This is a genomic window from Erythrobacter sp. EC-HK427, assembly GCF_902498745.1.
GTDB lineage: Bacteria > Pseudomonadota > Alphaproteobacteria > Sphingomonadales > Sphingomonadaceae > Alteraurantiacibacter.
This window is the reverse complement of record NZ_LR701479.1, coordinates 2,132,881-2,189,186: the sequence shown is the minus strand read 5'-3', so window position 1 is coordinate 2,189,186 and position 56,306 is coordinate 2,132,881. Positions and strand designations below refer to the sequence as shown.

The window sequence follows — 56,306 nt, the reverse complement described above, 5'->3', positions numbered from 1 at the left end:
GGCGGGGATCGGCTCGCTAATCCAGCCGGTCACCGTGGCGTGATCGAGATCGGGCAGCATCACCAGCGAAATGCCGAGGAACAGCACGGTGACAAGGTTGCCGACCGCGGTGAAACGCTGCACCAGCCAGTGATGCGCGCCGTCGTGGGCCGAGCCGAGACCGCGCACGCGGCCGATGGAAGTTCCGTTACCCATTACAATTCCTCAGCGAAGCAGGATGAAGGCCCAAAGGGCGCCCGTCAGCACGATCGGCAGCAGCATCGAGACCCAAGACCAGTTGCGGTTGGCATCCAGCTCGTACCCAGCGCCGGTATCGAGGACGAAGTGGCGGATGCCGCTCGAAGCATGGTTGAAGAAGGCCCAGGTCAGCCCGACCAGCACCACGGTGCCGTACCAGCTGCCTGCGTGCCCCGCGAACCAAGCGTAATAGTCCGGCCCGCTCGCCAAAGCGCCCAGCCACCACAGCAGGACGAACAGGCCGACCAGAGCCATGCCGTCTCCAGTGACGCGGTGGAGGATGGAAACCGCCATATGCGGCCCCCATTTCCAGATCGAAAGGTGTGGTGAAAGCGGCCTGTTTGCCATTGTCCGTCCCGTTGAATCGACTGTCGGTGCCCACTTAGCGCATCACCCGCATGAGACAAGCGCCACCTTTGGTCTAAGTGTGCGCAATTGGGATGGTACCACTGGCCCCTTCCCCGCTACCCGCCTGCACGCTATGGGTTTTTCCCATGACCCATATCCTTGTCACCGGCACATCGCGCGGCATCGGCCTTGCTATCGCCCGCACCCTGCGCGAGCGCGGGGCGACGGTGATCGGTCACGCCACCCGGCCCGTGAATGCCGACACGATTGCCGCCGACTTTGCCGAACCTTCCGCGCCGCAAATGCTGTGGCAGGAGGCGCTGGAGCGGCTGGACGGGCGGATTGACGTGCTCATCAACAATGCCGGACTGTTCGAACAAAGCCCGATGCATGCGAGCGATATCGAATGGCTCGACCGGTGGGAGGATACGATGCGCATCAACCTCACCAGCGCCGCGCAACTCAGCCGCTTTGCCGTGCGCCACTGGCAGGAGCGCAAATGCGCAGGCCGCATCGTCCATATCGCCAGCCGCGCCGCCTATCGCGGGGATAGTCCTGCGCATTGGCACTATGCTGCGGCGAAGGGCGGCATGGTGGCGATGCACAAAACCATCGCCCGCGCCTATGCCGCAGAGGGCATTTTGAGCTTCGCCATCACCCCGGGTTTCACCGATACCAGCATGGCGGGCGATTATCTGGCGAGCCGGGGCGGCGACGGCCTCCTCGCCGACATCCCGCTGGGCCGCGTGGCCGAGCCGGAAGAAATCGCGCAGATCGCCACTTTCTGCGCGCTCGATGCACCGGCGAGCATGACGGGCGCGGTAATTGACGCGAATGGAGCGAGCTTTGTCCGTTAAATACTTGCTGGCCGCCCTCGCGCCGCTTTTCCTCTCATCCTGCGTTGCCGCGCAAACCCCTGCACCCCAGCCCGATCCCGATCCCTTCGCGACATGGACAGAGGCCTGCGAAGACTGGGGCGAGTGGGACAAGCCGGGGCCGCCGTTCCGTGTGCATGGCAACACCTATTATGTAGGCACCTGCGGAATTGCTGTCCTGCTTGTCGCGAACGGCGACCAATTGGTGCTGCTTGACACAGGAACGGCAGAGAGTTCCGCGTCGGTTATCGCAAATATTCGGGCACTCGGTTTTCGCCCTAGCAGAATTGAAGCGATTCTAGTGAGCCATGAGCATTTCGATCATGTCGGCGGCCTCGCATCGATGCAGGCCGAGGGGTTCGTCCAATATGTGGTAACTGGCCATCCTGCGGTCGAAGTTCTCACAACCGGTTTCTCATCGGAAGACGACCCGCAACATGGAATCCACCAGCCAATGGCGTCGGCGCAGCGAGTGCAAGGGACAGCTGGCGAAGGGCCGGTTACTGTTACCGAAGTGCCATCTGGGACCAGCATTTCATTTAATCCGATCGTAACACCCGGCCACACGCCCGGCGCTTTGACTTGGCAATGGGAAAGCTGCAATGACGAAGGCGAATGCTTGACCATCGTCTACGCCGACAGCCTCTCCGCGATATCCTCGGACGATTACCGCTTCTCCGATCATCCCGATTATGTCGAGGCGTTCCGTGATGGCCTTGCCCGGCTGATGGAGCTCGATTGCGATATCCTGCTCACCCCCCACCCGTCCTCCAGCGGGATGCGTGACAAGCTGCTTGCGGGCGACCTGACCAGTGGCATGAACTGCGCCGAATATGCCGAACTGATGGACACCCGCCTCTCGCGCCGGCTGGCCGAGGAAGCCGGGGCCGCGCAGTGAACCACAAACTCTCCGCCATCGCCTCCAAAGCCCGCATCGAAGCCGCGCTTGATGCGCGAGACGAGGCGTTTGACTGGGACGATGCGATCACCCTCGCTGCGTTCGAGACGGCTCCCGACGCGCCCGATGTGTGGCAGCTCGACGCCTATCTTGCCGCCAAGCCTACGACGAAGCAGCGCAAGGCGGTGGCGGCGCTGTTCGGCGATGATCCGCCCAAACTCACTGCCGAGGCGCTCCCCGAAACCGATTGGGTGAGCGAAAGCCAGCGCGGGGTCGAGCCGATCCGCGCGGGCCGTTTCTTCGTCCACACGCCCGAACACGCCCCCTCGCCCGATGCAGGCGTCACCAATTTCTGCATCCCCGCCGCGCAGGCCTTCGGCACTGGGCACCATGAAACAACCGCCGGTTGCCTCGTCATGCTCGACACAATGCGCGCCCAAGGCCTCGTCCCGCGCCATATCGCCGATATCGGCACGGGCACCGGCCTGCTCGCTTTTGCGGCGCTCGATCTGTGGCCGCGCGCGGTCGTCACCGCGAGCGACATTGATCCGGTGTGCGAGCCCGCAGTGATCGACAATGCGCTGCGCAACGGCGTCGCCATCGGCAACGGCCCCGGCCAGTGCAGCATGGTGGTGGCAGACGGGATGGACGATCCGCACCTCGAAGCCGCCGCGCCGTTCGATCTGCTGATCGCCAATATCCTTGCCGGGCCGCTGATCGAAATGGCGCAGGATTTTGCCAGCGCCGTCACCCCACGCGGCAACATCCTCCTTTCGGGCCTGCTCACCACGCAGGAACCCCAAGTGCGCGCCGCCTACCGCCGCGCAGGGTTCCGCCTGCAAGCGCGGCTGACAGGCGGCGACTGGAGCATCCTCTGGCTCCGGGCGCGGTTCACAGGATAAGGGCTCCCGATGAAGCAGCGCATCATCCATGTCTCGCTCAGCATCGTCGCCATGCTCGCCATGGTGCTGGTCGGTTACCCTGTCGCCGCGCTGGTCGGCAGTTCGATCCCGCAAAATGCCGGATGGGAAGAGCCCGCGAGCGGGGTGGAAATCCTCATCGAAACCAATGGCACGCATACCGGCATCGTGGTGCCGGTGGTCAACGCGCAGAAGGACTGGCGCGAGACCTTTCCCAGCGCCGCGCACCCGCTGCCCGGCGGCGAAGCGCCCACGCATATCGCCATCGGCTATGGCGAGCGCGAGGTGTTCCTGAACGTGCCGACCTGGGGCGATCTGGAAGCGGCGACCGCACTGCGCATCGCCACCGTCGGCGGCGACCCGCTGGTCCGCGTCAGCCGCTATTTGCGCCCTGCTCCCAGCAGCAATTACCGCCCGCTGCGCATCAGCGAGGACCAATATGCGCGGCTCGTCGCCAGTATCGAGGAAGACCTGCCGGTTATTGCCGCAGGCGAGCGCGAAATCCTCACCGGCACCTATGCCGATGATGCCTATTACGAAGCCTTGGGCGAATATTCGATGGGCAACACCTGCAACGAATGGGTGGGCGAACGGCTAACCGATGCGGGCATCCCGATGGGTTTCTGGACTCCGCTGGCGGGCGGCGTGACCAAGTGGATTCCGGTGCCCGAAGGCGAGTAAGCGGCGGGTTTGTGGATCAGCCCTGCGCAGCCAAGCGGGAACACCACTTCAAAAGGTAAAGCCGCTCGGCCGCGGGCGGCGCGGTGGCCAGCGCCCGGTCGAGCATTGCTGCCGCTTCGCGCTCGCGTCCGAGACGTTCGAGCAAGCGCGCCCGCGCGACGCAGAGCGGCCGATGGTTTGCCAGCGTGTCGGCGCCAACAGCGTCCAACGCCGCAAGACCGGCCACCGGCCCCTCCAGCTCGGCCAAGGCAAGCGCGTGATTGATCGCCACAATCGGCCCCGGGCGCAGCACCGTTAGCCCCGCATAGAGGGTAGCGACCGCCCGCGCATCGACAGTGCCATCATACAAGCGCCGCGCATGGGTGAGATGGATGGCCGCCAGCAATTGATACGGCCCCGGATCCGCTAGCGCCGCGGCCTCATCCAGCAGCACCCGCCCTTCCTCGATCATCGCAGAATCCCAAAGCGCCGGATCCTGCTGCGACAGCGGCACCATCGCCCCTTCATCATCGTGCCGCGCCCGGAGGCGGGAGCCTGCGAGCAGGACTAGCGCGGCAAAGCCCTTGGCCTCGGCATGATCGGGCAGCAGCTCGACCAGCATTTTCGCCAGCCGCACAACATCATCAGCAATTTCGCTTTGTCCGGCCTCGCTATGCTCCTCGTAAACCTGCGTAAAACTGACTTCGAGCGCGCCGAGCACCGATGCGGCGCGCTCCGGCCATTCGCGGCGTGGCGGCAGTTCGAAGGGAATTTTCGCCTTGGCGATCTTGGCTTTGGCGCGGGTAATGCGCTGCAGCATCGTGGGAACGGGCACTGCAAAGGCGCGCGCGATATGTTCCGTGCTGACACCGCAGACGACTCGCAACGCCAAGGCGACGCGCGCGTCAGGCGCCAGCGCCGGATGGCAGCAGACGAACAGCAGCCGCAAACGCTCGTCCGAGATCGGTTCGGGCATGGCCAGCACCGTATGCGTGTCGCCCATCGTCATCGCCGCTTCTCCGATGCGCGCATCCCGTCCCGCTTTGCGCTTGGCATCAATCGCCTTGCGCAGGGCCGCGCGATACAGCCAGGCGGCGGGATCGCGAACGTCCTCGCCGCCGTGCAACAGCAGCGCCTCACACGCCGCGCCGAAGGCATCCTCCGCCAGATCAAGATCGCGCCAGCGCGCAGCCAGTGCCGCAACGACACGCGGCCGCGCGCCGGCAATGCGGTCCGCAAGGCGGGACCGCGCTCCGCTCATTCCATGTCCCACACCGGACGCACTTCAATCGCGCCCTTGCCGGGGATCGGGATTTGCTTCGCCCACGCAATCGCTGTGTCGAGATCGGCGACGTTGATGATGTAATAGCCGCCGAGTTCCTCCACCGTTTCGGCAAAGGGGCCATCGTGCAGCGCGTGTTCGCCGTGGTTCCAGCGGATCGTGGTTGCAGTCCCCGCCGGATGCAGCCGGTTGCCCGACATGGCGATGCCGGCTTTGGCAAGGCTTTCGGCAAAGGCCATGTGCTTGCCAATCGTTTCGGCCATCAGCGCCTCGCCCCCGGCACCGGCATAGGCGCTCTCATCCTCATGGATCATCAGCATATATTGCATCACGTTTCTCCGTCTTCGACCGCACCGTTCTGGCGTGGTTTCACAGGAGAGACGTTGCGGGAAGCGTCAATTCGACAGCACCCGCGAAAAAAATTATCCCGCCGCCGCCACAATCGCGGCCCAGCCCGCTTCGTCGATCACTTCGATGCCGAGTTCTGCCGCTTTCTTCAGCTTGCTGCCCGCGCCCGGCCCGGCGACCAGCAGGTCGGTCTTCGCGCTGACCGAGCCGGAGGCCTTCGCGCCCAGCCGTTCGGCCTGCGCCTTGGCTTCGTCGCGGCTCATGGTTTCGAGCTTGCCGGTGAAGACGACGGTTTTGCCCGCTACCGGACTGTCGAGCGTTTCGACCTCGTAGCGCGGCGGGGAGACTTCGGAGAGCAGATCGTCCCACACGGCGCGATTGTGTTCCTCGTGGAAAAAGGCTCCCAACGCTTGAACAACCGCACCACCAATTCCGTCAATCGAGAACATGGAGATGGCAGCATCGCGTATCTCATCTTCGGAATAGCTCTCGGTGGTTGGAAAATGCTCCGCGTTCGCTGTCATCGAAACACAGCGTACTTCTTCAAGTGTGTGGAAATGCTTCATCAAATCCCGCGCCGTCACCGCGCCGACATGGCGGATGCCGAGCCCGAACAGCAGCCTTGCAGCATCGGGGCCGCGCTTCGCCTCGATGCTGGCGAGCAGGTTCTGCACCGACTTTTCCTTCCACCCCTCCAGCGCGAGAATCTCCGCCTCGCGGTCTCTCAGGCGGAAGATGTCGGCGGGGCTTTCCAGCCAGCCGAGCGCGAAGAACTGGTCAATGGTCTTCTCCCCCAGCCCCTCGATATCGAGCGCGGCGCGGCTGACGAAGTGTTTGAGGCGCTCGGTGCGCTGGGCGGGGCAGATAAGGCCGCCGGTGCAGCGGACATCGACCTCGCCCTCCTCCGCCACCGCCTCGCTGCCGCATTCGGGGCATTCGGCGGGGAACGCGAAGGCGGGCCGGTCCTCGTCGCGGGTAAGGTTCTCGACCACCTGCGGGATCACGTCGCCCGCGCGCTGCACCACCACCCGGTCCCCCGGACGCACGCAGAGCCGGGCGATTTCGTCGCGATTGTGCAGCGTGACATTGGTGACGGTAACGCCGCCCACGGTGACCGGCGTCAGCCGCCCGACCGGAGTCAGCTTGCCCGTGCGCCCGATCTGGATGTCGATCGCTTCCAGCGTGGTCTGTGCCTTTTCCGCCGGGAACTTGTGCGCCAGCGCCCAGCGCGGCGCCTTGGCGACGAAGCCCATGCGCTGCTGGTAATCGATCCGGTCGACCTTGTAGACGACGCCGTCGATATCATAGGGCAGGTCCGCGCGGCGGCGCTCGATCTCGCGGTAATGCGCCAGCATCTCCTCCGCCGAATGCGCGCGGACGAACAGCGGGGAGACCGGCACGCCCCACTCCTCGATCATCCGCATCACGTCATACTGGGTCTCGCCCGGCACTTCGGAGGCCGCGCCCCAGCCATGCGCCCAGAACCGCAGCGGGCGGACAGCGGTGACGCTCGCATCCTTCTGCCTCAGCGATCCGGCGGCGGCATTGCGCGGATTGGCGAACAGCTTGCCCCCTGCCGCCTCCTGCGCGGCGTTGAGCGCGGCGAAATCGCTCTTGGCCATGTAGACCTCGCCGCGAATCTCGAACACCTCGGGCACATTGCCGCCCGCCAGCCGCTCCGGAATATCTGCAATGTGGCGGACGTTGGCAGTGACGTTCTCGCCCTCCTGCCCGTCCCCGCGCGTGGCGGCGAGCACCAGTTCTCCCTTTTCATACCGCAGCGAGCAGGAGAGGCCGTCGATCTTGTCCTCGGCGGTGAAGGCGACCGGCTCGCTTTCGGGCAGCGAGAGGAAGCGGCGCACGCGGGCGGTGAATTCGCGCACTTCCTCGTCCGAGAAGGCGTTGTCGAGGCTCATCATACGAACCTCGTGCGTCACCTTGGAAAGCGGCGAGGCAGCAATCTCCGCACCGACCTGCCGCGAAGGCGAATCCTCGCGCACCAGGTGCGGGAACGCGGCCTCCAGCTCGGCATTGCGACGGACGAGCGCGTCATAATCCGCGTCGGAAATCTCGGGCGAATCCTCGGCGTGGTAGAGCCGGTTATGCTTCGCGATCTCCCGCGCAAGCCGCATCAGCTCATTCGCGGCTTCGGCTTCGGATGACTCAGGCATTAACAAAACTCCGGCCAAGGGGCCCCGCTGGCTTTGTTGCTGTGCCACCAGATGTAGGTTTCGACGAAGCCGAAAAACCATCCGGCCAGAACAAATAAGAACAGCATAATCCAACCGGCAAGACGTAGCTTGCCATTAACAACCCTCCTGCCGACCATTGCCCATACAATGATGAGGGGAACGCTTAGGGGCCAAGCATACGCAAAAAACGGATTGGGCTCGACAAAAAAAGGATCGAAGGTTGTGCAAGGGGCCGCGAGGTAGAGGCCACAAACCAGTCCGATGAGCGCGATGGCGAAGAACCAATCCAGTCCATGGGACTTGATACCTCGACTCATCAAACCCCCTCCAGCAACCGATCCGCTTGCGCACGCGCTTCCGGTGTCACTTCGGCACCGGACAGCATCCGCGCGATTTCTTCCTGCCTGCCTTCGGCATCCAGCCTTGCGACCGAAGTCTTCGTCACCGTCCCGCTCGAAGCCTTGGCGATCAGGTAATGCGTGCGCCCGCGTGCAGCCACTTGCGGCGAGTGCGTGACGGCGAGCAACTGCCCGCCATCCGCCAGCCGCGCCAAGCGTTCACCGATGGCACTCGCCACCGCGCCGCCCACGCCGCGGTCGATCTCGTCGAAAATCACCGTTGCCGCCCCGCCCTGTTCGGCCAGCGCCACTTTCAGCGCGAGGATGAAGCGGGAGAGTTCGCCGCCTGAGGCAATTTTGTTCAAGGGTGCGAAGTCCGCGCCGGGATTGGTCGCGATGAGGAATTCCACCGCGTCCATCCCGCTCGGCCCCCACCGGTCTTCGTCCAAAACACTCACCGATGTCTGGAACCGCGCCGCGTCCAGCTTCAACGGTGCGAGTTCCGCCGCCACCGCCTTGTCGAGCAGCGCGCCCGCTTTCACGCGCGCGGCGTGCAAGGCCTCTGCCGCCTTACGATAGGCCGCGCCAGCCGTCGCCGCCGCTTTCTCCAAATCCGCCAGATCGGCATCGCCCTGTTCGATCGCGTCGAGCTTGGCACGCAAGGATCGCATCACTTCGGGCAGATCATCGACCTGGCACCCATGCTTCCTCGCCAAGGCCCGCAGTTCGAACAATCGCGTCTCGATGCGGTCGAGTTCGAGCGGGTCATGCGTCAGCGCCTCCGCCGCGGCTTCCAGCTTTTCCTCCGCCTCGCCCGCTTCGATCACCGCGCGGTCGAGCGCCGCCAATGCCTCGGCCAGCAGCGGATGTTCGGGTGCAATCCGGTCTAGCTTGCGCGCCGCCGAGCGCAATCGTGCCAATGGCGCGTCGGAGCCGTCCCAGACGAGCCGCAGCTCCTCCAGATCGCCCGCCAGCTTCTCGCCCTTCTGCATATCGCTGCGCGCGCCCGCCAGCGTCTCCTCCTCGCCCGCTTGCGGTTCGATGGCGGATAGCTCGGCCAGATGCGCGAGCAGCAAATCCTGATCGGCCTTCGCCTGCGCAATGCCTGCGCGCACTTCATCCAACTCGCGCCGCGCGCCGTGCCACGTCTGCCATGCGGAAGACACCGCCGCGACATCCGCCGCCGCATAGCGGTCGAGCAGGTCGCGGTGGCCCTTGGGGTTCACCAGACCACGATCATCGTGCTGGCCGTGCAATTCCACCAGCGCGCCCGCCAATTGCCGGAGCAAGGCGACGCCGACGGGCTGGTCGTTCACAAACGCCTTGGAACCGCCATCGGCCTTCACCCGGCGGCGGATGATGAGCGGTTCGCCCGGTTCGAGATCGACCTCGGCTTCGGCCAGCGCCTCGGCAATCCCGCCCGGCATGGCGGCAAATTCGAAAGTCGCGGCCACGCTCGCCTGCTCCTCGCCCGCGCGCACTAGCCCGCTATCGGCGCGCGCGCCCAGCACCAAGCCGAGCGCATCGAGCAGGATCGACTTGCCCGCCCCCGTCTCCCCCGTCAGCACGCCCAGCCCCTGCCCGAAGGACAGATCGAGCGCTTCGATAAGCACGATATTGCGGATGGAGAGCGAGGTCAGCATGGCGGCTTTGGGTCAATACGACGCTGCCACACTCCGCGCAACGCGCGAGCGCCCGCAATTGCGATTCGACTCGAATCGGGCGATGCGTTAACCTGTGGATAACCACGGTGAGGAAGCCGGGGGACGGGGACGAAAAGAGGTCGCGAATGTCTACACCGCTCGCAGGAGCCTTGCGCCGCTATGCGATGAGCGCGCCGGTTGAACTTCAGCATGAAATTCAAGGGACAATGGCCGGTCTGCTGATCGAGCTGACGCAGGAATCTGCGCGGATCAGCCAGCTGCAACCGGGCACCTATGCTGCGGGCGACTCAATCACGGTGCAAACCCCGTGCGGGCGCAAATTGCCGGCCTTGGTGCATTCAACCTTCGGCGGCCGCGCCAATGTGCGCTTTGCGGAGGCGCTGCATCTGCCCGAGCTGGCGCAATTGCTCGACGCCAACCGTTCGCAGGCGGCGCTCGCCTGAAATCCCGCTTAGCGCAGCCGTTCCGGCTGGTGCTCTTCCATAAGTGCGTAGGCACGCTCGTACCATTCATTGCCCGGATAGTTGGCCCCCAGCACAGCCGCGTAACGCTGCGCTTCTTCGGGAATGCCCACGGCAAGGCTGGTTTCCACCAGACGGAACAGCGCCTCGGGCGCGTGGCTGGTGGTGGGATAATCGTCGATCACGTTCTGGAAGCGCAGTTGCGCGGCGAGCCATTGGCCCGTCCGTTCGTAAAACCGCCCGATTTCCATTTCCTTGCCCGCCAAGTGATCGTTCACCAGATCGATCTTGATCCGCGCATCGGCGGCATAGGGGCTTTCGGGATAGCGGCGGACAACCTCGTTCAACGCCTGCAGGGCCTGCCGCGTGATCGCCTGATCGCGCTCCACATCGCTGATCTGCTCGTAATAACACAGCGCGATCAGATAATAGGCATAGGGCGCGTCGGCATTGCCTGGGTGGATCGAGAGGAATCGCGTCGCCGAGCTGATCGAGGCGTTGTAATCGCGCGCGGCGTAATAGGAAAACGCGCTCATCAGCTGCGCGCGGCGGGCCCAGGGCGAATAGGGGTGCTGGCGCTCCACCTCGTCAAACAAAGCCGCCGCCAGCGTCAGATTGCCGGCATCGAGCCGTTCGCGCGCCGCCATATACAGCGATTCGACATCGCGGGCGACATAGGCAAGGTCGGCATTCTCGGTCGATTGGCCGCCGCCGCAACCGGTCAAAGCAAGTGCGCAGGTGGCGGCAGCGAGCGCGCCGCGAAGGGAAGTGTTGAGCGTCATGCCCTCGCCTATAGCCAGCGATCGGCTGAACGCCAAGTGAAGTGCGACACAGCGCGGCGCAAATCGCACAGGGCTGGCGCGCGCGGCAAGGCTTTCCTATAGCGCCGCTTATGGCGAAAGCGCTTTTCGAACTGAACCCGCAGCTGGATCGCGCTGCACTGGCGGCAGAGTTTGCCGTCCGCAAGCGGCTGCAAATCCGCGATGTGTTGACTGAGGAGACCGCGCGAGAGCTGCGGGATATCATGCACACGCAGGTGCCGTGGGGCATGGGAATGCAGGCGGGCGCGAATGCCAAGGGGCGCGGCTTCAGCGCGGCCGATCTGCGCGATCCGGTGCTGGCGCAGGAAGCGATGGAACTGGCCAAGGCGACCGACGCCGCGGCGGCGCGCGGGGATTACGCCTATCGCTCGCTGCGCTATTCGCTGGTGGAAGCGATCCAGAAGGGCTGGGACACCACAGGCACCATCGAAATCCTGCTCGAACATCTCAATGCAGAGCCGTTTCTGGGCTTTATGCGCGAAGTCACCGGCCTGCCCGATTTGCTGCGCGCTGATGCGCATTTCGCCTGCTATGCCGCGCAGCATTTCCTTGGCCGGCACAATGACAGCCATGTCGCCGAGGGCTGGCGCATCGCCTATGTGCTCAACCTCACCATCGATGACTGGCATCCCGACTGGGGCGGCTATCTGCTGTTCTACGACAAGCACGGCAATGTGGAGACCGGGTTCCGCCCGCGTTTCAACACGTTGAATATGTTCCTCGTGCCGCAGGATCACGCTGTGAGCTACGTCCCGCCCTTCGCGCCGAGGGGCCGCTATGCGATCAATGGCTGGCTGCGTGATCGATGAAAACGGCAGCGCGTAACTGGTTTATCCGCGCGCAGGGGGCACTGCGGACGGGAAATCGTGACGGCGCGCGGGCGCTGCTGGAGCAGGGAATTACCGAGCATCCAAACGAGGCCGGGCTCAATCACGCGCTGGGAAAATGGCACCTCGACGGCGGCGATGCGGCCAGCGCGGCGGATTGGTTCGGCAAGGCGAGCACGCTGGCGCCGGAAAACACCGCGTTCACTATCGACTGCGCGATTGCGCTGAGTTCGGCGGGCAGGTTTGGCGCGGCGCTCCGATCGCTGCGCGCGGTGGAAAGCGCCGCCAAGGACAGCGCCGCCTATTGCTCCACCCGCGCTTTTGCCGAGCGCGGTGCGGGCGATCTGGCGGCGGCGGCGCATTGGTATGACCGCGCGCTGCGGATCGAGCCGCAGCGGCCGCGCGCGCTGCAAGGCCGTGCCACGGTTGCGCTCGAACGTGGGGAACCCGATGCGGTGGCGCGCTTCGATGCCACGCTGCTGCGCGACAATACCGATCCGTTCCAGTGGTATGGCAAGGCGCAGGCGCTCGAAGTCGAAGGGCGCACCGCCGAGGCGCGGGAGATTGCCGAGGCGTTGGTGGAAAAACTTCCGCAGTGGCACGATGCGCTCAAATTCCTCGCCCAATTGCGGCTGGCGGCGGGCGAGGCGGACTTCACCGCGCATTACGCCGATGCCGCGCAGCGCGTGCCCGATGATCCGATGATCCGCACCGAATGGGCGGCGCAATTGCACGGTCTCGATCACCGCGAACAGGCCGCCGCCGTGATCGCGCAGGCGCGCCGCGACTTTCCCGACAACGAACGGTTTGTCCTGCTCGAAGCCATTTATGCGGGCGATGCAGGCGATCACGCTCTGGCCGAAAAGCTGTTCGCGCAAATCGCCATCGATACCGAGGAACGCTGGCTCAACGAGGCCCGCCACGCCATCCGCACCGGCGATTATGACCGCGCCGGACAAGCGCTCGACCGCGCGATGGCGCACGCGCCGTTCGGCATCAGCGTCTGGGCCTTTCGCGGCATCCTGTGGCGGCTGACCGGCGATCCGCGCGCCGATTGGCTGCACGGGCAGGACGGGCTTGTCCAGCTGCTGCCGCTGCGCGATGCGGACAGTGTTCTGCCGCCTGTGCTCGATGTGCTCCACCGGCTGCACGATGGCAGCGCGATGCCGCTTGGCCAGAGCTTGCGCGGCGGCACGCAAACGCGCGGGCGGATCTTTGACCGGACGGAGGCGCAACTCGCCGCTCTGCACGATGCCATCCGCGCCACGCTGGAGGACTACCGCGCGAACCTGCCCCCTGCCGATCCCGCCCATCCGCTGCTGCGGTTCCGCGATGCACCCTGGCGCATCAGCGGGTCGTGGTCAGTGCGGCTTGCGGGCGGCGGGGATTATCACGCGGCGCATATCCATCCGCAGGGTATCCTCTCCTCTGCGCTCTATTGCGCGCTGCCCGATACCAGCGGAGAGAGTGATCCGCAGGCCGGTTGGCTGGAGCTGGGCCGCCCCGCTCCCGAAATGCAGAGCGATCTCGGGCCGCACCGCGTCATCGCCCCGCGCGAAGCGCATCTGGCGCTGTTTCCCAGCACGCTCTACCACGGCACACGGCCGTTTACGCAGGGGCGCCGGATGACCGTGGCCTTTGATGTCACGCCCGAAGTCACATCAAGCGAGGCGGGCTGACCATGGCCAAGCACGACCAACATAGCAGCCACACTGCGTGGAATGCCTTTTGGGCGCAGAATGCCGCCTCCCCTGCCGGATCGGGCGGCGGTTGCCTGCCTGCGGCATCCCCTGGGATCGACCGCGTGCAGGCCAAGGCTTGGGCGAGTTTTGCGGCGAAATTGCCGCGCGCGGCCCGCGTGCTCGATCTGGCGACGGGCGATGGCCGCGTGATGCAGCGCCTGCTGGACGCGCGGCGCGATCTGAAACCGGTGGGGATCGATCTGGCGACCACCCTTCCCCCCGCCCCGCGCGGCACGAAGCTGCGCGGCGGGGTGCTGATGCACGATCTGCCCTTTCCCGATGGCAGTTTTGCTGCCGTCACCAGCCAGTTCGGCTTCGAATATGGCGATATGCAAGCAATAGCGGCGGAAATAGCCCGCGTGCTGCGCCCCGGTGGCTGGCTAGGCCTGATTACCCACCGGATCGATGGGCCGATCCTCAGCCATAACCTGCGGCGGCGCGAACAGATCGATTGGGCGGTTGCAGCGCAGGATTTGCCCGGCAAGGCCAAGAACAGTCTGAGATTGCGCGCGATCGGCGTGGGATCGTTGCCCGAAGAGCTGGCGACCGCCCCCGAACGCGGCGCGCGCGAGTTCGGGCCGCAATCGGCTGCTTGGGAAATCGCCGAGGCGATCCGTCAAACACTCGTCCACGGCAAGAATGAACCGCCCATGCAGACCGCCGCCGTGATCGACCGGATCGTGGCACAGGCGCAGAACGAGCTTGGCCGGATTGCCTCGCTCGAAGCGGCAGCACAAGCGGCGGGCACCGGCGAACCGGTGGCGGCGGTGCTGACGGCGGCGGGCTTGCGGCCCATCGCCAGCGAAATGCTGCACGATGCCGGGCCGACCGGCGCAGGCGCGCCCTTCGCCACTTTCCTGACCTTTCAGAAACCCGCCTGATCGCCAGCGCACGGCACGGCGCGGCACGGCACGGCACGGCACGGCAGACAGCACTTACTTTGCGCCCGGAAAAAAGAAAAAGGGCGGGAGGCCCGAAAGCCTCCCGCCCCTTTTGTTCGAGCTAATCGCCCGGTGCAGGTCGGCCTAGAAGCGAACCAGAACCGATGCGAAGAAGTCGCGGCCCAGCACGTCGTAGGTCGACGGATAGGTGTTCGCCTGCTCCTGGTTGTCGCCCAGCAACGTGCCGTTGTTGGTCGAGGTTACCAGAATGCCGTTGAACGTCGGGGTCTGCGGCAGGGTGTCGAACAGGTTGTTCACACCGACCGAGAACGTCATCGTATCGTTGAAGTCATACGACATGGTCAGATCGATCAGGTCGTATGCCGGGATACGCTCGACACCGTTGAACTGGGTGTAGTTCACGCCGTCATCATCGTCTTCGACAGCGCTCAGGTGACGCCAACGCGACGACAGGGTGAACGGACCGTCAACCCAGCTGAAGCGCGCCGTCCACTTGAACGAAGCGGTCGGATCGCCGCACTCGGCACCGAATTCGCCGGCACAGCTCACGACATCGGCGCCCGGGAAGGCTTCGAAATCGTTACGCTCGGTCCAGGTGGCGAGCAGGCCGATGTCGAAGTCCGACGAGCCGCCGCTGCTGAACACCGAAAACGGCAGTTCCATGCCGTAGTTGAGCTGGAAGTCGATACCCGACACGGCCAGCGTCGCAACGTTCTGGCCACCGAGGATCGGCGGGTTGCCGACGTCGATGATGCCGCCCGTACGGATCGAACCGTTGGGGTTGGCAAAGAACGGGGCGCAGATGCCGGAGTTCGCGTCCTGAACCTGATTGAAGCACAGGTCGAACGAGGTCGCCAGCGAGATCGTGCTGATTGCGTCTTCGATGGTGATGTCGAAGTAGTCAGCGGTGATCGTCAGGCCCGGGATGAAGCTCGGCTGCAGCACGATACCATAGGTCCAGCTGTCCGAAGTTTCTTCCTGCAGGTTCGGGTTACCACCGAACAGCGCGGGGATCTGCGCGTTGATCTGCACAGCGCCGGTGCCGACAATACCCGCCGGAACGCCGCTCTGGATGCAGAGGTCACGCAGAGTGCCCGGGGTTCCCGCCGCTGCCGTGGAGCAGGGGTCGGTCGCGCCGGGGAAGCCGATCGAAGTACCGCCGAACAGTTCGGCAACGTTCGGTGCACGCACCGCACGCTGATACTGGCCGCGCAGCGTGATGCCTTCGACCGGAGCGAACTGGATGCCGCCGGCATAGGCCCACACACCGCCAACGGTCGGAACCGAGTAGTCGGAGTAGCGGGCAGCGCCGTTCAGTTCGAGCCGCAGGCCCGAATCGGTATCGAGCACCGGAATGTTCAGCTCGGCGAACACTTCCTTCACATCGTACGAACCTTCGGTCGCATCACCGGCGTTGAAGCCGATCACGTCGCCCGAAGAAAGTGCAGTGTCAGGAATGAAGCGCGAAGCAACACTGCGATATTCGCCACCCAGAGCGAAACCGATCGGTGCGGCATTGCCGATGGCGAAATCACCAAAGGTGCCCGACAGGTAAGCGGTCGCCACTTCGAGCGTGGAGATATCGCCGTTCTGCGCCTGGATGCTGATCGCATCGACCATTTCCGGGGTCAGCGTGTCGGGGCCGAAGATGTTGATCGCGGTGCCGGTGCCATCGAGGCCAGCCTGGAAGGCCGAGCGCGAGATGTTACCTGCCTGCACGTTCGCATTCCGGGTACGGGCATACATATAGTACGCATCGTAGCTCAGGAAGTCGGTGAGGTCGCCACGCAGACCGGCGAGGACGCGGAATGCGTTACGCTCGTCAAGGCTGTTACGCGAGCCGGTTTCGGTAACACGACGCTGCAGGAACAGCGACAGCTGGCCGTTGTTGCCCGCTGCGGCACCGGTGCCGGTTTCGGTTGCGTCCAGCTGCTGCAGCTGGGCGAAATCGCCTGCCGACAGGAACGGCTGGATGGTGGCCAGATCAACGTTGAACGTGCCGGTGACCGGGGTTGCGGCCAGCTCGGTTGCCACGCGGTTGTTGACGAAGGTCACTTCGGTGTAGGCTTCGATGCCTTCCGAAATTTCGTATTCGGCATAACCGCCCAGCAGGTAACGTTCCTGCGGGATCTGCAGGTAGTTGACCGGAGCGTAGTTGTAGGTGTCACCGGTGCGGGTGCGGAACTCGCCAGCGGTGTCGAACACGACCGCGCGGTTGGCCGCGAAGTCGGTACCGGCAAGGTTGCCGTTGTTCGGCGCCAGATAACGGATCACGCCCTCGGGAAGGGTCGACGAACCGAACTGGATCTGCGGGCTGCTGCCGTTGCCGGGGGTTTCACCGCCGATGGCAAATTCGGAGAAGCCGCGGTCGCCCTGGAAGATCGAGCTGCGGTTGTAGTATTCTCCGAACACGGTAGCGCGGCCACGGCCGTCACCGAATTCGGTGCCGATTGCACCGTGCAGCTGGTAACGCTCGCCATCTCCGCGATCGGTGATCGAGTATTGGCCACCCACTTCCACGCCATCAACGTGACGCAGGTTGAAGTTGACGACGCCAGCAAGTGCGTCCGAACCGTACACAGCTGAAGCACCGCCGGTCACCACGTCAACATTCTGCAGCAGGAACTGCGGAATGGTGTTGAGGTCGACGATCTGGCCGGTATCGTAGAACATCCAGCGACGGCCGTTGACGAGCACCATGGTGCGCGCCGAGCCGAGGCCGCGCAGGTTCAGCGTCGCGGTACCGGTGCCGGGGTTGTTCGAGTTCGAAGTGAAGCCCGGAACCACCTGCGGCAGGGTGTTGATCACGTTTTCGACGTTGACCGTACCCGACAGCGAAAACTCTTCGCTGTCCACGACAGCGATCGGCGCGGCGGTGTCGACGTTCTGGGTCGCGATACGCGAACCGGTAACGACGATACGCTCGCCTTCGTTTGCGCCCGGATCGGTTTCCTGGGCGAGGGCAGGCGCGGCAAGCAGCGATCCGAAGATCACCGAGCTTGCAAGCAGAGCTGCCTTGGTGTTGCGATTAGACATTCATGAACTCCTGGTAAGTGGGAGAATTTTTCAGGGAAAGGAGGCACCAGACACGCAGGCTTTCACCCGCCGGATGTACGTGGCAACCAACTCCTCCTTCCTGATATAGCGCAAAAGCACGCCCGCTCGCCGCATACAATCGCAGTGTGGACAGGTTTCGCACGAGACAATTTCGTGTGACATTTTTGAAACAATTATGACACCGGAGTGACGGATTTGCGGCAGCAAAGCCTTTTGGCGGTATCCAAAGCGCCCGTTTCCGCTGCCCCAGCCACCCCGCTTACGCCGAATTAACCAATCCCCGCTAAGCCCCGTTCACCAAAACAACGGGGGGGACTCCTTTGCCTGAACACCGCTTTGCAACACTGATCGCCGACGAAACCGGGGCAACGGCCATTGAATACGGCCTGCTCGCCATGCTGATCGGCGTCGCGCTGGCGGGCGTGATGCTCTCGCTCGGCGACGAGGTGGAGACGCAGTACAACACCGTCTCCAGCGAATATACCGCCGCCAACTCCGCTGCCAACGGCGGGGCATAAGGCTCTTTCCTACAGTTTGAGACGCAGGGCACCGGCGAGGGATTTCTTCTCTCCCGGAGCCCTACCCCATGCCTGCCAAACCGCCCGCCACCACACTCCCCGCCTTCACCCCCGTGCCGCGCAAGTGCCAGCGGCATGACGGCTGGACGCCCGAGCGGCAGCACGGCTTTATCGAGGCGCTCGCCGATTACGGCTCGGTCCGCGCGGCGGCGAACAGCGTGGGGATGACTCCCGAAAGCGCCTATTACCTGCGCCGCCAGCAAGGCGCAGCGAGCTTCCGCAAGGCGTGGGAGGCCGCGCTCGATCACGGCGTCAAGCGGATCGAGGACACCGCAATGGACCGCGCGCTGAACGGCGTGGAGGTGCCCGTCTACTCCTATGGCAAGCTGGTCGGCACGCGCACCGTCTTTAATGACCGGCTGCTCATGTTCATGCTGCGCAACCGCGCGCCCAAACGCTTTGCGGCGGACGGCGCCAAGGGCCTGAGCGGGCTCGACAAGCACCGCCTCGCGCGGATGAAGAAGGAATGGCGCGCGGAATGGGAGCGCGAAGTGGTCGAACGCAAACGCCGCGAGCGCAAGGACATCCTCGCCAGTCTGGAGACGAAGCTGGAACGGATGCACCGCCGCCGCGAGGCCGCTCGCCAGCGCGAGGAGGAGGCGATGAGCGCGGAAACCCGCCGCCTCAAAGCCACCTACGAAGAAAGCCTCGAACGCGATAAACGACGCCCACCCGCCCTGCCCGCCGACACGGACGCGGTCACCGGCCCGAGCGAAGAAATGAAACGCTACCTCCCCGGCTGGCGCGAGAAGCCGAAAGTCGCGGACACCGGGCCGCGGGTGCGGAGTATCAAGGATGATGGGTGGGATTAAAGCGCGTTAATGCTTGAAGCAATTCTCGCGGTGCCAGCGGAGGAATTGCGGGTGCGGCTTTTCGCTCTCCCGCAAAGGAGCAATCGCGCGGCCGGTGCGGTTTATCATCGCTTCGACGCTGGATGGATCGTTGACCTGCCGCGACACCATGATCTCCAGATCATCGGAGAGAGCGATCAAGCCACGGTCGAACATCCAGTGCGCGGTGCCCGATAAGGCCAAGCCGTTGCGGACTGAGTCCGGCCCGCCATGCTCGACCGGCCTGATATGCGCCGCCTCCGCTTCCAGCCGCCCTCCCCCGTTGACGAGCTTCCAGCCGGTGACCGCGCAGCGCCCGTCATAGGCGTTCAGAACGGCGCGGCGGAACGCCTTGTCGCGGAAGGGGCGAGAAACCAGCGTCTCGACAATGGGCCGCTCGATTTCATAGGGGACTTGCTCCTCGCGGACGCGGTTGAGCGCTTCGTTCTCGCCGACACGCGGCAGCGTATCGTCTTCGGGTAGGCCGAGCGCGATAATGCGGGCAAAGTCGGAATGGGAAAGCGGGCGGACGGCGGCTTGCGCACGGCCAGAGATATTGCCCGCTTCGTTGAGAATACCGCGCTCCACCTGTTCGCCATTCACGATATGCGGGACAGTCGGCTCAAACGGCAAATAGCTGCCTGCCTCGATGATCGCGCGATAGCGGTCCGGCTCGTTCGGGTCACGAATGATCCGCTCGACCTTCGCGACCGCGAAGAAGCCTTTGGAGTTCGGGATTTTGACCGGCTCTCGATAGACAATCCAGTCGCCGACCATCTGCTCGGCACGGCTGAGATAGCTTTTCGGAAACTGGTAATGCACTTCGGGGATGTCGTCGTAGATCGACCCATCCTTGTGCATGAAAACGCCGAAGGTCATTGCGAATCAACCTCTACAAGTTGCAGTGCCCTCACAAAGCAAAACGCTTCCTATGCCTGCGCAGCCATCGCCAACGAAAAACTCGGATCATAGAAGCTTAAATGCTTACCAGTTTCGGTTTTCGAGCAATTCGACGCGTTCTTCGGTGACAGCTTCTCCAAGTGACTCGATTGCAGCGACCAATCCCGAGTGATTTTCATCAACCGCCTCATACAGGAGGGTTTTCAAATTCCGGTTCCTCCGCAAAGAATTTTGTAGGTCAGATGAGATCGGATCAGATGTCAGAAAAAAATGTGGATGTGAAGTGCCGGGATCATTTTGAAATGCTTGATTCTCAAGCAAGAGATTAAGGTCCGGATCTCCATATCCGCAACCGATGAACAAGAATGTGTGTGACCTAAGCGCAGCATCGAATGCATCGTAAAATAAGCTGTTGCTCACCCGCGCGCGCGCGTACTCTTCTTGAGTGAAAACTAAGGACGCGGGAGATGCTAAGCTTCCGTGAACCTTGACGATGTAGCGTGCATAACCTCTCAGAAACTCGCAAACATCCGGATCGTTGTAGATCTTCACGAATTGCGAAGTCTCATTGATCTCTCTTGATATGCTCTCGTAGATATCATCAAAATTCAGTGAGAACACGATCCTTGAATCTAGGAGGGCTATTTGACGATGAATCTGTGCGGGCGAAAATTGCGGATCAACAAATCTCCGCCGCAAGTAGGGGTTCCAATCTTCATCAAATCGTTTTTTTAGCCACTCACAAGCGTGTAGAAGATCACCCTGATCGATAGCGGCCGCAATATGAGAGCAGTCAGTCCCGACCTGAACCTCATCGACTGCGTCTCTAAGAAACTCCTTCCATAAAGGAGGACGAGTGCTCCCATCTGCTCCAACAGAATGCCGCGAGACGCCGGAGCCGATAACAATTACCGTTCGCCTTCTCGCGAGGTCTTTCACGAGATTTTTTGGCCAATCAGACAACAGCACCGGCTTTCACCCAATTCTCTTGATGAGTTCCTGGGCGACATTCCCAAAGATTTCGCGAGACTCCTTTACCTTCGCAAAATGCGCTCCAACAACGCCGTCGCTCGAAGTGAGTGCAAATATTGGCTTTCGTCGCGATTGTGACATTGGAGCCAAACTATGTAGGTTCGGAATTTTCCCCAACTCGAAAGGTTTAAGAGGTTGAAGTCCCTCGCTGAAGTGCGCCTCAATTTCCCCATCTATTTTCTGAATTATCTCGTCATACGATTTCACCGGTCGACGCTCACCAGAAGCATCTCTTTTTGCAATATACTGCTGCGACACATAACCGACGAACCGAGCGCCATTAAGCCGCTTCGCCTCTGCAACCATTTCATTATTCTGGTCGAACTGCGGGCTATTAACAGCATAGCTCCACTGCTGCTGCCACTTTTGCATCCATTCATTTATATTTTCGAAGGCTTTCAGAGAAAAAATATCAATTGATAGAGGACTGACAAAATAATCCGTAGACAAAAGAATTGTCCTGTTTATTGCGCCCAACGAGGGACTTACATCGAAGAATACATAGTCGTAGTGACGCAATGATTTTAACAATTCATGGAATACCAATGTGCTTGAAAGTCCACGTGGTGTATTCAGCCTAGCCCACTCCTCGGCGAGAAAATCCTCTCCCATGGAGAGCTTCGGACTCCCGCAAATTACGTCTGCGCTGAATGCAACGGATCGCTGGATGGGAATCTCCTTCGTATGCCCGGTTCCAGCCATCAAACCATGAAACAATTGCTCAATATTTCTCTCTTTTTCGAAGATCATTGGTTCAATTGCTTCGTCTGCAAACAGATATTGAGACGCATTGCATTGTGGGTCGCAGTCAACCACACACACCTTTTTACCCAATTCTTTGGTAAAGTAAGCTGCCACGTTGCACAAAAGGGTCGTCTTTCCAACGCCGCCCTTATTATTAAAGAACGTGAGAGACTTCATCAAATACTCCGATTTTTGCTCAAAAAGGCTCAGTCCATGAAAGCACAGAAATGATACGCAAACAAACTATATACCACTCTAGCCACGTTGGCACTCATCCAGTCTAAGGGCAGCTATCACTCCTCCCCCATCCGCAGAGCAGCAATAAACGCCTCCTGCGGAATGCTCACATCCCCCCCGGCCTCCGCCGGGGCAGGCCGCTCTTCGGGCGCTCCCGCATCCTCTGCGCCTCTGCGCCTCTGCGCCTTTGCGCCTTTGCGAGAGAAACATCGCGGACGCGGCCCCTCCACCATGCTCCGGATGGTCCCCCTCCCCGTTCCGGGGAGGATTCACTCTTCTCCCATACGTAAGGCTGCGATGAAAGCCTCTTGAGGGATCGAGACGTTGCCATATTCCCGCATCCTTGCCTTCCCCTTCTTCTGCTTTTCCAACAGCTTCTTCTTCCGCGTAATATCACCGCCGTAACACTTCGCGGTCACGTCCTTGCGCAAAGCCGCAATCGTCTCGCGGGCGATGATCTTGCCGCCGATCGCGGCCTGGATCGGGATTTTGAAGAGGTGGCGGGGGATCAGGTCTTTCAGGCGTTCGCACATTCCGCGGCCGCGTTCTTCGGCCACGCTGCGGTGGACGATCAGGCTCAATGCGTCGACCGGTTCGGCGTTCACCAGAATGTTCATCTTCACAAGGTCGCCTTCGCGCAGGCCGATCTGCTCGTAATCGAAGCTGGCATAGCCGCGGCTGATGCTCTTCAACCGGTCGTAGAAATCGAACACCACTTCGTTCAGCGGCAGCTCGTAAGTCACCTGCGCGCGCCCGCCGACATAGGTGAGGTTCGTCTGGATGCCGCGCCGGTCCTGGCACAGTTTGAGGATCGCGCCGAGATATTCGTCGGGCGTGTAGATCGTCGCCTTGATCCACGGCTCCTCGATCATCTCGATGCGGTTCACATCGGGCCAGTCGGCGGGGTTGTGGATGTCGCGCACTTCCGCGCTCTCGTGCTTGGTGTGTGCGAGGTGTATGCGGTAAACCACTGAAGGCGCTGTGGTAATCAGATCGAGATCATATTCGCGGCTGAGGCGTTCCTGGATGATCTCCAGATGCAGCAGGCCGAGGAAGCCCGCGCGGAAGCCGAAGCCGAGCGCAGCGCTGCTTTCCATTTCGTAGCTGAAGCTGGCATCGTTCAGCCGCAGCTTGCCGATGCTTTCGCGCAGCTTTTCGAAGTCCGCCGCGTCCACGGGGAACAGCCCGCAGAACACCACCGGCTGCACTTCCTTGTAGCCTTTGAGTGCCTCGGTCGCGCCGTTTTTCACCGTGGTGATGGTGTCGCCCACGCGGGCCTGTTCGACTTCCTTGATCTGCGCGGTGACGAAGCCGATTTCGCCCGGACCGATCTCCGGCAGGTCGATGCGCTTGGGGGTGAAACAGCCGACGCGGTCGATCAGGTGCTGCGTGCCGCCCTGCATGAATTTGACCTCGAGGCCCTTTTTGATCACCCCGTCGATCACGCGGACAAGGATGACGACGCCGAGATAGGGATCGTACCACGAATCGACGAGCATGGCGGTGAGCGGCGCGTCGCGGTCCCCCTTGGGCGGCGGGATCTTGGCGACGATGGCTTCGAGCACTTCCTCGATGCCGATGCCCGATTTGGCGCTGGCGAGGACGGCTTCGGACGCGTCGAGGCCGATAATGTCCTCGATTTCCGCGCGGACCTTTTCGGGTTCGGCGGCGGGTAGGTCTATCTTGTTGATAACGGGGACGATTTCGTGATCGTGCTCGATCGACTGGTAGACATTGGCGAGGGTCTGCGCCTCGACCCCCTGCGCCGCGTCCACCACCAGCAGCGCGCCCTCGCACGCGGCGAGGCTGCGGGAGACTTCGTAGGCGAAGTCGACATGGCCGGGCGTGTCCATGAGGTTGAGCTCATAGGTCTCGCCATTGCGCGCGGTGTAGTTGAGGCGCACGGTCTGCGCCTTGATGGTAATGCCGCGTTCTTTCTCAATGTCCATGTTATCAAGGACTTGGCTCGACATCTCACGCTCGGTGAGGCCGCCCGTGTACTGGATCAGCCGGTCAGCGAGGGTCGACTTGCCATGGTCGATATGGGCGATAATCGAGAAATTGCGGATCTTGGAAAGGTCAGTCATCCAGCCCGCCATTAGCTGTGCTGCAGGCGCTTGTCAGCAGGTCTTATTGGCGGGGTGGGATCAGCGGGCGCGGATTGAGCCGGAGGTGACGTCCACCTGCATGAAACGCGGCTTGCTGGCGGGTGCGCTTTGCAATTGCGGCGGCGCGGAAACGCCCGCCGGAAGCGCCTGCAAGGGCAGACCGGCGGCAGCCAGCATATAGGGTGAGACGCGGTGCCTTGTACACAATCCGCCTGCTCCATCGCTCACCAGCGGGGTTTCGAAGGACAGGCCCTGCGTGGCATCCTGCGAACGCCGCACAGTACCTACCACCAGCTGCCCCTCGCCCAGATCGAGCACCAGCTGCGTGCCCACCGGCACGTTCAGCAGGCCTTCGATCCGCGCTCCTGTGCGCGAGAGGTCGCGCAGCATGGCGACGTAATGGTGATCTTCGTGGATCACGCCCACGCGGCGGAACAGCGTGCGTCGGTCGGCGCGGTGTTTGGCGGGGCCTGCGGGCTCGTATTTCAGCTCGCCGCATTCCAGCTTGTCCAGGACATCATTCTGCGAAACCGCGCGGGAGAAGATGAAGCCTTGCACGAAATCGGCCTTGAGCCCGGCAATGCATTCGAGCTCGTCCATGGCTTCCACGCCTTCGGCAGTGGTGGTCATGTTCATGGCCGAGGCCAGGCTGACAATCGCGGTGATGATCGCCGCGTTGGAATTGTCCTTGGCCGCGCAGCCGCGCACAAAGCTGCGGTCGATCTTGATCTTGTCGAACGGAGCGCGGCGGAGATAGGACAGCGAGGAATAGCCCGTTCCGAAATCGTCGAGCGCCAGTTTGACGCCCAGCGCGCGCAGTTCCTTGAACTTGGTATCGGTGGCGATCACATCGCCCATGAAGACGCTCTCGGTGATTTCGAGCTCAAGCCGCTTGGGGTCGAGTTGCGCCGCGGTGAGCGCGCTGGCGACGATATCGGACAGGCGGTCGCCGGCAAACTGTTGCGCGGAAACATTGACCGAAACGCCGATTTCGTTCGGCCATTCGGCGGCATCCTTGCAAGCCTGCCGCAGCGCCCATTCGCCAAGCTCGTCGATCAGATTGCTATCTTCGGCAATCGGGATGAAGACGGCCGGGCTGATCTGGCCGTGTTCCGGATGGTTCCAGCGCATCAGCGCTTCAAAGCAGTGCACCATGTGCGTTCGAGAGCAAACGCTGGGCTGGTAATGCATTTCCAGCTCGCCGCGATGCATCGCGTCGCGCAAGTCTTCTTCGATCTCGCGCCGTTCGTCGGCTTCGTCCTTCAGATCGTTGGAATAGAAGCGGAATTGCCCGCGCCCGCCGCCCTTCGCGGCATAGAGCGCAAGATCGGTCGCCTTCACCAGCTCGGCCGAGCCGATGCCGTCATAGGGCGCTATCGCCATCCCGATCGACGTGCCGATGATCGCGCGGCTACCTTCGATCGAATAGGGTTGCGAGATCATTTGGATGATGCGGTTGCCGAGATCACCAAGCTGCCCACGATCATCCATGTCCGGCAGGATGACCTGAAACTCGTCGCCGCCCAGACGCCCGATCTCTGCTTCAGCGGGCAGGATGCGCTGCAATCGCTGCGAGACCTGGCGCAGCAATTCGTCCCCGGCCGGGTGGCCCAGCGTGTCGTTGACGGCCTTGAAGCGGTCGAGATCGAGCATCATCAGCGCGCAGGACCGCTTTTCCACCTTATAGGCGGTGAGGATCGTATCCAGGCGCTTGGTCATGCGGTGGCGGTTGGCGAGCCCCGTCAGCGAGTCATACTCGGCCGCGCGGGACTTCTCTCGCTGCGACTGGAAGCTGTCAGTGATGTTCTTGGCGCTGCCGCGATAGCCGAGGAAGTTCTGCTCCGCATCGTAATGCGGCTTGCCGGTGAGCGACCACCAGATTTCGGCCTTCTCGCCAGCGGCCTCTTCGCTCTTGTTGATGATCCGGACAGGCTGCTCGCTAAAGGTTGTCCGTGCGCTCAGAAGGAATGACAACGGCCGGGCGCGCTGGTCGCTATGCACGACATCGACGGTTTCGACCAAACTGCCCAGCTGCGCGCCCAGCACATGGGTTTCTGCCGGAAACTGCGCGATGGCATTGGGCGAGAGATAGGTCAGCGCGCCCTTGTTGTCGGTCGCCCAGAACCAGACGAGACCCGAGCTTTCGAAGGAATCGAGCAGAGACAGGCGCTGCGCATTATCGAGGCCGATGGCGTCGGTGACAGCCTTTTCCGCATCGGGCACGCGCACGGCGGCACCGGGCTGCGCGCCCAGTCCTCTGAAAATGCCGCGTACACCCACCTAACGCTACTCCTCTGCGAGGCGCGGTGTCATGCGAACTCCCGGCCCTTTACATCATCATGCGACTTAACCGTTTTGGCTTACCAAACGACTAAGCTGTACGAGAATTTGCCCTGCTGGCGACCGGCTCCGATCAGCCCGCTTTACGCAGTTCCTGCTCGTCCATCTGCCGTGGTGGCGGCTCTTGCAGGGCGGTGATCTGGCCATCGCCATCGCGTTGTAAGGGATTGGAAAACTCCACACCCATCCGGTCGTCCGCGCTCCAGCGCGTGGTGCAAGTGATGCGGTGACGTTCGGCGATCTGCACCGAGAAGACCGTGCCCACCGGCACGTTCCACAGCCCTTCGATCATCGCGCCGGTCACCGAGAGATTGCGAATCGTCCCGTTATACAGGTGCCCGTTGTGATCGAGCACCACCTTGCGCAGCATTTTCTGGCGCGGAGCACGGGCTGCGCGCGGGCCTTCGGCAATCGCTTCAAGCCCATGCGAAATCCGCTCGATAACCTGCGCGGCCGTCAAGGCGCGATGATAGATGAAGCCCTGCACATGGCTGCATCCGTGTTCGCGGACGAGATCGAGCTCGTCATGCGTTTCCACGCCTTCGGCAGTCGTATCCATGCCCAGCGATTGCGCGAGGCTGGTGATCGAGCGGATGATCGCGCCGTTGCGGCTACCCTTCTCGGTCACGCCGCGAATAAAGCTCTTGTCGATCTTGATCTTGTCGAACGGAGCCTTCTTCAGATAGCCGAGCGAGGAATAACCGGTGCCGAAATCATCAAGCGCCAGCCGCACACCGAGCCGCTTGAGCGAGGCAAACATGGCTTCGGTGCCGCTATCATCGCCCAAAAACACGCTTTCGGTGATTTCCAGCTCCAGCCGGTTTGCCCGGACTCCCGCGCTGGCGATGGCATTGGCGACAATCGCCGGAAGGTTGAGATTGGAGAATTGCACCGGTGAAACATTCACCGCGACGAATACTTCCTCCGGCCATTGGGCCAGATCGTCGCAAGCCTGGCGTAGCGCCCATTCGCCGATCTGCTGGATCAGGCCGCCATCCTCCGCAATGCCGATAAAGCGTTCGGGCGAAATCCACCCCTTAACGGGATGCTGCCAGCGCAAGAGCGCCTCGAACCCGGCGATGCGGCTTTCCGACAGCTTGATGATCGGCTGATAGTGCATTTGCAGCTCGCCATTGGCGATGGCATCGCGCAAGTCTTCTTCGAGCTTCGACCGCGCTTCTGCCTCCGCGTGCAAATCTTCGGCATAGAAGTGATACCGCCCGCGCCCGCCATCCTTTGCCGCATATAGCGCAAGGTCGGCGTTGCGGATCAGGTCTTCGCTGCTTTTGCCATGCTCGGGCGCCACCGCGATGCCGACCGAGGCCCCGATGACGACGCGCTGGCCATCGATCGAATAGGGCTGCGACAGCGAATGGATGATTTCCTTGCCCAGATCCGCCAGCGCCGAATTGGCCACGCGGTTGGGGATGATGACCTTGAACTCATCCCCGCCCAAGCGCCCGACCTGGCCGAGTTTGCCCACGGCGCGCTCAAGCCGCTGTGACACCTGCTTGAGCAGCGCGTCACCGGCAGGGTGGCCCATCGTATCGTTGACCTGCTTGAAGCGGTCGAGATCGAGCAGCATGATCGCGCAATGGCGGTTGGCCTCCGCCTTCGCGGTCAGGATTTTCTCCAGCGCCTGCGACATCTGGAATCGGTTGGCGAGGCCGGTCAGCGCATCGTAGCGGGCCAGACGCGTTGCCTGTTCCTGGCTGCGCTTGCGCTCGGTCAGGTCGGTTCCCGACCCGCGAAAACCAACGAAATTGTCAAACTGGTCAAAGATCGGGCGGCCCGAAACCGACCACCAGCGTTCTTCATTGTTGATGGCCGCCCGCACCGGCAATTCGCTGAAGGATGATCGCGCGGACAGGTGGAACATCAGCGTCCGTTCGCCTTCGTCTCCGGTATCCTCCAGATCGAACAGGCGGGTAAAGGGTTGGCCGATCAGCCGGTCGGGATTGCGCTTCAGCGACTTGGCCACGGGGGGTGAGACGTAGGTCAGTAGGGAACGGCGGTCGGTTTCCCAGAACCAGCCTTGCCCGGTCTCCTCGTAATCGGTCAGAATGTCGCGCGCCCGGGTCTGCACCCGCTCCTGCGCTTCCTTGCGCTCCTCCTCGTCGCGCTGCTCGTCAAGCTGCTCGCGGGTGACCAGCACGGCAACTGCGCCGCCAACAACGAGCCCGAGAAAGCCCACCAGCGAGGCGTTGACGAAAACAGCAGCCGTCCACACCGCGAATTGCGCCGCGAAAATCGCTGCTGGTTGGCGGCGCAGATAGGCCGTGGCGATGGCGGACACGCACAGGAGGCCGACCATCGCGACATCCCATTCGATGCCGCCGTCCATGGCCCACAGCGTCACACCGAAGCCGAACAGGAACAGCGGGACGACCATCGCAATGACCAATCCCGCAATTTTCGCGGCTATGCCGCGGTGCTGCACAAAATCATAGATGAAGCGCAGGGGAAGCGAGACCAGCGCGACCGAGGCCGCCAGCAGTCCTATTGTGCCTGTGCCGGGCAAGCTGTCCGATGCGGCAATGCAAACGCAAATCCCGGCCACAAGGCTGACCACGAGATACGTCCAGCTGCGCGGAAACAACTGGTTTGCGGGATTGTCGAACTTGGGAGCATTGACGGCGCGATCGGCTGTCGGCATTCGCCGCGCGCTCTTGCGCCGTTCCGGCTCGGCTTGCTGTGCGGAAGGCGCTGTATTCGAGAGACTTTCGTCAGGCGCAGGCGCGACCCCGCCCCCGCGCGCAGGCGCAGGTTGCGAGTCATGGGATGCCTTGGGCATTCGGGTCGCACCTTTCATGTCGCCGCCATCGCAAATCCGCTTTGAAGAAGGGTTAATTCCGCGTGGATTTTGTGCGGTCGCAATTCATCCGTGCACAGGCTTGTCCGGCGGATTGCGGGCGTGCAGCAAACGGTTAATATGGCTGGCACATTCCGTGCTGGAGCGAGGTTGGGTCAATCCATGCGCCACATCGCCATTATCGGTTCCGGCCCCGCCGGATATTACACCGCAGAAGCCGCGCAAAAGACGTTCGGCGATGATGTGCGGATCGACGTGTTTGACCGGCTTCCCGTCCCCTACGGCCTGATCCGCAGCGGAGTTGCTCCCGATCACCAGTCGATCAAGGGCGTTTCCCGCCGCTTTGAACATGTCGCGCTGTCGGAGAATGTCCGCTTTGTCGGCAATGTCACCATCGGCAGCGATGTGCAGATTGCCGAATTGCAGCGCCTGTATGACGCCGTGGTGCTGGCAACCGGTGCGCCGCATGATCGCGCGCTGGGGGTGCCGGGGGAAGACCTCGCAAACGTGTTCGGCAGCGCGGCCTTTGTCGGCTGGTATAACGGCCATCCCGAATTTGCCGGACTTGCCCCCGATCTTTCAGGCCGCACCGCCGTGGTGGTGGGCATGGGCAATGTCGCTCTGGATGTCGCCCGCATTCTCGCCAAGACGCCGGAAGAGCTGCGCGATAGCGACATTGTCACCCACGCCTATGATGCGTTGAAAAGCAGCATGTTGGAGCGGATTGTCGTCCTCGGGCGGCGCGGGCCGCACCAGATTATGATGACCCCGCGCGAACTGGGCGAGCTAGGCAATCTCACCCGCGCCGCGCCCCATGTCGACCCGCGCGACCTGCCCGATCCGGGCGATGATGCGATGTTGGAGCCGGGCCTGCGCAAGGCGGTGCGCGTGTTGCGCGAATTTGCCGCGATCCCCGAACATATCCGCGCCGAGCAGCCCATCGCCTTGGAATTTGCCTTCCTCAACCAGCCGCGCGCGCTGATCGGCGATGGGGCGGTGCAAGCGATTGAGGTCGAGAAAACCGTCCTCGAACGCGGGCGCGCGGTGGGCACCGGAGAAATCCGCCGGATTCCCGCCGATCTCGTCATCAGCTGCATCGGCTATCGCTCGTCGCCTTTGCCCGGCGTGCCGTTTGACGAGCGCGCGGGCCGCTTTGCCAATGACGAGGGGCGCATTCTTGCAGGCCTCTATTGCGTCGGCTGGGCGCGGCGCGGCCCCTCGGGCACAATCGGCACCAACCGCCCCGATGGCTTTGATGTCGTGGAGAAAATCGCCGCCGATATGGCCAGCGGCGCGCTGGGCGCACGCGGCAAGGCGGGCCGCGACGGTTTCGATGCGCTGGCGCAGGAGCGCGAGCTGGATGTGGTCACTTTCCAGGACTGGAAGAAGATCGACGAGGCCGAAGCCGCCGCCGCGCGTGAGGGCGCTCCGCGTGAAAAGTTTGTCGATATTGCGGCGATGATGAAGGCGCTGGGGTAAGCCCTGAACGCCTGCCCATCACACCCGCATCGGCATGAGCACATAGAGCGCGGGGCTGCTTTCATCCTCGCGGATCAGCGTCGGCGCGCCGGCATCGGCGAAGTGCAGTTCCACCGTATCCTTGTTCAGCTGCTGGAGGATGTCCTTCAGATACCCGGCGTTGAAGCCGATCTCCATCGCTTCCGAGCCATATTGCGAGCTGACTTCTTCCACCGCATTGCCGTTGTCGGGCGATGTCACGGTGAGTGTCACCTTGTCCGCATCGAGCCCCATTTTGACCGCACGGGTCTTCTCGGTGGCGATGGTCGCCACGCGGTCAACCCCGGCGAACAGCGATTTGGGATCGACTTTCAACAGCTTGTCATTGCCCGTGGGAATGACGCGGCTGTAATCGGGGAAGGTGCCGTCGATCAACTTGCTGGTCAACACCACGCCGCCCTCGCCGCCCAGCGCGAAACGGATCTTGGAGGGGCTGAGGTCAATCTGGACATTGCCCTCCATCGCCTCTTCCAGCAGCTTGCGCAGCTCTGCCACGGCTTTGCGCGGCACGATCACATCGGGCATTCCTTCGGCCCCGGCAGGGCGCGCCAGCGTGAAGCGGGCGAGACGGTGGCCGTCGGTCGCAGCGGCTTTCAACACGCCGCCATCCTCGTCCGCCACGTGGAAGAATATGCCGTTGAGATAATACCGCGTTTCCTCGGTGCTGATGGCAAAGCGGGTACGGTCGATCAGTTCGGCGAGCGTCTTTGCCGCCAGTTCGAAACTGGTGGGCAAATCGCCTTCAACGATCACGGGGAAGTCGTCGCGCGGCAAGGTCGGCAGCGTGAAGCGGCTGCGGCCCGCCTTGATGACCATGCGGTTGTCGCCCGTTTCCAGGCTGACTTCGCTGCCATCGGGCAGTTTGCGGGCAATATCGAACAGCAGATGCGCGGAGACGGTGATCGCGCCTGCACTGTCCACCGCATTGGCGCGCAGATTGTCCACCACTTGCAGATCAAGGTCGGTCGCCATGATCCGCACGTGTCCGCCATCCCCGGCTTCGATCAGCACGTTGGACAGGATGGGGATGGTGTTGCGCCGCTCCACCACGGACTGGACGTGGGAGAGACTGCGGAGCAGCTCAGCGCGTTCGATGGTGACTTTCATCGCGATCAATTCCCTTTCGGCGCGCTGCGGTGTCGGGAGACACCCGGAATCGCCCCACAGCGCCGGTCAATGCCCCACCATCCTTAGCGCAGGTGACAATGCGGGCAAGGGACGCTGTGCAGGAGGCGGGATTCCTTGGGGAAAAGTCGAAGCCCGCTGCACCCTAGCGCGCAAAAACCCGCGTCTGCGCAGCTTTCGCCTCAACTTCACTCACGTAAGTGGCGATTGCCGATGCAATCTTGGCCCCTCCGGTCACCGATGGCTCAATCGGATTGGCGTAGTCCGATGCTTCGTCGCAGATCATCCGCAGGTCGATGAGATCAAGTCCCGCCCGATGGATGTTCCGCGTGATAGCATCGTTGAAGATTGCCATAGCGGTCGTAATGTGCGGCCCCATATTGGCATCGTAGATCGTACAGATAGCTGTCGGCACCGCGAATGCCTTTGCGGCTTCTACCAAGCTGCGATGCGCAGGAGCAAACACTGACTGCGCTTCGGACAGCATATCCATGGCCGCCGCCATGTTGCCACATGGCTGCTCCAACATCGCCGCATGGTGGAGAATGTCGTTCCCGCCGCTCGATATCACGATATGCGTAGCGTCCGTAGGGCAATCGCCAAGATGCCCTTCGACCTGTTCAGAGATGCTGCCATCAACGGCTTTGAGCGTTACCCGGTCTTCAGGATCAAGCGCCTCGCGCAATTGCGCCGCCACGTCCGGCCCGCCGTCAATATATGCGGCATTATCAAAGATGGAATCTCCGAAAAGAACAACGTGCCGCGCCATCTAAACCTCACGAAATCATCGCCATGCCGCCATTCACGTGCAGCGTCTGTCCGGTGACATATCCTGCCTCGCGGCTGGCGAGGTAAGCGACTGCTGCGCCGATATCCTCGCCCTCGCCCATGCGGCCCATCGGGATGCGGGCGTTGATCGTGTCTTTCTGCTTGTCATCCAACACTTCGGTCATCGCCGAGCGGATGAAGCCGGGGGCAACGCAGTTGACGGTGATTCCGCGGCTGGCAACTTCCTGCGCGAGGCTTTTGGACGCTCCGACAAGGCCAGCCTTTGCCGCCGTGTAGTTCATCTGCCCCGGATTGCCGGTGGTGCCGACAACGCTGGTGATGTTCACAATCCGGCCGAAGCGGGCCTTCATCATCGGACGGACACTGGCGCGCATCAGGCGGAAAGCGGCTTCCAGATTGATGCGGATCACCTGATCCCACTCTTCATCCTTCATCCGCATGGCGAGATTGTCGCGGGTGATGCCGGCATTGTTCACCAGGATGTCGATCCCGCCCAGTGTATCGACGGCTGCGGGCACCAGCTCATCCACCTGCGTGGCATCGCCCAGATTGCAGGTGATCTCGACATGGCCATCATGGTCGTGATGCGCATATTCGCGGTTGAGCTCTTCGCGGAAGGCGCGCAGCTTGTCGCCGTTCGAACCCGAAAGCGCAATCCGCGCCCCCTGCGCCGCGAGCGCGCGGCTGATGGCAGAGCCAATCCCGCCACTGGCGCCTGTGACAAGGGCATTCATTCCGGTGAGTGAGAACATTTGTGTGTCTCCGTTCGTTTTTTCGCTCGCAGAGGCGCGGAGGCGCAGAGGGTTATCGGTTCGGGCGATGGTTGTTAACCACGCGGCGGATGCCTTCTTTCATAGTTTCGCCAGAAAAATTGAGAAGCAGCCCTACGGGCTGTTTGGTCAAACGCAAATAGGTGAGCAGCTGCTTGGCGTGCAAGTTCGACAGCTTCTCAACGGATTTGATTTCAATCAGCAGTTGATCTTCGACGACGATATCCACGCGAAAGGCTGCCTCGAAATGCAAACCGTCGAAGTCGATGCCGATCGGCTTCTGCCGATCAATCTTCAACCCGTCGCGCGCAAGCGATGCAGAAAGCACAGTTTCATAGACGCTCTCCAGTAGGCCAGGGCCAAGACCTTTGTGAATCCGGACCGCATGATCGACAACAATTCCGCTTAAGTCGTCAATTTGCCGCATAGCCCTCTCTGCGCCTCCGCGCCTCTGCGAGCGCAAACTTCTCTGTGCCCCTGTGCCTCTGTGAGCGCAATAACTGTAACGCCTAGTCCTCCCCTTCCCGAGGAGTGAAGTTCGTCCGGCGGCGTTCGGTTATCCGTTCCCCATCCCATGTCCCTTCGACAAGCTCATAGCCCATCAGCGCGAAGATGCGTTCGCCCAGGAAGATCGGGCGGGCATTGCCGTACCAGTCGACGCAGGAGGCGATGCAGCCGTCATCGGTGTCGCCCTTCGCACGGCTGTTCAGCTGCCCGCCGGTCGAAAAGATGCGGTTGTCGCGGCGCAGGAAGAAGATGGCCGACGCATTGCCGAGGAACTCGCCGCCCCGGCTGCGCCGCTCGCGCGTCACCGGCAGGCCGAGCGTACCCGAAAGGCCGTCCGCCGAATCCCGGTCAGCGCGATAGAAGAAGGCTTGTGAGCGCACTTCGCCCTCGCTCGCGGCGGGGAGCATATAGATGTCCTCCACCGTCACCTCCCGCCCGAGCGACAGCGCGGAAAAGCCCAGCGCATTCCCGCTGCCCGGCCCGATCGCCACCGCGTCGCTGCCCATCAGATCGAAGCGGGTTACGCCGTGTTCCAGCTCCACACGCTGCGCCGGGCGGCCATCGACGGGAGCAGCATAGAGGAAACGCGCGGCGTTCTCGTCGCCATAATCGGATGCCGAATAAAGCAGGTAATCACCCGCAAAGCGGTTCTGCAGGCGCCACCCCTCGACATCCGGCAATTCGCGCATCGCCTGCTGCGGGATGCGTTCCGAACCATCGGTAAACGCGCCGAGCGGCACGGTCAGCAGGCCAAGATCATCCTCGCTGAACTCGCTGCCCCACATGGCATCGCCCTGCCCATCTGCACGCAGCACGACGCGCAACACATTGTCGGCGGCATCCTCGGTGAAGGAGAACTGGTCGATTGGCGCGCCTTCCACCGGCACGGCACCGGGGCGCGAGCCATCGAGCGGCATCCGGTAAAGCTGGCCATCGCTTCCATTGCCATCCGTGCCCAATCCGCTGGTCCAGAGATAGACAGCGCGCTGGCTGACATAGAAAGACCGGCTCCAGCTGCCCAGCACCGCCGTCGCTTCGCAGTCGAGTTCGGCTGCCGCCAGATCGCAGCGGGTGACCGCGTGGGCGATGGGGAGCGGGCTCTTGCCGCGCCGCGCGGGGGCGGTGACGTAAATGTCCTCCGGATCGACCAGATCGACCACTTCGCCGTTCGCGCCGCCGCGCCGCAGCGCAGGCATGGTGGAGCGCCAATTGCTCCAGTTCATGTACACGGGCGCGTAGAAGATCAGCTCGTCGCCGATCATCCGGCTCGCGTAATTGCTCGACGAGTAATAGTCGCCGCTGCGCAGATAATGCGTGTCACGATAGGTCAGGCTGCCATCGCGGCCCAGGCGGAAGCGGTTAATCTCGGTGCCGAAATCGCCGTAGGAATAGCCGACCACGATCACCTGATCGCCGCGCACCAGCATTTCGTCATACCACGTATCGCCGGGATTGCGCGCATCGGGCGGGAAGGCGTTGATGGCATCGACCGGCTCCAGCGCATCGCCGCCATGGCGCACGGTAAAGATCCGCCCGCGCCGCAGGATGACGAGGAAATCGCCCGCATCCTTGACGATCGCGCCTTCATCGACGCCCGCTTCCTGCGTGTTGGTGATTTGCTCGCCCGGAGTTCCACCAATGTCCTCAGCAGTAATCGCATCCACAACGGCATATTGCTGTCCCGGAGCCGCCACGGAGGGCGGCGGCGGTGGCGGGGCGGCTTGGGCTGTCACCACGATATCGCTGGTCTCTTCAGCGTACCCGTATTCGATACCATTGCCTGAGCCTCCGCCACCCAGCGCGCGCATCCGCTCGGAAAAGGCTTCGAACGCTTCCTCGCTTTCGAAGGAATACAACCCCTCGGGATCATCCTGCGCCCTCTGTGCCGAGACTTGCGGCCCCTGCACCAGCGCAAAGGAAATGGCGGCGGTGCTCACCACCGCCGCCATTGCATAGCGGATACCAGTCTTCATCTCACGCCCCTCCCAAATGTAATACAATTACATTGAGCGGGAGACACGCTGAACGGGTGCTGTATGCCTCCCGCTAAGCCTTACTCTGCGGCTTCCGCACTTGCCGCCATGGCAGCAAACTGCATTTCGCCCATGTTCTGCAGCGCGATAAAGATCAGCAGCATCGTTGACAGTTCGCCGGTATTCGTGCCCGCATTGCCGATCTCGAGCTGGGCATTGCTGACAAACTGGCCCAACTTCTCGCCATCATCGGCGGAAGGCTCCCCGCTGCCGCCCATGCCTGCGCCCACCAGCCGCATCACGGCGGGCATCACATCGGCATTGGCCGGATCGGCAAGCGCCGCGTCAAACCGGGCGAGTTCGTCTGCGGTCAACGTACCATGCGCCCGCAGCGCTGCTGCGCCCTGACGGCCCATCTCGGCAATCGTGGCGAACTGGGTCTGCTCCTGCGTCCAGCCTTCGCTTTGCACACAGGCACCAATGGCGGGCGTGATCGCGCCTGCCAGCTGGCCGATGACTGGCTGGAAGAAGGCCATGCCGCCGTCCATTTCCGCCCCGAGCGCGGCGACCTGGTCACGTTGCTCCTGCGTGTACTGGCTCTCGATACAGGCGAGCCCTTGATCCTGCGCAGCGGCAGGTGCGCTCAATCCCAGCGCGGCAGTTGCGATGGCAATGGCGGTAACAGTCGAAAAGCGCTTCATGTGGTATCCTCGCTTTGAAATCTTTGGGTTGTGATCAATTGGCAAATTCGCGCGAGCCGATGCGTTGCAGGCCCATAAAGCCGAGCAGCATGCCCACCAGTTCGGGCGTGTCGGTACCCGCAGAGCCGACATCAAGGCCAAGGCCGGTGATGAACGCACCCATAGTCAGCGCGTCCATGTTGGACACTTGGACCGTTCCGCCAAGGCTAGCCATCACGGTGTTTTCCACCGCCGCCCACACGTCGGCGCTGTCGGGCCCGGCGAGCCCTGCATCCAGCCGCGCAAGCTCGTTCGGGGTCAACAGGCCGGAGGCACGGAAACCCTGCTCGCTCACACGGCCCATTTCGTAAAAGGTCGCATACATCGCTTGCTGCTGGTCCCAGCCCGATTGCGTGGCACAGGCCTGGATGGCCGGTGCCGCGATCATCACAATCTGGTTGAGCGCCGACTGGTTCAGCTGCGAACCATTGGCAAGGTTCCGCGATGCATCGCCGATGGCGCCGATCTGCTCCGCCGTGTAGCTATTCTGGATGCAGGTAATACCCGTATCCTGCGCCATAGCCGGTGCGCTCACCATAGCGGCGGCAAGCGTGGCGACGGCGGCGAATGTTGAAATGCGACCCATGCAATAATCCTTTGTTGTGGCCGTAATGGCCCTACAGTTCCTTGGCGAAAGCCTCGATATCATCCATGCTAACCAGGCTGGTCGTCACCGCATCGGGGGCAATCTTGCGAATCATCGGGCCGAGCACCTTGCCGCCCAATTCAACGAAATGATGAATGCCCGCCGCGTGCATGGCAAGGACGCTTTCACGCCAGCGAACCCTGCCGGTAATCTGCTGCACCAGCAATGAACGCGCTTCAGCCGCATCGGTCACCGGCGCGGCGGTGACATTGGCGTAGACCGGCAGCCGGAAGGCCTGCGGCGGGGTTTCGGCAAGCGCTGCCTCCATCCGCTGCGCCGCGGGCTCCATCAGCGAACAATGGAACGGTGCGGAAACCGGCAACTTGATCGCGCGCTTGATATCATGCGCCTTTGCCAGCTCGAGCGCGCGGTCAATGGCGGAGAGGTGCCCCGAAAGGACGACCTGCCCGGGGTCGTTGTCATTGGCGACTTCGCACACATCGCCTTGCGCAGCGGCATCAGCCAAGGCCTGCGCTTTGTCGAGGTCTGCTCCCAGCAGTGCACACATTCCGCCGACACCGATAGGCACGGCTTCCTGCATGGCGTTGCCGCGAATGCGCAGCAGCCTTGCGGTGTCTGCCAACGAAAATGCGCCCACGGCTGCCAGCGCCGAGTACTCACCCAGCGAATGGCCCGCAACCGCTTCGCCCTTCTCGGAAAGCGACACTCCGCCAGCCTCAAGCACCCGCGCCACAGCGATAGCATTCGCCATAATCGCGGGCTGCGCATTGGCGGTGAGCGTCAATTCGCTTTCCGGCCCTTCGCGCATCAGAGCGAACAGCTTCTGGTTCAGCGCATCGTCAACCTCGGCGAAAACCTCGCGCGCGGCGCTGCTGGCTTCGGCAAGCTCTGCGCCCATGCCGACCTTCTGGCTGCCCTGACCCGGAAAAACGAAAGCGATCATGTCTGTCTCCTTTGCGCGGCCGGATAGAGGGTGGAGCGCGATCGAATCAAGCGCCGAACGGCACAATGGCGTTTTGCGCATCGTGCCCGATATTGGCGCGGCCCAAATAGGGTATGCCATGCTTGGCGCACCAGAAGCGCGCGATTTCCTCTTCGCTCATGCCAAAGGGCCGGTCGTTCTCGGGCACAGCGGAGATACGGCCAAGGCGCAGTCCGGCAATATCACGCAGATTGGAGGTGACATGGAACATCAGCCGGTCAACGGCATAGAGATGCTCCGCCACTTCCTCCACCAGCACGACATGGCCCGAAAGATCGGGCATCAGATCGCCACCCACCAGCGTGGCGAGCGTGATCAGGTTGAAGGCGACGGTGGGCGTGCCATCCAGCCCAGCCTCCAGCGGAACCGCTGCGCCTGACAGATACAACAGCGCCCGCCGCACTGCATCCGCGCCGCCCTCGCGCTTGATATCGCCTGCCAGCGGCCCGTGGACGGGCTTTCCGATACCGTGCTTGTACAGCATGGCGAGCAGATAGCCGGTGTCCGAATAGCCGAGATAGGTCTTCTCCTGCGCCGCCCCGGTCAGCAAGGGCAAGGCATCGGCGGCGATGCGGTTGGAGCCGTATCCGCCCATGCCGAACCAGATGGCATCGACAGCAGGATCATTCGCCGCTTCGACAAAGGCGTTGCGGCGCGTTGCATCGTCGCCAGCGAAATGGCCGTGTTCGCTGAAGCATTGCGGGTGAAAGGTCAGCGCGACGTCGGGAAATTCCGCCTTGGCCAGCGCCAATACCGCTTCGGCACGGTCGCGCAGGATGGGCTTGCCGGGGCAGAGGCAGGTAATGCGTGTCATCGGGGCGGTATATGAGCATTCGTCATTCCCGCGAAGGCGGGAATCCAGCTTGTGAACGAAAAAAGCTGGCCCCCCGCCTGCGCGGGGGTGACGAAGTGGAGGAGGCGCGTTAGTGCCTCGCGCATGACATCGGCAAACCTCTCCCGACCCTATTTCTTCTGCGGCATCGGCGGATCGGGAATGCTCCCGCTGGCGCAGATCGTGAAGGGTCTGGGCGGCGAGGTGGCGGGGTCTGACCGTTCCTACGACCAGGGCCGCACGCCGGAGAAATTCGCCGCATTGCAGGCGCAGGGTTACTCGCTGTTCCCGCAAGACGGCAGCGGACTGACTTCCGCTGATCAGATCCTGATCGCCTCCGCCGCTATCGAGGATACCGTCCCCGAAATCGCCCGCGCCAAGGAGCTAGGCTGCGAGCGGCTGACCCGCGCCGAATTACTCGCACGGCTGTTCAACGACGCGCCACAATCGCTCGCTGTGGGCGGGACGAGTGGGAAATCGACCACCACCGCCATGCTCGGCTGGATCATGGAAGCGACCGGCCGCAAGCCGACGATCATGAACGGCGCAGTGATGAAGAACTTCGTCTCCGAAGACCGCCCCTATGCCAGCGCGGTGGTCGGCGATGGCGGGGTTTTCGTCAGCGAAGTCGACGAAAGCGACGGCTCGATTGCGCTCTATCGCCCCACGGTCGCGCTGCTGCTCAATGTCAGCCTCGATCACAAGAGCATGGACGAACTGCGCGAATTGTTTGGCAATTTCCTCAGCACGGCGGATCGCGGCGTGGTCAATGCCGACGATGTCGAGGCGTTCCGGCTGGTCGCGCGGGCGAAGGAACCGCTCACCTTCGGCATCACCAATAGCTGCGCCGCGCTGGGCATTGTCGCGGGCAGCATTGCCGACGGCCCCACCCAGCAAGCGGCCTTGGTGCTGGATCGCCGCGATGGCAGCGAGCACGCGCTGCGCCTCGCCATACCGGGGCGGCACAATCTGTCCAACGCGCTCGCCGCGATTGCCGCCGCGAATGCCGCTGGCGTGCCGGTAGCCGATGCTGTGGCGGCGCTGGCAGACTTCAAAGGCCTCGCCCGCCGCTTCGATATCATCGGCACCAGCGCGAACGGCGTCACGGTAATCGACGATTTCGGTCACAACCCTGAGAAGGCGCGCGCCACGCTCAAGACGCTCAAAATGCACGAAGGCCGCGTGATCGCCTTCTTCCAACCGCATGGATACGGCCCCTTGCGCCAGATGGGCCACGAACTGGCCGAGACATTCGCGCAGGAACTGGACGAGACCGATCTCACCATCCTGTGCGACCCGGTCTATTTCGGCGGCACGGTAGACCGCTCGGTCGGCAGCGAGCGGATTATCGACTTGATCCACGCCGCCGGAGGTAAAGCGCTGCACATCAACACCCGCGAAGGCTGCGGCGATTTCATCGTCGCGAACGCGAGGCCCGGCGACCGCGTCGTGGTGATGGGCGCACGCGATGATACGCTGACCGAGTTTGCGGAAAGCCTTTTGCAACGATTGTAAGGCAACACAGACGCTCAACAACCGGGAGCGCGCCGAACCTCATGCAGAAGAAATACAACCCGTCAGGCACCGGCCTGTTCGATGCCGCGCCCGGCACCTATCTCGTCTCCGCTTATTTCGATGATAATCTGGTCGATCTGGTCTCTTGCAACGTGCTCGGCTGGCAAGTGAACCAGGATCGCACGCTCACGCCGATGGTGCTCGATCCGCGCGCGGCGGATGAAGACCCGTGGTTCGTGCTGCACCCCGATGGCCGCGTCGAGGCGAGCGACGGGCGCAGTTGGCCGAACAAGGATGCGTGGTTGGCAGAGGAGCGGAAGACCCGGCGGGCGGTGGCTTAGTGCGCTGCCGCCTCCTCCGTATGCCCGAATCCCAGCACTTTGTGCAGGACGAACACAATCAGCGCGCCCAGCGCCAGCCCCACTAGCGCGGAAGCGCCGGCAAAGGTCAGCCAGCCCAGCACTCCGCCCAGCCCGCCCGCGACATGTTCCACCCAATGCTGCGCAGAATGGATCGCCTCTTCGGGGAACAGCACGCCCAGCTCGTGCAGGCCGTGGATGATAATCCCGCCGCCGACCCACAGCATCGCCACCGTCCCGACAACGGAAAGGAGGGTCAGCAAATGCGGCATCGCATTCACCAGCCCGCGCCCGAAATTGCGACCCGCTTCGGTGCGGCCTTCGCGCGAGAGGTGCAGGCCAGCATCGTCCATCTTCACGATCAGCGCCACCGCGCCATAGACCGCGACGGTGATGATTATCCCCACCACCGCCAACACGCCCGCACGGGTAAGCAGCGTCTCGGTCGCCACTTCGCTCAGTGTGATGGCCATGATTTCGGCTGACAGGATCAGATCGGTCCGGATTGCCCCTGCAACGCGCTCCTTCTCGAATTCCTCCGGATTTTCTATCGGGCTGTCGAGGTTCTTGCCGTGCTTGGCCCCGCCCAGCTTCTCGATCACCTTCTCGGCGCCTTCGTAACACAGGAACGCCCCGCCCAGCATCAACAGCGGCATGATCGCCCACGGGAGAAACTGGCTGAGCAGCAGCGCCGCCGGGAGCAGGATGATCATCTTGTTGAACAGGCTGCCCTTGGCAATCTTCCAGATGATCGGCAGCTCGCGCGCAGGCTCCAGCCCCGTGACATAGGAGGGCGTCACCGCCGCATCGTCGATCACCACACCGGCCGTTTTCGTGCCCGCCCGGCCCGCCGCCGCGGCAATATCGTCCACCGAAGCCGAGGCCGCACGGGCGATAATGGAAATGTCGTCAAGAAGGGCGGCAAGGCCTGATGGCATGGTGGAAACTCCCTGCTTTGTGATAAGGATTTCCCCTGCCCTGCCGCTTGCTTTGCCGCAAGCCTGCATATCGCTTGCTTTTGGCGGGCAAACCGCTAAGAGCGCGCCTTCCGTAGCGTATGGGCACGCAGCCCTGTTAAGGAAAATCGAAGAAAGCCGGAGGGACGCGCACGGAATTCGCCGTGCCAATGTCAGCGATCGGCATGGAAGTGAAAGGAAGCGCGTATGGCTCTTTATGAGCACATATTCCTCGCGCGTCAGGACTTGAGCCAGGCTCAGGTTGATGCGCTTGCCGCTGGTGCCACGGAAATCGTGGAGAACAATGGCGGCAAGGTCGTGAAGACCGAGACCTGGGGCCTCAAATCCCTCGCCTACAAGATTGACCGCAATCGCAAAGCGCATTTCGTGATGCTCAACATTGATGGCCCCGGCTCGCTGGTGGCTGAACTGGAGCGTCAGAACCGCATCAATGAAGACGTGATCCGCTGGCTCACTATCGCAGTCGAAGAGCATGAAGACGGCCCGTCTGTCATGATGCGCAAGAATGATCGCGATAAGAAGAAGCGCGCAGACCGGGAGGATCGTGACTGATGGCTCGTCCGTTTTACCGCCGCCGCAAGTCCTGCCCGTTCGCGGCCAAGGATGCTCCGAAGATCGATTACAAAGACACGCGTCTGCTGCAGGGCTTCATGTCCGAACGCGGCAAGATCGTGCCCAGCCGTATCACCGCCGTTTCTGCCAAGAAGCAGCGTGATCTGGCCAAGGCGATCAAGCGCGCCCGTCACCTGGGCCTGCTGCCCTACGTCGTGAAGTAAGAGGAGACCGGAACCATGGATATTATCCTCCTCGAACGCGTTGGCGGCCTTGGCCAGATCGGTGATGTTGTTACCGTGAAGGACGGCTACGCCCGCAACTTCCTGCTGCCGCAGAAGAAGGCCCTCCGCGCCAACGAAGCCAACAAGCGGGTCTTCGAAGCCAACCGCGACAAGCTGGAAGCAGAAAACGCCGAAAAGCGTGTCGAAGCCGAAAAGCATGGCGAAAAGGTTGCCGGTGCCGAGATCGTCCTGATCCGCGCCGCTTCGAATGCTGGCCAGCTCTACGGCTCGGTCAATGTGCGCGACGTTGCCGTCGGCCTGACCGAAAAGGGTCACAACATCGACAAGCGTCAGGTCATCATGGGCGCACCGATCAAGACGATCGGTATGTTCGACGTGACGATCCGTCTGCACCCTGAAGTCGAAGTGCTGGTAAAGGCCAATGTCGCCCGTTCGGACGACGAAGCCGAACTGCAGCGGCAGGGCGTGGACATCCTCGCGCAGGCTGCGGAAGAAGACGCTGCCGACCGCGCAGCCGAAGGCTTCCAGGAAGAGCTCGATCCCGACCACGAACTGGGCGATCTGCCCGCTCCGGAAGGTGACGATGCCGCCGACGGTGAAGAAGCCGCCGAAGGCTGATTTTTTCGTCACGGTTTATGCAAGAAAATCAGGGCGCTGCCAGCAATGGCGGCGCCCTTTTTCGTTCCGGCCAAAAAAAATTCTTCCCGCCGGGAACCCCTTGCGTGATGTTGCATTGTATCGCGTAGCAGGACCGGGCCCCTCTGGCGCGTGCAGCAATGCCGCGTGATGTCGGACTGCGACGAACAGCAGGGGCCGGGACCATCTCCCAACATCATTATCGCCCCTGATCGAAAGTCATCGTGACTCCGTGCCCTTTGGTGCGGAGCGAAGAAGGGAAGTATCTGATGAAGAAGATTGTTTCTGTTTCGCTGGCCGGCGCAGCCGCGCTTGCTCTGGTGGCTTGCAGTGAAGCTGCAACCGAAGGCGGCGAAGGTGGAGAGACCGCAGAAGCCGGCGCTGCGATCACCGAAGCCGATGTCGACGCCGCGCGCGAAGCCTGGGGCGAAGGCATTGTCGCCATCGGCGCGGTCAGCACCGAAGGTGGCGACGTGGCCGAAGCGGCCACGAACCACATCAACACCTTCTACGGCTACGAAGACGGTATGACCGTGCTCTTCAAGCCGACGCTGGCGGCGGTGGACCAGTTCCGCGGCACCTTCGATGAAGCGCTGACCTACTTCATCGGCGCCGAGGGCACCGAGGATGGCGGCTTTGCAATCAAGCCGTGGACGGCCGTCCGCTGGGAAAACGAAGGCACCATCATCGATGAAGACGGCAATACCGCGCTCGCGATGGGCAATTATTACTTCACCGACACCGACGGCAACGACACCAAGGTAGAATACACCTTCGGTTACGAGCGCAACGATGCCGGCGATCTTGTGATCGTCCTCCACCACAGCTCGCTCCCCTTCTCGGCTGAGTAACCGGGACGATCACACCCCTGTCCGGTGCTGACTCTCCACCATCGGTACCGGACAAAACGATGCCCCCGCCGCACCAACCCCGGCGGGGGCATTTTTATGGCTGGTTGCGCCTCAGTGCGAGCAGGTTGGAGTAGTGCGCCTCGAGCGTATCCTCGCCAAACTCCGGCGTCGCATCGGCATCATAAACCTGCCGCTGCGTATCCCACACCAGCATGGACTCGGTCGCATAGTAGCGCCCGATACGGGCATATTCGGCCTTGGCGGCAGCGCGCTTGGAAAACCTTCCGGCGAGCGACAAGGCGGCAATAGCCAGATCCATCAGGCGCGGCGTGATGCTGCGGTAGCGCGGCTCTTTGCCCAATATCCCGAACAGCATCTCGCCCTGCTCCTTCGGTGAAATTGCCGGACCGGGGCCGCCAATGGGGAGGATACGGTTATGCTTCGCCGGATCGTCCAGCGCAGAGACGATGAAGCGCGACAGATCGGCATCGGAAATCGGCTTGCACCGGGTCAACTCGCCATTGCCGAACAGCAGGAAGGGTTTGCCCTTCGCCACTCTCGCCACCTGCCCGCTCAGCGATTTGAAGAAGGCTGTAGGGCGGATGATCGACCAGGTGAGGCCGGAAGCCTGCAACTCTGCCTCGAACGCCAGCTTGGCCTGCTGGAAAGCGAGCTGCGGCTTCTGCACGCAAATGGCGGAGAGCAGGACGAATTGCCCCACCCCCGCCGCTTGCGCCTCCTTCAGGATCGCGGAATTGGCGGCGTAATCGATGGCCCAGGCATCATCCGGCACCCCGCTGCGCGAGGCGATGCAGGAGATGACGGCATCGAAGCGGGTCTCGGCCAGCACTTGCGCAATGCTCGCACGATCTGTGATATCGGCCTGTACGATCCTCGCCCCTTCACCGGAAAATCCGCTGCGCGTGATGCAGGTCGTCTCATGCCCCGCCACCAGCAGTTGGGCAAGCACCGCGCCACCAATCGTGCCGCTCGCGCCGAATAGCAGGACGCGCTTTGGCGACACGTTGCTCAATCGATCACCGCCAGCCCGTCACCGCCCGGCCCGGTGGCGATGCGGCGCAGCACTTCGCCGCTGGCGAAGTCGATCTCGGCAATCGTGTCGGTCGCTGTTTCGGCGGCGTAGAGGCGGATGCCATCGGCGCTGAACACCAGCGTCACCTGCACCGCATCTCGGCTGCCGGACACAGGGATAGTGCGCACCACTGCATTGGAGCGCGTCTCGATCACCGTCAGATCGCCACTGCCGAAATTGCTGCTGACGATATAGTCGCCGGACGGGTGCATGGCGAGGCGGATCGGCACTTGCCCTGTCGGCACTTCGGCGAGCACCTCCAGCGTCAGCGGATCAAGGCGGTAAGCAATGCTGTCCGCATTCGAAGCGACCCACAGGCTTCCCCCATCGGGCGAGAGAGCAATGGCCTCGATCTGGTTGCCGATGCGGGCGCGGGCGGCTTCTTCCGCGCCATCCAGATTGTAAAGCACGACTTCGCCTGCTTCGATGAATGTGCCCCAAGCGCTGCGCCCGTCAGGCGAGACGGCAATCAGGTGCGGGCCACGTGCCGCCCCTTCCCCGCCGCCAATTTCCTGCCAGGGAAAGAGCGGAGGCACTCGGCCGTCCTGCATTTGCACTTCGAAACTGTAAAGCGACCCGCGCCCTTCCGCGCCCGCGATGACGCGACCGTCGGGCAGCCACAAGGCACTGTGCACCCGCGCATTCGTGCCAAGGAATAGCGTTCCGGCTTCGGCGAGGCTCTCTGTCGAGAAGACCTCGACCGACCGCCCCGAATAGCACGCCACCAGCACAAATTGCGCATCCGGCGACACGGTCAGCTCATGCGGGTTCTCGCAGGTTTCCGCGCGGTGAGTCTCCTCGCCCGTAGCAAGGTCAATCCGCGACAGGCTTGCCCCCCGTTTGTTGGCGACGAACAGCGTGCCGGTGCCTTGCGCCGAAGACATAGACTGCGCCTCCAACTGGGCTGGCGCGCAGGCGGTCAGCGAGAGGCCAAGCATGATGAACGCAAGCAGGCGCATGGTTTCCTCCGGTTGCACGTTCCAGGCCGCCAATGTGGCGCATCGGCCCAGCAAAGGGAAGCACCGCTATTCGATCAGCGCAATCCCGTCCCCGCCCGCGCCTGCTGCCAAACGGCGGCGCAGCTGGCCGCTGGCCCAGTCGATCTCGGCAATGGTGCCGCTGGCCGTTTCGGAGGCATAGATCCGGGTGCCATCGGCGCTGAAAATCAGGTTCACCTGCTCCGCCGCGGCATCGCCGGAGACCTCTATCGTACGCACCACTTCGTTCGTCGCCACGTCGATCACTGTCAAATCGCCGCCTGCAAAATTGGAGCTGACCAGGAAATCGCCCGAGGGATGGAACGCCAGCCGGATCGGCAGCGCGCCCGTCTCCACTTCGGCCAGCACATCCAGCGTCAAGGGATCGAGGCGGATCGCCTGATTGTCGGTGTGCGAGGCGACCCACAGGCTTTCACCGTCGGGCGACAAAGCGGGCGAGCCGACGGTCTCGCCAATCCGGCGGCTTGCCGCATCGGCAGCGTTGGCAAGATCATAGCGCACCACATCGCCGCGCGGGATGACGGTGCCAAAGGCGAAGCGCACATCGGGCGACACCGCGAACAGATGCGCGCCAGTGGGCCAAGGCGGGCCGTCGACCCCGCCAAACTCGGTGAGCGCCTCTTTGCCGTCCAGCCCGGCCGGAAAATCGACGAAAATCATTGACCCGCGCCCCTCCGCGCTGACGATCAGGCGATCATCGCGCACCCAATGCGCGGCGTGCGGCAGTGCGCCATCGGGCAGTTCGACCGTGCGCACGGGGGCGAGATCGGCGGTCGCGTAAATTTCGATTGTCCGCCCCGTATAGCACATCACTGCGACATAGTGTTCGTCGGGCGAGATGGTCAGCTCGTGATTGTCATCGCAGGTCTGTGCGCGATGCGTTTCCTCTCCGGTGAACAAATCGATGCGCGAGAGGCTGCCGTCATATTTGTTGGCGACAAACAGGGTGCCTTCGGGCGGATCGAATTGCCGCGCGGGCTCCTGCGCGCAGGACGCGAGTGCAAGGGCGGCGGCGAACAGGGTTAGGCGCTTCATGCGATGGTGTATTCCATCGAAGGCTGGATAAATGGTTCACGCGGGGAACGCAAAGGCAGCACATACCCCTTCCCCACCCAAAAGCTGTCTACAAGGATATCGCGCAGAGTCCGCAGAGGTCGCCGAGGCCTTGCGTGCAATCAAAAATCTCCGGGCTCTCTGCGATCTCTGCGCGAACCAGAATGCAAGCGCCTACGGCGCGGAAAGGAACCGCACCAGCGCCGCGCCCAGTTCGGGCCGCGTCACGCAGCTCATGTGGTTGCCGGGGATCACTTCGACAAAGGCATCGGGCAGCGCATCGGCGAGGCGTTGGGGGGAGCCGTTGTCGCGGTCTTCATCGCCGATCAGCACCATGGTGCGCATGGCGATGGTGGAGAGCTTCGCCACATCGATATCGTCCACGCCCTTGGTCAGCAGCAGGCGGGCCGCATCCTTGTCGATGCCCTGCGCGGTCATGAAAGCCTTGGCGATAAACGCCGGATCGCCGCGCTCGATTTCATCGTACCGGTCGATCATGTCGATGAAAAAGGCGACGCGCTTCTCCCAATTGGTCAGCCCTTCCAGCCCCATGCCGGAGAGCACCAGACGGCGCGGCGCAAGGCCCGCAATCACATTGCTCACCGACGTGCGCGCGCCGAGCGAGAAGCCGACCATGTCATAGTCGGTCAGCCCCAGCGCCTCTACGATGGCGAAGCTGTCGCGCACCAGCACACCGGGCATGATCGCATCCACGTCGGTCGGGGAATCGCTTTCCCCGTGCACCCGCCAATCGGGCATGATGCATTCAAACCCTGCTTCTGTCAGCGCGGCGGCATGGCCGTATTTGATCCAGTTGACCTGCGCGCTGGAAAACAGCCCGTGCAGCAGCAGCACCGGCCGCCCCTCCCCCATCCGGTGAATGGCGAGGCGGGTGCCGTCGAAGCTGGTGATGTGTTGCGTGGTGAGCTCTGCCATCACCGGAAGATGCAGTTTTCGCCCGCCCACAGCGCTTCGACGGTCGCATCGTCACCGGTGCCGGTGAACAGGCCGGAGATGATCGCCTCGCCTTCGCCGATGGTGAATTCCTCACCCAGCGTGCTGTCTTCCACCATGGTGATTTCGTCATTGGCGAGCATATCGGCGCGCTGGCCAGTGCCCGACCATGGCGGCGTGGCGTAGTAACCGACAAATTCGTCGGCCTCGTTGAACGAGAGCGTCAGCCCGGCATATTCGGTCGTCTTGAGCCAGCAATCGCCGGTACCATCATGCCCGCCGGTCGCTGCGCCCACCACGTTGGCCAACGTCGCTTCGGTGGCCGCGCGGGCCGAGCCGAAGGGCGCGGCGAGCTGTTCGAAGCCGTTCTGTGCCGGGATGGTAATGCCGCCCGCGCCCAGATCGATGGTCGCATCCTCCGGCGCTTCGCTTGCCGCCTCTGTCGCTGCATCATCTGCCGGGGCATCCTCAGCAGGCGTGCAGGCGGCGAGTGCGAGGAGCGGGAGGACGAAAAACAGCTGACGGCGCATGGCGCTTACCCCTTCTGCAAATGGCGGCGGCCGAGCAGTTCGGCGATCTGCACCGCGTTCAATGCCGCACCTTTACGCAAATTGTCGCTGACACACCACAGGCTGATACCATAATCGACCGTCGGATCATCGCGCACGCGGCTGATATAGGTCGCGCCGTCGCCCGCCGCTTCGATCGGGGTGACGTATCCGCCATCCTCGCGCTTGTCGACCAGCATGATGCCGGGGGCCTCGCGCAGAATTTCCATTGCCTGTTCTGCCGAAAGCTCGTTCTCGAATTCGATATTCACCGCTTCGGAATGGCCGACAAACACCGGCACGCGCACGCAGGTGGCGTGAAGTTTGATCTTGGGATCGAGGATCTTCTTGGTTTCGACCACCATCTTCCACTCCTCCTTGGTGGAGCCGTCATCCATGAACACGTCGATATGCGGGATGACGTTGAAGGCGATCTGCTTGGTGAAGGTCTCGGGTTCGGGCTTGTCGCCGACAAAGATCGCGCGGCTCTGTTCGAACAGTTCGTCCATTCCCGCCTTGCCCGCGCCGGAGACCGACTGGTAGGTGCTGACCACCACCCGCTTGATCACCGCCGCATCGTGCAGCGGCTTCAGGGCCACCACCAGCTGCGCGGTCGAGCAGTTGGGATTGGCGATGATGTTCTTCTTTGTGTAGCCGTCAATCGCCTCCGGATTCACTTCGGGCACGATCAGCGGCACGTCGGGATCCATGCGGTAGAGCGAGGAATTGTCGATCACGACGCAGCCAGCCGCCGCTGCCTTGGGGGCATATTCCTTGGTCGGCCCGCTGCCTGCGGCGAACAGCGCGATATCCCAGCCGGCGAAATCGAAATGCTCGATATTCTTGCACTTCACCATGCGGCCCGAATCGCCGACTTCGATTTCCATGCCGGTCGAGCGCGAGCTGGCGACTGCCGCCACCTCGTCCATCGGGAATTCGCGCTCGGCCAGAATGGCGAGCATTTCCCGCCCGACATTCCCTGTCGCTCCGACAACCGCAACCCTGTAACCCATGACTCGCTCGCTCCATTGAAAGGGAGCGCCTGACTAGCGCCCCTGTTCGGGAGGGCAATAGGAATTGCGGTTTCAGGCGTAATCACCTGACGGCAAAACCTAGCCTTTGGTCGGTAGTACTCCCCAAGTCCAAAAATGACATTTTCTTTGCAGTCGCTGCGAATACTTCGCCCGCCAAGTATTCGGTGAACGATGGCTGACCGCAACATTCAGCCTTGCAGAAGTTACATCAGTTTACCTCGCATCTCCGGGGGCTCCAGAGAACAACCCAATAGGAGAAACATGATGGCACGGATTTTTGGAACGAATGGTATCGATCGTATCACCGGCACCGAGCTGGACGATTTCCTCTACGGCTACGCCCGCGGCGCCAAGCTGCTGGACACCGGTGCAGACCGCATCTTCGGCGGCAAGGGCAACGACTTCATCGATGGTGCCGCAGGGAACGACACCCTTGATGGCGGCGAAGGTGACGATGTGATCTATGCCGGGTTCGGCAATGATATCGTCTTCGGCGGCAAGGATCAGGATATCCTGTTCGGCGAAGCGGGTAACGACCGGATGTCGGGCGGCGAAGGGCAGGACCGGCTGGATGGCGGCGATGGTGCCGACATTCTCAACGGCAATGACGGCGACGATATGCTGTTCGGCGGCCTGATGGCCGATACGCTGTTCGGCGACGATGGCGATGATCTGCTCGACGGCGGAGCCGGTACCGACCGGCTGTTCGGCGGCGAAGGCACCGACACCCTGCTTGGCGGCGCTGGCCGCGATTTTCTGACCGGCGGGATCGGCCAGGACTTCCTCACCGGCGGTGCAGGCTCTGACTTCTTCATCTTCCAGGGCCAGTGGGATTTCGACACCGTGGTCGATTTCCAGAACGGGCGCGACAAGCTCGATCTGCGCGGCAACGGGCTGACCTTTGCCGATCTGATGTTCGAAATGGTCGATGCCGACAGCGACGGGCTGACCGACGACCTGCTCATCAAGAGCGATATCGGCGCGGTCGGCGAGATTGCCCTGCTCGACACGCAGATGCAGGCGATTGACGTGACCGACTTTATCTTCGCCTGATAGCGCGCACAAACAACGCCCCCGGAGCGCACAGTGCGTTCCGGGGGCTTTTTTGTGAATGCCCTAAAATCCCCGCGCTCAATCTTCGCCCGAAGTCTCCGGTGGGGTCACCCCGTGGCGTTCGAGGAAGTTGAATACGGTGTTGTACCGGTGCGGCGAAATCTGCTCGCCCGAAACGCGGTGCGTATATCCGGGATAGAGCATCATTTCGAACGGGACATTGTTCTCCTGCCAGACCGAGATGATCTCGGTCGCATTTTCGAACACCACGTTGTCATCGGCCATTCCGTGGATAATCAGTACCGGATCGGTGATGGCGGTCGCGTTGGGGATCGCGCTCGAGGTGGCATAGGCCTGCGCGTCAGCTTGCGGCGTGCCCATATAGCGTTCGGTGTAGTGGGTGTCGTACAGCTCCCATCGCGTCACCGGCGCGCCGCTGATGCCTGCGGCATAGACACCCGGCTCGGCCTGCAACCGCTTTAGCGTCATGTATCCTCCGTATGACCAGCCATCGATGGCGATCTTGTCGGGATCGACGAAATCGAGCGTTTGCAGGAAGGCCGTGCCCGCCGCCTGGTCGCGCACTTCGACCCCGCCCATCGCGCGGTAAAGCGGCTGTTCGAAGGCGACCCCGCGATTGTTCGAGCCGCGATTGTCCAGCGCGAACCAGATATAGCCGCGATCCACGATGGCCTGCCGCAAAGCGCCGTCCCAGCCGCGATTGACGATCTGCGGCCCCGGCCCGCCATAATGGTAGAAATACACCGGATACCGCTGCCCCGGCTCCATGTCCGGCGTCACCATTTCCCAATAGAGCGGCGTGCCGTCCTCGGCTGCTATCGTGCCATATTGCGTCGGGCGATGGCTGGCGAGGAAAGGCGCGTAGGGATGATCGGCGTTGAGCGCATTCTCCTCCACCCACGCCACCCGCGCGCCCGACTGGTCGGCGATGTAGATTTGCGGCGGCGTGTTGTCGCTGGAACGGCTCACCAGCATCGTCTGCCCCGCCCCGTCCATGCTCGCCGAATGGGTGAAGCCCGCTTCGGTCAGGCGGGTGACAGTCGCCGGGTCAGCCAGATCGAGGCTATAGACGTGCTGCTCAAGCACATCGTCGCGCGTGCCCTGGAAGAACACGCGGCCCGCATCCTGATCGACGCCGACCAGGCTGGTGACCACCCATTCTCCCTGCGTCAGCTGCTGCCAGCCGTCAGGCCCGAGCAGATAGAGATGCCCGAACCTGTCCCGCTCCGACCACCAGACCAGGCGGCCATCGTCGAGGAAACGGTAATTATCCGACAGGTTGATCCAGTAATCCTCCATCGCCGCATTTTCGGTGAAGAACACCTCGCTCGCGCCCGTTGCCGGATCGACGCGGAGCATATCGAGCACGGTCTGCTCGCGGTTCTGGCGCTGGACATAGATCGCGCTGCCATCGGGTGCCCAATCGACGCGGGCAAGATAGATATCGGTCTCCGCGCCCAGATCGACTTCGACCGCATTGCCGCCATCAGGGTCCATCACGAACAGCTGGACAAGCGCATTGGCGCTGCCCGCCACCGGATAGCGTTGGTCATACACCTGCGTTCCGGTCGCGCCGATGGCCGCGCGGGTGACGATGCCGACGGGGCTTTCATCGGTGCGCTGGACGACAATGCGGCTGTCATCGGGTGCCCACCAATAGCCCGTCAGGCGGCTCATTTCCTCCTGCGCGACAAATTCCGCCTCGCCCCAGCGGATCGTGTCTTCTTCGGCAGGCGTGATCGGCTGCGGTTCGGAACCGACCGCGCCCACCCACAACCGCCGGTCGCGCACGAAGGAGACATAGCCGCCATCCTCGCTTAGCGACGGGTTGAGCTCGCTCTCCTCGGTATCGGTCAGCTGCACCACTTCGCCGCCAATGCGCGCCAAATACAGATCGCCATCCAGCGGCACGAGCAGGCCGGTGCCATCGGGTGTCCACTGGTAGGAGATAATGCCGCGCAAATCGCCCACCCGCGCCCGCTCGCGCTGCATCCGCTCGTCCTCGCTCAGCGCGCGCCCGCTGCCCAGCGCTCCGCTATCGACCAGCATCGACCATTGCGACGTCTGGCGATCATAGGCCCACAGATCATACCGCTCGCGCTCGTCCTCGCGGTTGCGCAGCACGGTGAGATAGCGGCCATCGGGCGATAGTTTCGCCTGCCGCGGCGTCGCCCCGTTGAGCGAGGGGCTGGCAAAGACACGTTCGAAAGTGAGTTCGGGCGCAGGTTCGACCATATCTTGGGCCATCACAGGGGTTGCCATAGTGGTCGCGGCGAGCGCGGCGAGAATTGTACGCATTGCAGGAAAAGACCTCTCCGATAGTTTCGGATGAGCCTAATCATCTGATCCTGCACTGACAATGAAAAGCGCGCACGAAAAAGGGCGGCTCTCCGTTTTGGAGAACCGCCCTTCCTGAAACTGGCTTGTAGCCCGCAGCCTTACTTGGCCACGTTCTCGCGGCGCTCTGCAATACGCGCGCGCTTGCCGGTGCGGCCGCGCAGATAGTACAGCTTCGCACGACGCACGACACCGCGGCGCACCACGGTGATGCTGTCGACGATCGGCGCATAGAGCGGGAACACACGTTCCACGCCTTCGCCGAAGCTCATCTTGCGCACGGTGAAATTGCTGTTGATGCTGCGGTTCGAGCGGGCGATGCACACGCCTTCGAAATTCTGCACACGTTCGCGGTTGCCTTCGATAACCTTCACGCCGACACGCAGCGTGTCACCGGGGCGGAAATCGGGAATGTCCTTGCCAGCCTTGGCAATTTCTTCCGCTTCGATAGTCTGGATCAGGTTCATGGCCTGTTTGTCCTATGTATCACGCTGCACGCCAGAGGCAGGCTGACCCGGAGTGCCACCATGGCGCTCCCATAGATCGGGCCTGCGTAACCGAGTGTCTTCCTCCGCACGGGCTTTCCTCCACGCGGCAACCTTCGCATGATCCCCCGATCGCAGCACTTCAGGGATCGTGCGCCCTTCCCATTCATAAGGTCGGGTATATTGCGGGTATTCGAGCAAGCCGTCTTCGAACGACTCCTCATGCCCCGACAAGGCCGCGCCCATTACGCCGGGAAGCAGGCGAATGCAAGCATCGAGTATGGCCAGCGCGGCAGGCTCTCCGCCGGAGAGGACGATATCGGCAAGGCTGACCTGCTCGATATCGGGGCGGGCATCGAACAGGCGTTCGTCAAAGCCTTCGAAACGGCCGCACAGCATGATGACGCCGGGGCCTTGGGCGATCTCGCGGATGCGCGCCTGCGTTATGGGTGTCCCGCGCGGCGTCATGGCGAGGATGGGTCTTTTGGCCTCCCCTCCCTTGAGGGAGGGGATTGAGGGGTGGGTGTGCGAGGTTGAGGGCGTAGCGCCTACTGCCACCGTCGAACCCCCATCCCCAACCCCTTCCCCCAAGGGAAGGGGCTTTCCGATCACACTATCCAAAGCCCGCCCTAGCACATCGGCCTTGAGCACCATCCCCGCCCCGCCACCGGCAGGCGTATCATCCACCGTGCGATGCTTGTCGTTAGCGAAATCGCGCATCTGGACAGTCTCGCACGACCAGTCCCCCCGCTCGAGCGCGCGCCCCGCAAGCGAGACACCCAGCGGCCCGGGAAACATCTCCGGATAGAGCGTGAGAATGGTGGCGGTGAAGGTCACACTTCCCCTCCCTTGAGGGAGGGGATCGAGGGGTGGGAGTTCGACGTTGCGGGAGCAGAGCTACCCACTCCCTTCGAACCCCCATCCCCAACCCCTTCCCCAAGGGGAAGGGGCTTGCTGGCCGAGAGCGTGAGAATGGTGGCGGCGAAGGTCATAGCTGATCTTCACCTGCGTCTTTGCGCTGGAAGTAATCTGCAACGAGCGTAGCAATCGCACCAATAAACATCATCGGTAATGTGAGAAGCATTCCAAGGATACTCTCCAAAGCTTCGCCCGGCCCGTCAATCGGTCTCACTAGGAGAAAGGCGAATGCCGAAAGCGGAATGACAAGCGCGTTGAAAAGCAAAGCCCAAAGAATAGCGAGTTGGCCAAACCGCTCAGACTTTTTCAAAAGCGTGAGTATGGCAATTGACAGCGGTACAGAGCCCAATAGCAAGATGACGATTATATCCAACGCACCCCATCCTTCGCCCGCGTATCAACGCTCAACTCGAACACATCGGGCCGCGAGTAGTGGCCGTCGGTATCGAGGCTCGCCAGCCCCTCGTCGCGCATCGACAGGTCGAGTTCCGCGAACAGCGTCTCTTCGCCCTCACCCGCTTGCGCGACCACGCTCGCATCGGGTGCGGCGATCAGCGAGCCGCCTCGGTTGAGCACTTCGGCCTCGATGCTTTCAATCAGTTCGCGGCCTTCAGCGCTGCCACCAGCGCGCTCAAGTCCGTTGAGCACATCGTCCTTCGTCTGCACCAGACCCGCCGCCAGCACAAAACACCGCCCTTCCATCGCATAGTGGCGGCTGGCAATCGCGTAGCTTTCGCGCACCGTCGGCCATGCCGCGACATGCAAGCTCTCGCCAAGGTTGTGCATCGCCGCGCGGGCCAAGGGCATCCAGTGCTCCCAGCAGATCAGGCTGCCGACATTGCCCCACTCGGCCTGATGCACGCCCAAAGTCGAGCCATCGCCGCGCATCCATACCAGCCGCTCGCCATGGGTGGGCACCAGCTTGCGATGGTCGAGCACCGGCAGGCCGGGGCGGAAAGTCATCTGGTTGTTGTAAAGGCTCGATCGCACCCGCTCATGCGCGCCGATGGAAATCACCGCGCCGCTGGCATCGCACAGCTCCTGCAAGGGCAGCAGCCGCTCGTCCCCCGGCACCACCGCCTGTTCCAGCAGAATGCGGTGCAGCGCCTTGCTGCCCGGATGATCCCACAAAGCCGCGCCGGGAGCCTCGTCGAGCCATAGCGGGTATCCGCCGAGAAATGTCTCGCCAAACGCCACCAGCTGCGCCCCGCCCTCTACGGCCTCACGCGCCAGCCGCACGGCCTTGTCGATCCCGTCCGAAATGGCGAGCGGCACCGGTGCGGCCTGACAGATGGCGACGTTCAGCTTGGTCATAGAGCGTGCTTAGGCGGAGCGGTCAGCCCCCGCAACCACCGCATCCTCCGCCGCCGCAGCCGCCATCGCCGCCGCCATCGCTGCCGCAACCGCCACCGCCGCTATCACCGCCCTGCTGCGCCTGCCGCATTGCGTGAAGCGGTTCGAACGGCGTGCCCACCAGCACGGCGGTGCCGAACAGCGCGACGGCAAAGCCGACCTCCTCGCCGCGCGGCGCGCTTTTGAGGCGGCTGGCGCGCTCCTGCGCCTCGGCGAGCGTCTGCTCTCCCGCCCGCGTGCGCGGATTGAATTTGAGGAAGCGGATGATGCCGAGCACCGCCGCCAGCGCGGTCAGCCCGACAAGGAAGCCCACCGCCTCCCCCTCCGC

Annotated in this window: 55 protein-coding genes (1 of these 55 running past the window's edge); 18 read left to right on the top strand and 37 right to left on the bottom strand. The window is 62.7% G+C overall.

Translation table 11 applies throughout. From position 1 onward, the window contains the following. A protein-coding gene (gene sdhD / locus GC121_RS10765) for a succinate dehydrogenase, hydrophobic membrane anchor protein (RefSeq protein WP_151974280.1) crosses the window boundary here: on the bottom strand, positions 1-195 show its 5' portion. Its footprint begins 195 nt before the window's first position; the window shows 195 of its 390 coding nt (coding positions 1-195); its start codon is at positions 193-195; the stop codon falls past the left edge of the window. 9 nt (positions 196-204) lie between these two features. Beyond that, entirely contained in the window at positions 205-531 is a 327-nt protein-coding gene (gene sdhC / locus GC121_RS10760) for a succinate dehydrogenase, cytochrome b556 subunit (protein ID WP_370513749.1), read from the bottom strand. A 200-nt stretch (positions 532-731) separates the two neighbouring features. Between sdhC and GC121_RS10755 the strand changes: the two genes are divergently transcribed. From GC121_RS10755 to GC121_RS10740, 4 genes are read left to right on the top strand one after another with little or no spacing between them, the layout of a single operon-like run. Then, positions 732-1,442, top strand: a complete 711-nt coding sequence (locus tag GC121_RS10755; RefSeq protein WP_151974278.1) for an SDR family NAD(P)-dependent oxidoreductase — start codon at positions 732-734, stop codon at positions 1,440-1,442. A 4-nt stretch (positions 1,443-1,446) separates the two neighbouring features. Further along, complete coding sequence (locus GC121_RS10750) at positions 1,447-2,358, top strand: MBL fold metallo-hydrolase (protein WP_199857833.1); 912 nt, start codon at positions 1,447-1,449, stop codon at positions 2,356-2,358. Continuing rightward, positions 2,355-3,260: a 50S ribosomal protein L11 methyltransferase gene (locus GC121_RS10745; protein ID WP_151974276.1), complete on the top strand. Its 906-nt coding sequence runs from the start codon at positions 2,355-2,357 to the stop codon at positions 3,258-3,260. Before GC121_RS10750 ends, GC121_RS10745 begins: the two co-directional genes overlap by 4 nt. 9 nt (positions 3,261-3,269) lie before the next feature. Further along, positions 3,270-3,959 carry a DUF2459 domain-containing protein gene (locus GC121_RS10740; protein WP_151974275.1) on the top strand — a complete coding sequence of 230 codons (690 nt, stop codon included), beginning with the start codon at positions 3,270-3,272 and terminating at the stop codon, positions 3,957-3,959. Positions 3,960-3,975: 16 nt separating this feature from the next. On the opposite strand, the gene GC121_RS10735 is transcribed toward GC121_RS10740, so the two are convergent. From GC121_RS10735 to recN, 5 genes are all read right to left on the bottom strand, one after another. After that, positions 3,976-5,199, bottom strand: coding sequence for an RNA polymerase sigma factor (locus GC121_RS10735; protein WP_151974274.1), 1,224 nt, complete (start codon positions 5,197-5,199; stop codon positions 3,976-3,978). Beyond that, positions 5,196-5,549, bottom strand: coding sequence for a YciI family protein (locus GC121_RS10730; protein ID WP_151974273.1), 354 nt, complete (start codon positions 5,547-5,549; stop codon positions 5,196-5,198). Before GC121_RS10730 ends, GC121_RS10735 begins: the two co-directional genes overlap by 4 nt. A 93-nt stretch (positions 5,550-5,642) precedes the next feature. Continuing rightward, positions 5,643-7,739 (bottom strand): NAD-dependent DNA ligase LigA, encoded by a 2,097-nt coding sequence (gene ligA, locus GC121_RS10725; RefSeq protein WP_151974272.1) that lies wholly within the window; start codon positions 7,737-7,739, stop codon positions 5,643-5,645. Continuing rightward, positions 7,739-8,077, bottom strand: coding sequence for a hypothetical protein (locus tag GC121_RS10720; RefSeq protein WP_151974271.1), 339 nt, complete (start codon positions 8,075-8,077; stop codon positions 7,739-7,741). Before GC121_RS10720 ends, ligA begins: the two co-directional genes overlap by 1 nt. Next, on the bottom strand, positions 8,077-9,741 hold the full coding sequence (gene recN, locus GC121_RS10715) for a DNA repair protein RecN (RefSeq protein WP_151974270.1): 1,665 nt from the start codon (positions 9,739-9,741) through the stop codon (positions 8,077-8,079). The genes GC121_RS10720 and recN overlap by 1 nt, the downstream gene beginning before the upstream one ends. A gap of 146 nt (positions 9,742-9,887) precedes the next feature. On the opposite strand from recN, the gene GC121_RS10710 reads away from it, so the two are divergent. Next, positions 9,888-10,205, top strand: coding sequence for a hypothetical protein (locus GC121_RS10710; RefSeq protein ID WP_151974269.1), 318 nt, complete (start codon positions 9,888-9,890; stop codon positions 10,203-10,205). Between the two features lie 8 nt (positions 10,206-10,213). On the opposite strand, the gene GC121_RS10705 is transcribed toward GC121_RS10710, so the two are convergent. Next, entirely contained in the window at positions 10,214-11,005 is a 792-nt protein-coding gene (locus GC121_RS10705) for an outer membrane protein assembly factor BamD (protein WP_151974268.1), read from the bottom strand. Positions 11,006-11,115: 110 nt separating this feature from the next. On the opposite strand from GC121_RS10705, the gene GC121_RS10700 reads away from it, so the two are divergent. From GC121_RS10700 to GC121_RS10690, 3 genes are read left to right on the top strand one after another with little or no spacing between them, the layout of a single operon-like run. After that, positions 11,116-11,853: a 2OG-Fe(II) oxygenase family protein gene (locus tag GC121_RS10700; RefSeq protein WP_151974267.1), complete on the top strand. Its 738-nt coding sequence runs from the start codon at positions 11,116-11,118 to the stop codon at positions 11,851-11,853. Beyond that, complete coding sequence (locus GC121_RS10695; RefSeq protein WP_151974266.1) at positions 11,850-13,550, top strand: putative 2OG-Fe(II) oxygenase; 1,701 nt, start codon at positions 11,850-11,852, stop codon at positions 13,548-13,550. The genes GC121_RS10700 and GC121_RS10695 overlap by 4 nt, the downstream gene beginning before the upstream one ends. Positions 13,551-13,552: 2 nt before the next feature. After that, positions 13,553-14,494: a class I SAM-dependent methyltransferase gene (locus tag GC121_RS10690; RefSeq protein WP_151974265.1), complete on the top strand. Its 942-nt coding sequence runs from the start codon at positions 13,553-13,555 to the stop codon at positions 14,492-14,494. Between the two features lie 144 nt (positions 14,495-14,638). Here the strand turns inward: GC121_RS10690 and GC121_RS10685 are convergent, their stop codons facing one another. Beyond that, positions 14,639-17,551: a TonB-dependent receptor domain-containing protein gene (locus GC121_RS10685; RefSeq protein ID WP_151974264.1), complete on the bottom strand. Its 2,913-nt coding sequence runs from the start codon at positions 17,549-17,551 to the stop codon at positions 14,639-14,641. Between the two features lie 341 nt (positions 17,552-17,892). On the opposite strand from GC121_RS10685, the gene GC121_RS10680 reads away from it, so the two are divergent. Then, positions 17,893-18,090: a Flp family type IVb pilin gene (locus tag GC121_RS10680; RefSeq protein WP_151974263.1), complete on the top strand. Its 198-nt coding sequence runs from the start codon at positions 17,893-17,895 to the stop codon at positions 18,088-18,090. 68 nt (positions 18,091-18,158) lie between these two features. Continuing rightward, positions 18,159-18,962 (top strand): hypothetical protein, encoded by an 804-nt coding sequence (locus GC121_RS15715; protein ID WP_234421210.1) that lies wholly within the window; start codon positions 18,159-18,161, stop codon positions 18,960-18,962. Positions 18,963-18,968: 6 nt separating this feature from the next. On the opposite strand, the gene GC121_RS10670 is transcribed toward GC121_RS15715, so the two are convergent. The 6 genes from GC121_RS10670 to GC121_RS10645 form a co-directional block, all read right to left on the bottom strand. Next, complete coding sequence (locus GC121_RS10670; protein WP_151974262.1) at positions 18,969-19,859, bottom strand: HNH endonuclease; 891 nt, start codon at positions 19,857-19,859, stop codon at positions 18,969-18,971. Between the two features lie 105 nt (positions 19,860-19,964). Further along, entirely contained in the window at positions 19,965-20,849 is an 885-nt protein-coding gene (locus GC121_RS10665) for an SIR2 family protein (protein ID WP_151974261.1), read from the bottom strand. A 6-nt stretch (positions 20,850-20,855) separates the two neighbouring features. Beyond that, positions 20,856-21,833: a ParA family protein gene (locus tag GC121_RS10660; protein WP_151974260.1), complete on the bottom strand. Its 978-nt coding sequence runs from the start codon at positions 21,831-21,833 to the stop codon at positions 20,856-20,858. A 329-nt stretch (positions 21,834-22,162) separates the two neighbouring features. Next, positions 22,163-23,980, bottom strand: a complete 1,818-nt coding sequence (gene lepA / locus GC121_RS10655; protein ID WP_151974259.1) for a translation elongation factor 4 — start codon at positions 23,978-23,980, stop codon at positions 22,163-22,165. A 60-nt stretch (positions 23,981-24,040) separates the two neighbouring features. Beyond that, positions 24,041-26,281, bottom strand: a complete 2,241-nt coding sequence (locus GC121_RS10650) for a bifunctional diguanylate cyclase/phosphodiesterase (RefSeq protein WP_234421209.1) — start codon at positions 26,279-26,281, stop codon at positions 24,041-24,043. A 133-nt stretch (positions 26,282-26,414) separates the two neighbouring features. Then, positions 26,415-28,997 carry an EAL domain-containing protein gene (locus GC121_RS10645; protein WP_151974258.1) on the bottom strand — a complete coding sequence of 861 codons (2,583 nt, stop codon included), beginning with the start codon at positions 28,995-28,997 and terminating at the stop codon, positions 26,415-26,417. Between the two features lie 318 nt (positions 28,998-29,315). On the opposite strand from GC121_RS10645, the gene GC121_RS10640 reads away from it, so the two are divergent. Continuing rightward, positions 29,316-30,632 (top strand): FAD-dependent oxidoreductase, encoded by a 1,317-nt coding sequence (locus tag GC121_RS10640; RefSeq protein WP_151974257.1) that lies wholly within the window; start codon positions 29,316-29,318, stop codon positions 30,630-30,632. 18 nt (positions 30,633-30,650) lie between these two features. On the opposite strand, the gene dnaN is transcribed toward GC121_RS10640, so the two are convergent. The 9 genes from dnaN to GC121_RS10595 form a co-directional block, all read right to left on the bottom strand. Then, on the bottom strand, positions 30,651-31,778 hold the full coding sequence (dnaN, locus tag GC121_RS10635; RefSeq protein ID WP_151974256.1) for a DNA polymerase III subunit beta: 1,128 nt from the start codon (positions 31,776-31,778) through the stop codon (positions 30,651-30,653). 163 nt (positions 31,779-31,941) lie between these two features. Next, a complete protein-coding gene (locus tag GC121_RS10630) occupies positions 31,942-32,565 on the bottom strand; it encodes an SGNH/GDSL hydrolase family protein (protein ID WP_151974255.1) in 624 nt (207 codons plus the stop codon). A 7-nt stretch (positions 32,566-32,572) separates the two neighbouring features. Then, entirely contained in the window at positions 32,573-33,337 is a 765-nt protein-coding gene (gene fabG, locus GC121_RS10625) for a 3-oxoacyl-[acyl-carrier-protein] reductase (RefSeq protein WP_151974254.1), read from the bottom strand. 52 nt (positions 33,338-33,389) lie between these two features. Then, positions 33,390-33,782, bottom strand: coding sequence for a GxxExxY protein (locus tag GC121_RS10620; RefSeq protein ID WP_151974253.1), 393 nt, complete (start codon positions 33,780-33,782; stop codon positions 33,390-33,392). A gap of 82 nt (positions 33,783-33,864) precedes the next feature. Next, positions 33,865-35,835 carry a beta-propeller domain-containing protein gene (locus GC121_RS10615; protein ID WP_151974252.1) on the bottom strand — a complete coding sequence of 657 codons (1,971 nt, stop codon included), beginning with the start codon at positions 35,833-35,835 and terminating at the stop codon, positions 33,865-33,867. Between the two features lie 80 nt (positions 35,836-35,915). Beyond that, the gene (locus GC121_RS10610) at positions 35,916-36,536 is read right to left on the bottom strand and encodes a hypothetical protein (protein WP_151974251.1); all 621 of its coding nucleotides are present in this window, start codon (positions 36,534-36,536) and stop codon (positions 35,916-35,918) included. Positions 36,537-36,570: 34 nt separating this feature from the next. Beyond that, a complete protein-coding gene (locus GC121_RS10605) occupies positions 36,571-37,161 on the bottom strand; it encodes a hypothetical protein (RefSeq protein ID WP_151974250.1) in 591 nt (196 codons plus the stop codon). Between the two features lie 31 nt (positions 37,162-37,192). Then, positions 37,193-38,125, bottom strand: a complete 933-nt coding sequence (fabD, locus tag GC121_RS10600) for an ACP S-malonyltransferase (RefSeq protein ID WP_151974249.1) — start codon at positions 38,123-38,125, stop codon at positions 37,193-37,195. 46 nt (positions 38,126-38,171) lie between these two features. Further along, positions 38,172-38,978 carry an LD-carboxypeptidase gene (locus tag GC121_RS10595; RefSeq protein ID WP_151974248.1) on the bottom strand — a complete coding sequence of 269 codons (807 nt, stop codon included), beginning with the start codon at positions 38,976-38,978 and terminating at the stop codon, positions 38,172-38,174. 123 nt (positions 38,979-39,101) lie between these two features. Between GC121_RS10595 and GC121_RS10590 the strand changes: the two genes are divergently transcribed. Both GC121_RS10590 and GC121_RS10585 read left to right on the top strand, forming a co-directional pair. Further along, positions 39,102-40,511 (top strand): Mur ligase family protein, encoded by a 1,410-nt coding sequence (locus GC121_RS10590; RefSeq protein WP_151974247.1) that lies wholly within the window; start codon positions 39,102-39,104, stop codon positions 40,509-40,511. Positions 40,512-40,552: 41 nt separating this feature from the next. After that, a complete protein-coding gene (locus GC121_RS10585; protein WP_151974246.1) occupies positions 40,553-40,852 on the top strand; it encodes a hypothetical protein in 300 nt (99 codons plus the stop codon). Here the strand turns inward: GC121_RS10585 and GC121_RS10580 are convergent. Continuing rightward, positions 40,849-41,808, bottom strand: a complete 960-nt coding sequence (locus GC121_RS10580) for a DUF808 domain-containing protein (RefSeq protein WP_151974245.1) — start codon at positions 41,806-41,808, stop codon at positions 40,849-40,851. The two genes, GC121_RS10585 and GC121_RS10580, sit on opposite strands and share 4 nt — an antisense overlap. Positions 41,809-42,033: 225 nt before the next feature. Between GC121_RS10580 and rpsF the strand changes: the two genes are divergently transcribed. The 4 genes from rpsF to GC121_RS10560 all read left to right on the top strand — a co-directional run bounded on the left by rpsF (position 42,034) and on the right by GC121_RS10560 (position 44,131). Beyond that, positions 42,034-42,399 carry a 30S ribosomal protein S6 gene (rpsF, locus tag GC121_RS10575; RefSeq protein WP_151974244.1) on the top strand — a complete coding sequence of 122 codons (366 nt, stop codon included), beginning with the start codon at positions 42,034-42,036 and terminating at the stop codon, positions 42,397-42,399. Beyond that, positions 42,399-42,623: a 30S ribosomal protein S18 gene (gene rpsR / locus GC121_RS10570; protein ID WP_151974243.1), complete on the top strand. Its 225-nt coding sequence runs from the start codon at positions 42,399-42,401 to the stop codon at positions 42,621-42,623. The genes rpsF and rpsR overlap by 1 nt, the downstream gene beginning before the upstream one ends. Before the next feature lie 15 nt (positions 42,624-42,638). Further along, positions 42,639-43,262, top strand: a complete 624-nt coding sequence (gene rplI / locus GC121_RS10565) for a 50S ribosomal protein L9 (protein WP_151974242.1) — start codon at positions 42,639-42,641, stop codon at positions 43,260-43,262. A 287-nt stretch (positions 43,263-43,549) separates the two neighbouring features. Next, positions 43,550-44,131, top strand: coding sequence for a phosphoribosyl-AMP cyclohydrolase (locus GC121_RS10560; protein ID WP_151974241.1), 582 nt, complete (start codon positions 43,550-43,552; stop codon positions 44,129-44,131). Positions 44,132-44,225: 94 nt separating this feature from the next. Here the strand turns inward: GC121_RS10560 and GC121_RS10555 are convergent, their stop codons facing one another. The 6 genes from GC121_RS10555 to GC121_RS10530 form a co-directional block, all read right to left on the bottom strand. After that, a complete protein-coding gene (locus GC121_RS10555; RefSeq protein WP_234421208.1) occupies positions 44,226-45,155 on the bottom strand; it encodes an NAD(P)H-binding protein in 930 nt (309 codons plus the stop codon). 5 nt (positions 45,156-45,160) lie between these two features. Next, the gene (locus tag GC121_RS10550) at positions 45,161-46,183 is read right to left on the bottom strand and encodes a YncE family protein (RefSeq protein ID WP_151974239.1); all 1,023 of its coding nucleotides are present in this window, start codon (positions 46,181-46,183) and stop codon (positions 45,161-45,163) included. A 66-nt stretch (positions 46,184-46,249) separates the two neighbouring features. Continuing rightward, on the bottom strand, positions 46,250-47,257 hold the full coding sequence (locus GC121_RS10545; protein WP_151974238.1) for a YncE family protein: 1,008 nt from the start codon (positions 47,255-47,257) through the stop codon (positions 46,250-46,252). 192 nt (positions 47,258-47,449) lie between these two features. Continuing rightward, the gene (locus GC121_RS10540) at positions 47,450-48,211 is read right to left on the bottom strand and encodes an alpha/beta fold hydrolase (RefSeq protein ID WP_151974237.1); all 762 of its coding nucleotides are present in this window, start codon (positions 48,209-48,211) and stop codon (positions 47,450-47,452) included. Continuing rightward, positions 48,211-48,759, bottom strand: coding sequence for a hypothetical protein (locus GC121_RS10535; RefSeq protein WP_151974236.1), 549 nt, complete (start codon positions 48,757-48,759; stop codon positions 48,211-48,213). The genes GC121_RS10540 and GC121_RS10535 overlap by 1 nt, the downstream gene beginning before the upstream one ends. A 5-nt stretch (positions 48,760-48,764) precedes the next feature. Next, complete coding sequence (locus tag GC121_RS10530; protein ID WP_151974235.1) at positions 48,765-49,790, bottom strand: aspartate-semialdehyde dehydrogenase; 1,026 nt, start codon at positions 49,788-49,790, stop codon at positions 48,765-48,767. 285 nt (positions 49,791-50,075) lie between these two features. Between GC121_RS10530 and GC121_RS10525 the strand changes: the two genes are divergently transcribed. Next, on the top strand, positions 50,076-50,864 hold the full coding sequence (locus GC121_RS10525) for a calcium-binding protein (protein ID WP_234421206.1): 789 nt from the start codon (positions 50,076-50,078) through the stop codon (positions 50,862-50,864). Positions 50,865-50,942: 78 nt separating this feature from the next. Here GC121_RS10525 and GC121_RS10520 read toward each other — a convergent pair whose 3' ends face one another. From GC121_RS10520 to GC121_RS15335, 6 genes are all read right to left on the bottom strand, one after another. Next, positions 50,943-53,183, bottom strand: a complete 2,241-nt coding sequence (locus tag GC121_RS10520) for a S9 family peptidase (RefSeq protein WP_151974233.1) — start codon at positions 53,181-53,183, stop codon at positions 50,943-50,945. Positions 53,184-53,323: 140 nt separating this feature from the next. Further along, the gene (rplS, locus tag GC121_RS10515) at positions 53,324-53,689 is read right to left on the bottom strand and encodes a 50S ribosomal protein L19 (protein ID WP_151974232.1); all 366 of its coding nucleotides are present in this window, start codon (positions 53,687-53,689) and stop codon (positions 53,324-53,326) included. Positions 53,690-53,701: 12 nt separating this feature from the next. Continuing rightward, positions 53,702-54,544: a tRNA (guanosine(37)-N1)-methyltransferase TrmD gene (gene trmD, locus GC121_RS10510; protein WP_151974231.1), complete on the bottom strand. Its 843-nt coding sequence runs from the start codon at positions 54,542-54,544 to the stop codon at positions 53,702-53,704. A gap of 151 nt (positions 54,545-54,695) precedes the next feature. Then, on the bottom strand, positions 54,696-54,998 hold the full coding sequence (locus GC121_RS10505) for a hypothetical protein (protein WP_151974230.1): 303 nt from the start codon (positions 54,996-54,998) through the stop codon (positions 54,696-54,698). Next, on the bottom strand, positions 54,989-55,939 hold the full coding sequence (locus GC121_RS10500) for a carbon-nitrogen hydrolase family protein (protein ID WP_151974229.1): 951 nt from the start codon (positions 55,937-55,939) through the stop codon (positions 54,989-54,991). Before GC121_RS10500 ends, GC121_RS10505 begins: the two co-directional genes overlap by 10 nt. 22 nt (positions 55,940-55,961) lie before the next feature. After that, positions 55,962-56,306, bottom strand: a 345-nt coding sequence (locus GC121_RS15335) for a TIGR04222 domain-containing membrane protein (RefSeq protein WP_199857830.1), incomplete at its 5' end; no start/stop codon positions are given.

Excerpts from the sequence above, each read along its gene's own strand:
- sdhC (WP_370513749.1), bottom strand. The coding sequence starts at position 531 with ATGGCGGTTTCCATCCTCCACCGCGTCACTGGAGACGGCATGGCTCTG.
- GC121_RS10755 (WP_151974278.1), top strand. The coding sequence starts at position 732 with ATGACCCATATCCTTGTCACCGGCACATCGCGCGGCATCGGCCTTGCT.
- GC121_RS10740 (WP_151974275.1), top strand. The coding sequence starts at position 3,270 with ATGAAGCAGCGCATCATCCATGTCTCGCTCAGCATCGTCGCCATGCTC.
- GC121_RS10735 (WP_151974274.1), bottom strand. The coding sequence starts at position 5,199 with ATGAGCGGAGCGCGGTCCCGCCTTGCGGACCGCATTGCCGGCGCGCGG.
- GC121_RS10730 (WP_151974273.1), bottom strand. The coding sequence starts at position 5,549 with ATGCAATATATGCTGATGATCCATGAGGATGAGAGCGCCTATGCCGGT.
- ligA (WP_151974272.1), bottom strand. The coding sequence starts at position 7,739 with ATGCCTGAGTCATCCGAAGCCGAAGCCGCGAATGAGCTGATGCGGCTT.
- GC121_RS10720 (WP_151974271.1), bottom strand. The coding sequence starts at position 8,077 with ATGAGTCGAGGTATCAAGTCCCATGGACTGGATTGGTTCTTCGCCATC.
- recN (WP_151974270.1), bottom strand. The coding sequence starts at position 9,741 with ATGCTGACCTCGCTCTCCATCCGCAATATCGTGCTTATCGAAGCGCTC.
- GC121_RS10710 (WP_151974269.1), top strand. The coding sequence starts at position 9,888 with ATGTCTACACCGCTCGCAGGAGCCTTGCGCCGCTATGCGATGAGCGCG.
- GC121_RS10705 (WP_151974268.1), bottom strand. The coding sequence starts at position 11,005 with ATGACGCTCAACACTTCCCTTCGCGGCGCGCTCGCTGCCGCCACCTGC.
- GC121_RS10700 (WP_151974267.1), top strand. The coding sequence starts at position 11,116 with ATGGCGAAAGCGCTTTTCGAACTGAACCCGCAGCTGGATCGCGCTGCA.
- GC121_RS10695 (WP_151974266.1), top strand. The coding sequence starts at position 11,850 with ATGAAAACGGCAGCGCGTAACTGGTTTATCCGCGCGCAGGGGGCACTG.
- GC121_RS10690 (WP_151974265.1), top strand. The coding sequence starts at position 13,553 with ATGGCCAAGCACGACCAACATAGCAGCCACACTGCGTGGAATGCCTTT.
- GC121_RS10685 (WP_151974264.1), bottom strand. The coding sequence starts at position 17,551 with ATGTCTAATCGCAACACCAAGGCAGCTCTGCTTGCAAGCTCGGTGATC.
- GC121_RS15715 (WP_234421210.1), top strand. The coding sequence starts at position 18,159 with ATGCCTGCCAAACCGCCCGCCACCACACTCCCCGCCTTCACCCCCGTG.
- GC121_RS10670 (WP_151974262.1), bottom strand. The coding sequence starts at position 19,859 with ATGACCTTCGGCGTTTTCATGCACAAGGATGGGTCGATCTACGACGAC.
- GC121_RS10660 (WP_151974260.1), bottom strand. The coding sequence starts at position 21,833 with ATGAAGTCTCTCACGTTCTTTAATAATAAGGGCGGCGTTGGAAAGACG.
- lepA (WP_151974259.1), bottom strand. The coding sequence starts at position 23,980 with ATGACTGACCTTTCCAAGATCCGCAATTTCTCGATTATCGCCCATATC.
- GC121_RS10645 (WP_151974258.1), bottom strand. The coding sequence starts at position 28,997 with ATGCCGACAGCCGATCGCGCCGTCAATGCTCCCAAGTTCGACAATCCC.
- GC121_RS10640 (WP_151974257.1), top strand. The coding sequence starts at position 29,316 with ATGCGCCACATCGCCATTATCGGTTCCGGCCCCGCCGGATATTACACC.
- dnaN (WP_151974256.1), bottom strand. The coding sequence starts at position 31,778 with ATGAAAGTCACCATCGAACGCGCTGAGCTGCTCCGCAGTCTCTCCCAC.
- GC121_RS10630 (WP_151974255.1), bottom strand. The coding sequence starts at position 32,565 with ATGGCGCGGCACGTTGTTCTTTTCGGAGATTCCATCTTTGATAATGCC.
- fabG (WP_151974254.1), bottom strand. The coding sequence starts at position 33,337 with ATGTTCTCACTCACCGGAATGAATGCCCTTGTCACAGGCGCCAGTGGC.
- GC121_RS10620 (WP_151974253.1), bottom strand. The coding sequence starts at position 33,782 with ATGCGGCAAATTGACGACTTAAGCGGAATTGTTGTCGATCATGCGGTC.
- GC121_RS10615 (WP_151974252.1), bottom strand. The coding sequence starts at position 35,835 with ATGAAGACTGGTATCCGCTATGCAATGGCGGCGGTGGTGAGCACCGCC.
- GC121_RS10610 (WP_151974251.1), bottom strand. The coding sequence starts at position 36,536 with ATGAAGCGCTTTTCGACTGTTACCGCCATTGCCATCGCAACTGCCGCG.
- GC121_RS10605 (WP_151974250.1), bottom strand. The coding sequence starts at position 37,161 with ATGGGTCGCATTTCAACATTCGCCGCCGTCGCCACGCTTGCCGCCGCT.
- fabD (WP_151974249.1), bottom strand. The coding sequence starts at position 38,125 with ATGATCGCTTTCGTTTTTCCGGGTCAGGGCAGCCAGAAGGTCGGCATG.
- GC121_RS10595 (WP_151974248.1), bottom strand. The coding sequence starts at position 38,978 with ATGACACGCATTACCTGCCTCTGCCCCGGCAAGCCCATCCTGCGCGAC.
- GC121_RS10590 (WP_151974247.1), top strand. The coding sequence starts at position 39,102 with ATGACATCGGCAAACCTCTCCCGACCCTATTTCTTCTGCGGCATCGGC.
- GC121_RS10585 (WP_151974246.1), top strand. The coding sequence starts at position 40,553 with ATGCAGAAGAAATACAACCCGTCAGGCACCGGCCTGTTCGATGCCGCG.
- GC121_RS10580 (WP_151974245.1), bottom strand. The coding sequence starts at position 41,808 with ATGCCATCAGGCCTTGCCGCCCTTCTTGACGACATTTCCATTATCGCC.
- rpsF (WP_151974244.1), top strand. The coding sequence starts at position 42,034 with ATGGCTCTTTATGAGCACATATTCCTCGCGCGTCAGGACTTGAGCCAG.
- rpsR (WP_151974243.1), top strand. The coding sequence starts at position 42,399 with ATGGCTCGTCCGTTTTACCGCCGCCGCAAGTCCTGCCCGTTCGCGGCC.
- rplI (WP_151974242.1), top strand. The coding sequence starts at position 42,639 with ATGGATATTATCCTCCTCGAACGCGTTGGCGGCCTTGGCCAGATCGGT.
- GC121_RS10560 (WP_151974241.1), top strand. The coding sequence starts at position 43,550 with ATGAAGAAGATTGTTTCTGTTTCGCTGGCCGGCGCAGCCGCGCTTGCT.
- GC121_RS10550 (WP_151974239.1), bottom strand. The coding sequence starts at position 46,183 with ATGCGCCTGCTTGCGTTCATCATGCTTGGCCTCTCGCTGACCGCCTGC.
- GC121_RS10545 (WP_151974238.1), bottom strand. The coding sequence starts at position 47,257 with ATGAAGCGCCTAACCCTGTTCGCCGCCGCCCTTGCACTCGCGTCCTGC.
- GC121_RS10540 (WP_151974237.1), bottom strand. The coding sequence starts at position 48,211 with ATGGCAGAGCTCACCACGCAACACATCACCAGCTTCGACGGCACCCGC.
- GC121_RS10535 (WP_151974236.1), bottom strand. The coding sequence starts at position 48,759 with ATGCGCCGTCAGCTGTTTTTCGTCCTCCCGCTCCTCGCACTCGCCGCC.
- GC121_RS10530 (WP_151974235.1), bottom strand. The coding sequence starts at position 49,790 with ATGGGTTACAGGGTTGCGGTTGTCGGAGCGACAGGGAATGTCGGGCGG.
- GC121_RS10525 (WP_234421206.1), top strand. The coding sequence starts at position 50,076 with ATGGCACGGATTTTTGGAACGAATGGTATCGATCGTATCACCGGCACC.
- GC121_RS10520 (WP_151974233.1), bottom strand. The coding sequence starts at position 53,183 with ATGCGTACAATTCTCGCCGCGCTCGCCGCGACCACTATGGCAACCCCT.
- rplS (WP_151974232.1), bottom strand. The coding sequence starts at position 53,689 with ATGAACCTGATCCAGACTATCGAAGCGGAAGAAATTGCCAAGGCTGGC.
- GC121_RS10500 (WP_151974229.1), bottom strand. The coding sequence starts at position 55,939 with ATGACCAAGCTGAACGTCGCCATCTGTCAGGCCGCACCGGTGCCGCTC.